This is a genomic window from Bacillus sp. FSL K6-1006, assembly GCF_038593175.1.
Taxonomy (GTDB): domain Bacteria; phylum Bacillota; class Bacilli; order Bacillales; family Bacillaceae; genus Bacillus; species Bacillus safensis.
On sequence record NZ_CP151970.1, the window covers coordinates 1900831 to 1958501 of the forward strand.

General features: G+C 41.8%; 50 protein-coding genes and 1 other RNA gene (2 of these 51 only partly in view). 16 read left to right on the forward strand and 35 right to left on the reverse strand.

Going from position 1 to position 57671, the window contains the following annotated elements; translation table 11 throughout:
• Positions 1–1799: the beginning of a glutamate synthase large subunit gene (gltB, locus tag NSS65_RS09670; RefSeq protein WP_326134784.1), read on the reverse strand. Its footprint begins 2773 nt before the window's first position; the window shows 1799 of its 4572 coding nt (coding positions 1–1799); the start codon lies at positions 1797–1799; the stop codon falls past the left edge of the window.
• Between the two features lie 153 nt (positions 1800–1952).
• Between gltB and NSS65_RS09675 the strand changes: the two genes are divergently transcribed.
• The 3 genes from NSS65_RS09675 to NSS65_RS09685 all read left to right on the forward strand — a co-directional run bounded on the left by NSS65_RS09675 (position 1953) and on the right by NSS65_RS09685 (position 6508).
• Positions 1953–2855 carry a LysR family transcriptional regulator gene (locus NSS65_RS09675; protein WP_034280677.1) on the forward strand — a complete coding sequence of 301 codons (903 nt, stop codon included), beginning with the start codon at positions 1953–1955 and terminating at the stop codon, positions 2853–2855.
• 94 nt (positions 2856–2949) lie between these two features.
• The gene (locus NSS65_RS09680) at positions 2950–4686 is read left to right on the forward strand and encodes an ABC transporter ATP-binding protein (protein WP_065214748.1); all 1737 of its coding nucleotides are present in this window, start codon (positions 2950–2952) and stop codon (positions 4684–4686) included.
• Positions 4679–6508, forward strand: coding sequence for an ABC transporter ATP-binding protein (locus tag NSS65_RS09685; RefSeq protein ID WP_326134785.1), 1830 nt, complete (start codon positions 4679–4681; stop codon positions 6506–6508). Before NSS65_RS09680 ends, NSS65_RS09685 begins: the two co-directional genes overlap by 8 nt.
• Positions 6509–6557: 49 nt before the next feature.
• On the opposite strand, the gene NSS65_RS09690 is transcribed toward NSS65_RS09685, so the two are convergent.
• Positions 6558–7385 carry a MerR family transcriptional regulator gene (locus NSS65_RS09690; protein WP_144496148.1) on the reverse strand — a complete coding sequence of 276 codons (828 nt, stop codon included), beginning with the start codon at positions 7383–7385 and terminating at the stop codon, positions 6558–6560.
• 87 nt (positions 7386–7472) lie between these two features.
• Here NSS65_RS09690 and NSS65_RS09695 point away from each other — a divergent pair, with 87 nt between their 5' ends.
• Complete coding sequence (locus tag NSS65_RS09695) at positions 7473–8045, forward strand: GNAT family N-acetyltransferase (protein WP_326134786.1); 573 nt, start codon at positions 7473–7475, stop codon at positions 8043–8045.
• Positions 8046–8111: 66 nt separating this feature from the next.
• On the opposite strand, the gene NSS65_RS09700 is transcribed toward NSS65_RS09695, so the two are convergent.
• The 3 genes from NSS65_RS09700 to proC are packed head-to-tail and all read right to left on the reverse strand — an operon-like array spanning position 8112 to position 11390.
• A complete protein-coding gene (locus NSS65_RS09700) occupies positions 8112–9380 on the reverse strand; it encodes a glutamate-5-semialdehyde dehydrogenase (protein WP_326134787.1) in 1269 nt (422 codons plus the stop codon).
• 18 nt (positions 9381–9398) lie between these two features.
• The gene (gene proB / locus NSS65_RS09705; RefSeq protein WP_034280664.1) at positions 9399–10517 is read right to left on the reverse strand and encodes a glutamate 5-kinase; all 1119 of its coding nucleotides are present in this window, start codon (positions 10515–10517) and stop codon (positions 9399–9401) included.
• Positions 10518–10544: 27 nt separating this feature from the next.
• Positions 10545–11390: a pyrroline-5-carboxylate reductase gene (gene proC, locus NSS65_RS09710; protein WP_342467378.1), complete on the reverse strand. Its 846-nt coding sequence runs from the start codon at positions 11388–11390 to the stop codon at positions 10545–10547.
• Positions 11391–11812: 422 nt separating this feature from the next.
• Here proC and NSS65_RS09715 point away from each other — a divergent pair, with 422 nt between their 5' ends.
• On the forward strand, positions 11813–13009 hold the full coding sequence (locus NSS65_RS09715) for a cytochrome P450 (RefSeq protein WP_070326580.1): 1197 nt from the start codon (positions 11813–11815) through the stop codon (positions 13007–13009).
• A 131-nt stretch (positions 13010–13140) separates the two neighbouring features.
• Positions 13141–15183, forward strand: coding sequence for a molybdopterin oxidoreductase family protein (locus NSS65_RS09720; protein WP_144496337.1), 2043 nt, complete (start codon positions 13141–13143; stop codon positions 15181–15183).
• 41 nt (positions 15184–15224) lie between these two features.
• Here NSS65_RS09720 and NSS65_RS09725 read toward each other — a convergent pair whose 3' ends face one another.
• The 3 genes from NSS65_RS09725 to xylA form a co-directional block, all read right to left on the reverse strand.
• Positions 15225–15908, reverse strand: coding sequence for a glycoside hydrolase family 11 protein (locus NSS65_RS09725; protein WP_024422656.1), 684 nt, complete (start codon positions 15906–15908; stop codon positions 15225–15227).
• Between the two features lie 87 nt (positions 15909–15995).
• Entirely contained in the window at positions 15996–17495 is a 1500-nt protein-coding gene (xylB, locus tag NSS65_RS09730; protein WP_144496152.1) for a xylulokinase, read from the reverse strand.
• Between the two features lie 35 nt (positions 17496–17530).
• Positions 17531–18868 (reverse strand): xylose isomerase, encoded by a 1338-nt coding sequence (gene xylA / locus NSS65_RS09735; protein ID WP_024428359.1) that lies wholly within the window; start codon positions 18866–18868, stop codon positions 17531–17533.
• 210 nt (positions 18869–19078) lie between these two features.
• Here xylA and NSS65_RS09740 point away from each other — a divergent pair, with 210 nt between their 5' ends.
• Entirely contained in the window at positions 19079–20239 is a 1161-nt protein-coding gene (locus tag NSS65_RS09740) for an ROK family transcriptional regulator (RefSeq protein ID WP_111926563.1), read from the forward strand.
• A gap of 46 nt (positions 20240–20285) precedes the next feature.
• On the opposite strand, the gene NSS65_RS09745 is transcribed toward NSS65_RS09740, so the two are convergent.
• The 3 genes from NSS65_RS09745 to csaA form a co-directional block, all read right to left on the reverse strand.
• Positions 20286–21893 carry a glycoside hydrolase family 43 protein gene (locus tag NSS65_RS09745; protein ID WP_111926561.1) on the reverse strand — a complete coding sequence of 536 codons (1608 nt, stop codon included), beginning with the start codon at positions 21891–21893 and terminating at the stop codon, positions 20286–20288.
• Positions 21894–21917: 24 nt separating this feature from the next.
• Positions 21918–23309, reverse strand: a complete 1392-nt coding sequence (locus NSS65_RS09750; RefSeq protein ID WP_046311424.1) for an MFS transporter — start codon at positions 23307–23309, stop codon at positions 21918–21920.
• 513 nt (positions 23310–23822) lie between these two features.
• Complete coding sequence (gene csaA, locus NSS65_RS09755; protein ID WP_034280640.1) at positions 23823–24155, reverse strand: chaperone CsaA; 333 nt, start codon at positions 24153–24155, stop codon at positions 23823–23825.
• A 244-nt stretch (positions 24156–24399) separates the two neighbouring features.
• Here csaA and NSS65_RS09760 point away from each other — a divergent pair, with 244 nt between their 5' ends.
• The gene (locus tag NSS65_RS09760; protein WP_024422662.1) at positions 24400–24879 is read left to right on the forward strand and encodes a hypothetical protein; all 480 of its coding nucleotides are present in this window, start codon (positions 24400–24402) and stop codon (positions 24877–24879) included.
• Here NSS65_RS09760 and NSS65_RS09765 read toward each other — a convergent pair.
• The 7 genes from NSS65_RS09765 to NSS65_RS09795 all read right to left on the reverse strand — a co-directional run bounded on the left by NSS65_RS09765 (position 24876) and on the right by NSS65_RS09795 (position 30888).
• Complete coding sequence (locus NSS65_RS09765) at positions 24876–26501, reverse strand: YndJ family protein (protein WP_111926597.1); 1626 nt, start codon at positions 26499–26501, stop codon at positions 24876–24878. The two genes, NSS65_RS09760 and NSS65_RS09765, sit on opposite strands and share 4 nt — an antisense overlap.
• Complete coding sequence (locus NSS65_RS09770; protein WP_034280637.1) at positions 26494–27102, reverse strand: DUF4166 domain-containing protein; 609 nt, start codon at positions 27100–27102, stop codon at positions 26494–26496. The genes NSS65_RS09765 and NSS65_RS09770 overlap by 8 nt, the downstream gene beginning before the upstream one ends.
• On the reverse strand, positions 27065–27946 hold the full coding sequence (locus NSS65_RS09775) for a hypothetical protein (protein ID WP_111926559.1): 882 nt from the start codon (positions 27944–27946) through the stop codon (positions 27065–27067). The genes NSS65_RS09770 and NSS65_RS09775 overlap by 38 nt, the downstream gene beginning before the upstream one ends.
• A gap of 149 nt (positions 27947–28095) precedes the next feature.
• Positions 28096–28668, reverse strand: a complete 573-nt coding sequence (locus tag NSS65_RS09780; RefSeq protein WP_041117675.1) for a TetR/AcrR family transcriptional regulator — start codon at positions 28666–28668, stop codon at positions 28096–28098.
• Positions 28669–28671: 3 nt separating this feature from the next.
• On the reverse strand, positions 28672–29391 hold the full coding sequence (locus tag NSS65_RS09785) for an MBL fold metallo-hydrolase (RefSeq protein WP_034280629.1): 720 nt from the start codon (positions 29389–29391) through the stop codon (positions 28672–28674).
• Between the two features lie 36 nt (positions 29392–29427).
• The gene (locus NSS65_RS09790) at positions 29428–29901 is read right to left on the reverse strand and encodes a GyrI-like domain-containing protein (protein ID WP_070326576.1); all 474 of its coding nucleotides are present in this window, start codon (positions 29899–29901) and stop codon (positions 29428–29430) included.
• Positions 29902–29955: 54 nt separating this feature from the next.
• A complete protein-coding gene (locus tag NSS65_RS09795) occupies positions 29956–30888 on the reverse strand; it encodes a YafY family protein (RefSeq protein ID WP_326134788.1) in 933 nt (310 codons plus the stop codon).
• A 117-nt stretch (positions 30889–31005) separates the two neighbouring features.
• On the opposite strand from NSS65_RS09795, the gene NSS65_RS09800 reads away from it, so the two are divergent.
• Complete coding sequence (locus NSS65_RS09800) at positions 31006–31530, forward strand: hypothetical protein (RefSeq protein WP_034280620.1); 525 nt, start codon at positions 31006–31008, stop codon at positions 31528–31530.
• A gap of 31 nt (positions 31531–31561) precedes the next feature.
• Here the strand turns inward: NSS65_RS09800 and czrA are convergent, their stop codons facing one another.
• Positions 31562–31891, reverse strand: coding sequence for a Zn(II)-responsive metalloregulatory transcriptional repressor CzrA (czrA, locus tag NSS65_RS09805; protein ID WP_024422670.1), 330 nt, complete (start codon positions 31889–31891; stop codon positions 31562–31564).
• Positions 31892–32077: 186 nt separating this feature from the next.
• On the opposite strand from czrA, the gene NSS65_RS09810 reads away from it, so the two are divergent.
• On the forward strand, positions 32078–33403 hold the full coding sequence (locus NSS65_RS09810) for an APC family permease (RefSeq protein ID WP_065214736.1): 1326 nt from the start codon (positions 32078–32080) through the stop codon (positions 33401–33403).
• Between the two features lie 97 nt (positions 33404–33500).
• Positions 33501–34163, forward strand: coding sequence for a lysozyme family protein (locus NSS65_RS09815; protein ID WP_039179260.1), 663 nt, complete (start codon positions 33501–33503; stop codon positions 34161–34163).
• A 233-nt stretch (positions 34164–34396) separates the two neighbouring features.
• On the opposite strand, the gene prpB is transcribed toward NSS65_RS09815, so the two are convergent.
• The 4 genes from prpB to NSS65_RS09835 all read right to left on the reverse strand — a co-directional run bounded on the left by prpB (position 34397) and on the right by NSS65_RS09835 (position 38616).
• On the reverse strand, positions 34397–35314 hold the full coding sequence (gene prpB / locus NSS65_RS09820; protein WP_034280612.1) for a methylisocitrate lyase: 918 nt from the start codon (positions 35312–35314) through the stop codon (positions 34397–34399).
• Positions 35315–35326: 12 nt separating this feature from the next.
• Positions 35327–36763, reverse strand: coding sequence for a bifunctional 2-methylcitrate dehydratase/aconitate hydratase (locus tag NSS65_RS09825; RefSeq protein ID WP_144496156.1), 1437 nt, complete (start codon positions 36761–36763; stop codon positions 35327–35329).
• A gap of 2 nt (positions 36764–36765) precedes the next feature.
• Positions 36766–37908 (reverse strand): citrate synthase, encoded by a 1143-nt coding sequence (gene mmgD, locus NSS65_RS09830; protein ID WP_061109246.1) that lies wholly within the window; start codon positions 37906–37908, stop codon positions 36766–36768.
• 168 nt (positions 37909–38076) lie between these two features.
• Positions 38077–38616: a DUF420 domain-containing protein gene (locus tag NSS65_RS09835; protein WP_024422676.1), complete on the reverse strand. Its 540-nt coding sequence runs from the start codon at positions 38614–38616 to the stop codon at positions 38077–38079.
• A gap of 198 nt (positions 38617–38814) precedes the next feature.
• Here NSS65_RS09835 and NSS65_RS09840 point away from each other — a divergent pair, with 198 nt between their 5' ends.
• Positions 38815–39327 carry a GNAT family N-acetyltransferase gene (locus NSS65_RS09840; RefSeq protein WP_029708157.1) on the forward strand — a complete coding sequence of 171 codons (513 nt, stop codon included), beginning with the start codon at positions 38815–38817 and terminating at the stop codon, positions 39325–39327.
• A 154-nt stretch (positions 39328–39481) separates the two neighbouring features.
• On the opposite strand, the gene NSS65_RS09845 is transcribed toward NSS65_RS09840, so the two are convergent.
• From NSS65_RS09845 to NSS65_RS09880, 8 genes are all read right to left on the reverse strand, one after another.
• Entirely contained in the window at positions 39482–40303 is an 822-nt protein-coding gene (locus NSS65_RS09845; RefSeq protein WP_024422678.1) for a 3D domain-containing protein, read from the reverse strand.
• 234 nt (positions 40304–40537) lie between these two features.
• Positions 40538–42340, reverse strand: a complete 1803-nt coding sequence (gene recQ / locus NSS65_RS09850; RefSeq protein ID WP_144496158.1) for a DNA helicase RecQ — start codon at positions 42338–42340, stop codon at positions 40538–40540.
• Between the two features lie 133 nt (positions 42341–42473).
• A non-coding RNA gene (gene ssrS / locus NSS65_RS09855) (6S RNA) lies at positions 42474–42659 on the reverse strand.
• Positions 42660–42791: 132 nt separating this feature from the next.
• On the reverse strand, positions 42792–43292 hold the full coding sequence (locus NSS65_RS09860) for a TraR/DksA family transcriptional regulator (RefSeq protein ID WP_034280603.1): 501 nt from the start codon (positions 43290–43292) through the stop codon (positions 42792–42794).
• 91 nt (positions 43293–43383) lie between these two features.
• Positions 43384–44031 (reverse strand): SDR family oxidoreductase, encoded by a 648-nt coding sequence (locus NSS65_RS09865; RefSeq protein WP_046311467.1) that lies wholly within the window; start codon positions 44029–44031, stop codon positions 43384–43386.
• Between the two features lie 175 nt (positions 44032–44206).
• On the reverse strand, positions 44207–44545 hold the full coding sequence (locus NSS65_RS09870; protein ID WP_024422682.1) for a PH domain-containing protein: 339 nt from the start codon (positions 44543–44545) through the stop codon (positions 44207–44209).
• 278 nt (positions 44546–44823) lie between these two features.
• Positions 44824–44961: a DUF4025 domain-containing protein gene (locus NSS65_RS09875; protein WP_080769829.1), complete on the reverse strand. Its 138-nt coding sequence runs from the start codon at positions 44959–44961 to the stop codon at positions 44824–44826.
• A 49-nt stretch (positions 44962–45010) separates the two neighbouring features.
• The gene (locus NSS65_RS09880) at positions 45011–45223 is read right to left on the reverse strand and encodes a DUF6501 family protein (RefSeq protein WP_024422683.1); all 213 of its coding nucleotides are present in this window, start codon (positions 45221–45223) and stop codon (positions 45011–45013) included.
• Between the two features lie 212 nt (positions 45224–45435).
• Here NSS65_RS09880 and NSS65_RS09885 point away from each other — a divergent pair, with 212 nt between their 5' ends.
• The 4 genes from NSS65_RS09885 (at position 45436) to NSS65_RS09900 (ending at position 50811) form a co-directional block, all read left to right on the forward strand.
• On the forward strand, positions 45436–46920 hold the full coding sequence (locus NSS65_RS09885) for an aldehyde dehydrogenase family protein (RefSeq protein ID WP_034280593.1): 1485 nt from the start codon (positions 45436–45438) through the stop codon (positions 46918–46920).
• A 102-nt stretch (positions 46921–47022) separates the two neighbouring features.
• On the forward strand, positions 47023–48897 hold the full coding sequence (locus tag NSS65_RS09890) for a prenyltransferase/squalene oxidase repeat-containing protein (protein ID WP_144496159.1): 1875 nt from the start codon (positions 47023–47025) through the stop codon (positions 48895–48897).
• Complete coding sequence (locus NSS65_RS09895) at positions 48890–49711, forward strand: superoxide dismutase (protein ID WP_034280588.1); 822 nt, start codon at positions 48890–48892, stop codon at positions 49709–49711. Before NSS65_RS09890 ends, NSS65_RS09895 begins: the two co-directional genes overlap by 8 nt.
• A gap of 149 nt (positions 49712–49860) precedes the next feature.
• Positions 49861–50811 (forward strand): bile acid:sodium symporter family protein, encoded by a 951-nt coding sequence (locus NSS65_RS09900; protein WP_034280586.1) that lies wholly within the window; start codon positions 49861–49863, stop codon positions 50809–50811.
• 35 nt (positions 50812–50846) lie between these two features.
• Here NSS65_RS09900 and odhB read toward each other — a convergent pair whose 3' ends face one another.
• From odhB to NSS65_RS09920, 4 genes are all read right to left on the reverse strand, one after another.
• On the reverse strand, positions 50847–52103 hold the full coding sequence (gene odhB / locus NSS65_RS09905) for a 2-oxoglutarate dehydrogenase complex dihydrolipoyllysine-residue succinyltransferase (RefSeq protein ID WP_046311476.1): 1257 nt from the start codon (positions 52101–52103) through the stop codon (positions 50847–50849).
• A gap of 14 nt (positions 52104–52117) precedes the next feature.
• A complete protein-coding gene (gene sucA, locus NSS65_RS09910) occupies positions 52118–54952 on the reverse strand; it encodes a 2-oxoglutarate dehydrogenase E1 component (RefSeq protein WP_034280582.1) in 2835 nt (944 codons plus the stop codon).
• A gap of 224 nt (positions 54953–55176) precedes the next feature.
• On the reverse strand, positions 55177–57093 hold the full coding sequence (locus NSS65_RS09915; RefSeq protein WP_046311478.1) for a VWA domain-containing protein: 1917 nt from the start codon (positions 57091–57093) through the stop codon (positions 55177–55179).
• A gap of 11 nt (positions 57094–57104) precedes the next feature.
• On the reverse strand, positions 57105–57671 hold the 3' portion of the coding sequence (locus NSS65_RS09920) for a MoxR family ATPase (RefSeq protein ID WP_034280579.1). Its footprint extends 312 nt past the window's final position; the window shows 567 of its 879 coding nt (coding positions 313–879); its start codon lies off the right edge, out of view; it ends in the stop codon at positions 57105–57107.

Sequence of the window (57671 nt, forward strand, 5' to 3'; positions counted from 1 at the left end):
AGTCCGCGCTTTAAATCATCGGTGAAAAGTGTATGGATTGTTTTGCTTTTAAAGGCATTATGAACAATCGTTTTCAAGCCGTTAAATTGCCCGCTCGTTAAGACCGGTGTATAAAGTTTAATTCTTCGGCATGAATATTCATTCGGATGTAAAATATCGCCTTCGGCACCTAACCAAGTCATGGTTGATGTCACGAGCTGCTCACGAATGGCATCAATCGGCGGGTTCGTGACTTGTGCAAACAGCTGCTTAAAATAATGAAAAAGAGACTGCGCACGATCTGATAACACAGCAAGCGGTGTGTCACTTCCCATTGAACCGATTGGATCCTTGCCTTCCTCTAGTAAAGGAATTAAATACTTTTGAATGTCTTCATACGTATAATGGAACGCACGCTGACGTGTCAACAAATCATCCATTATACTAGAATTTTCTGAATTTTCTTCCGAGCGATTGACGTGGACCATTTCTTCATCGAGCCATTTTTGATAAGGCAGTTCATTCGCAATGGTCGATTTCACTTCTTCGTCAGAAATAATTCGTCCTTCTTCTAGATCAATGAGCAGCATTTTACCAGGCTCAAGTCGATCTTTATACTTAACATCTTCTTCATTTGTGTCGATTACGCCAACCTCAGAAGAGAAAATGATATGATCATCATTCGTGACATAATATCTTGCCGGTCTTAATCCATTTCGGTCTAAGATGGCCCCGATTTGTTTGCCGTCAGTAAAGGAAATCGCTGTTGGTCCATCCCACGGCTCCATGAGAGAACTATGGTATTCATAAAATGCCCGTTTCTCTTTCGACATGTGCGTGTTTTCCGTCCAAGGCTCAGGAATCAGCATCATTGCTGTATGAGCAGGTGTACGGCCTGCAAGCACAAAGAATTCAAAGGCATTGTCTAAAATGGATGAATCACTTCCGTCTGCATTCAGCACTGGCAAAATTTTGTCTAAATCGTCTCCGAAGGCTTCAGATACGAATTGTTGTTCTCTTGCTCTCATCCAATTGATGTTTCCTCTTAATGTGTTGATTTCCCCGTTGTGAATTAAGTAACGGTTTGGATGGGCTCTTTCCCATGTAGGAAATGTATTTGTACTAAATCTTGAATGAACGAGTGAAAATGCAGAAACAAATGTTTCATCCTGTAGATCAAGATAAAAAGCATCGACTTGATCTGATGTTAAAAGCCCCTTGTATACGATGGTTTGACTCGACAGGCTGACAAAGTAAAATTGTTTTTCTTCTCTTGTTCCCCAGTTCTCAGCCTGTTTACGGATGACATATAATTTTCGTTCAAATGACAAACGATCTGTGATCTTGTCGTTTGCTCCGATAAAGACCTGTCTCACAACCGGACAGCTCTTCGCTGCGACAGTACCAATTTTTCCGGCATCGACAGGAACCGTTCTCCAGCCAATTAATGTTTGGCCTTCTTGTTTAATGAACCCGTTGATTTTCTGTTCGATGGCTTGACGCGTTTTTTCGTCATCATCTTTTGAAAAGAAGACCATTCCTACCCCGTAACGGCCTTTTTCAGGAAGTGCAAATTCTTTGCAGTTCTTTCTAAAGAAAGCGTCTGGCAGCTGTACCATTAAACCGGCACCATCACCTGTATACGGATCACTGCCTTGCCCGCCGCGATGATCAAGCTGGCACAGCATTTGTAATCCCTTTTTGACGATGCTATGTGTCGCCTCCCCTTTTAAATGGGCGTACAGTCCAATTCCACATGCATCATGTTCAAATTCAGGACGGTAGAGACCTTGTGGTTGTGGTAGTTGATTATAAGTCATCGTTTCTCTCCCCCGTTTAAAAGATCCGTTTTTTCACAGTAATAAAATCTCACAAACTCTGTAACTTATTTTAAGTTTTCAAATTGATATAAACAATATATAATTTAGATCAAAACAATCTCTTTTTGAGATAGATGGGTGTGAAGTGCAAAAATGGAGCTTCGTCAGTTACGTTATTTTGTAGAAGTCGCAGACCGTGAACACGTGTCAGAAGCGGCTGAAAACTTACATGTTGCCCAATCTGCCATCAGCCGGCAGATTGCGAATTTAGAAGAAGAACTTGGAGTGGCCTTATTCGAACGAGAAGGACGAAATATCAAATTAACGAAGATCGGCAGGCAATTTTTAGATCATGTCAGAACTGCACTCAAAGCCATTGATTATGCGAAAGAGCAAATTGATGAATACTTAGATCCGCACAAAGGAACGGTGAATATTGGCTTTCCTACAAGTCTAGCAAGCCAAGTGCTCCCTTCTGTTATCTCCGCCTTTAAGCAGGAATATCCAGAGGTCGATTTTTTACTTCGTCAAGGATCCTATAAATTTCTCATTGAAGCGGTCAAAAATCGAGATATCGATCTCGCCTTTTTAGGACCCGTACCGACAAACGATTCTCAAATAGAAGGAAATATTTTATTTTCCGAAAGCATATATGCCCTTTTGCCGGTTAGCCACCCCTTTAGTGGACAAAGGAGTATTCATTTAAGTGATTTAAGAAAGGATCATTTCGTGTTATTTCCTGAAGGGTATGTGCTGAGACAAATTGCGGTTGATGCTTGCAAGCAGGCAGGCTATGAGCCTACCATTTCATCTGAAGGAGAAGATTTGGATGCCATTAAAGGTCTCGTATCTGCAGGTATGGGCGTTACCTTATTACCCGAAAGCGCCTTTTATGAAACAACACCGCGATTTACAGTGAAAATTCCGATCGATTTCCCTCAAGTGAGAAGAACGGTTGGAATTATTGCATCTAAAACGCGCGAAATGTCTCCTTCTGCCCATGATTTTTATGTGTTTGTGAAGGATTTCTTTTCTAAAATTGAACAATATAAATAATTCACTAAAACAAGACATTTCATTTGTAGAAATAATCCCACTTTGTATATGATGGGTTACAGAACAAAAGACTATATGGAAGAAAGGTATTCATATGAAATCAATTTTATCGTTTTTAAAGCCGTATCGGCTGTCCGTTGTGTCCATTGTCATTCTCACCTTTTTAAGCAGTATGCTCCAGCTGTATTTACCGACGTTAACAGCAGATATCGTTGATGTCGGTATCGTCCAGGGAGATATTGCTTACATATGGAAGGTTGGCGGCTGGATGGTGGCTTGTTCTTTACTCGCCATTTTGCTCACCATTTGGAAGTCTTACTTGTCATCAAAAACAGCACTTGGCTTCGGGCGTGATATGAGAAGACAGCTGTTTGTACATGTCGAAAAATTTTCATTAGAAGAATTTCAAAAGATCGGCACGTCTTCCTTTATTACAAGATCAACAAATGATGTGAAACAAGTCCAAGATGTGACGATTATGATTTTACAAATGATGACGCGGGCCCCGCTCATGCTTGTAGGCGGAATTATTTTGGCTGTTTCCAGGGATGCTGTCCTGTCTCTTATCTTTTTAGCGGCCCTCCCCCTTCTTGGCGGATTTATCTATTTGGTGTCAAGAAAAGCCATCCCGCTATTTGGCCAGCTTCAGAAAAAAACAGACCGGCTGAATTTAATTATGCGGGAATCTCTTTCAGGCATCCGCGTTATTCGTGCATTTAACCGTGTGGATGATGAAAAGGAGCGATTCCAAGAAGCCAACACGTCCTATAAGGATACTGGTCTTAGAGTCAACCGATTAATGGCTTACTTGTTTCCATTTATGCTGATTATCATGAACTTCACGAATATCGGCATTGTCTGGCTTGGCGCAAACCGAATTGATGCCGGAGAAATGGAAGTTGGAAATCTCATTGCCTTCATTCAATATGCGATGATGATTTTAATGGCGCTTATTATGCTGTCGATGAGCTTTATTATGGTCCCAAGAGCACAAGCGTCAGCTAAACGCATGAATGAAGTGTTAAACATGGAACCAAAGATTAAAGACAAAGAAGAGTCTATCACTGACCTTCACGAGCCCGCCCAATCCATTCGCTTTGAGGATGTGTCATTTTATTACTCAAATGCTGAGAAACCAGCCGTTCAAGGTATCACGTTTGAAGCCAAAACTGGTGAAACGACAGCCATCATCGGAAGTACGGGTTCTGGGAAAACAACACTTCTCCAGCTGATGACGCGCTTTTATGAAGTGACTGAAGGCCGGATTACACTAGATGGTGTAGACATTAGAGAACTGCCTCAGGAGAAACTGAGAAACCAAATGGGCTATGTCTCTCAAAAAGCTGTTTTATTCAGCGGAACCATTGCCGAAAATGTGCGCTTTGGCAATCAGGATGCAAGCGATGAAGACGTCTGGCAGGCGCTGCGAACTGCGCAGGCCGAAGAATTTGTTTTGCAAAAAGATGGCGGAATTGATGCAGAAATTGATCAAGGTGGTTCCAATCTATCCGGCGGCCAAAAGCAGCGGCTTTCCATTGCAAGGGCGCTAGTGAGAAAACCATCATTCTATCTGTTTGACGATAGCTTTTCAGCACTTGATTACAAAACAGATGCAAAGCTGCGGGCATCATTAGAAGCAGAAAAAGCTCATGCAGCCCTCATCATTGTGGCTCAACGAATCAGCACAGTGAAGCATAGTGATAAAATCATTGTACTTGATGAAGGAAAAATCGCAGGTATCGGAACACATGAACAATTAATAAAGGATAATTTTGTATATCAAGAGATTGTCGCATCTCAGGAAGGTCAGGAGGTGAGCGAGGATGAGTAAGAAAATGTCTTCTGGCATGGGCCATAAAGGCGGCCACCCTAAAGGGCCAGCCGCAAAACCAAAGGAATTTAAGAAAACACTGCTTCGTTTGACAGGCTATTTAAAACCAAGGAAATTTCAGCTGATCATCGTCCTTATTGCAGCGATTGGTTCAACTGTCTTTAACGTCATTAGTCCAAAGCTGCTTGGGGATGCCACCTCTTCCTTATTTGACAGCTTTACGAATGGAACAGGCGTTCAATTTGATGTCATTTCACGAATTCTTTTGCTGCTTGTCGTGCTGTACGTCGTTGCTTCCCTCTTTTCATTCGTTCAGCAATATGTCATGGCTGGTGTCTCTCAACAGACCATTGCTGAATTACGGCAGGAAGCAAATGACAAGCTCACACGTCTCCCCCTTCGTTATTTTGATAAAACAACCCACGGGGACACGCTGAGCCGTGTGATGAATGATATCGATAATATTAATACATCGCTTCAGCAGGCGCTCACCCAAGTGATTACATCTGTGATTACAGTCATTGGGATTGTCGTGATGATGCTCTTCATCAGTCCGCTGCTTACATTGCTTGTTTGTTTGACGCTGCCACTCAGCCTGTTTGCGATTCGCGGCATTACGTCATTTTCTCAAAAGCATTTTAAAGCGCAGCAAAAAGAGCTTGGCACGATCAATGGACATATTAATGAGATGTTCACAGGACATCAGACTGTTCGTGCGTATGGCTACGAAAAGAAAGCAATCGATACATTTGATCAATTAAATGAAAAGCTGTATGAATCATCAAGAAAAGCACAGTTCATTTCTGGTTTAATGATGCCAATGATGACCTTTATCGGGAACCTTGGCTATGTGGCAGTCAGTGTAGCCGGCGGGATTCTAGTCATTAACGGGAATATTCGTGTCGGGGATGTGCAGGCGTTTATCCAATACACACAGCAAATGTCTCAGCCGCTTGTGCAAGCATCAAGCGTCGCAAACTTAGTTCAATCAGCGATCGCTTCTGCTGAAAGGGTCTTTGAAATCCTTGATGAGGAAGAAGAAAGTACCGAAGAAGATGCGGCAATTGATCTTGCATCACTCTCAGGCGATGTGAGCTTTGAACAAGTTCAATTCGGATATGAAAAAGATCATCCGATTATTAAAGATTTGGATTTAGATGTGCAAGAAGGTCAGACGGTTGCCATTGTTGGGCCAACAGGTGCAGGAAAAACAACCATCATTAATCTTTTAATGCGTTTTTACGAATTAGATCAAGGCTCCATACGCATTGGCGGTGTCAAAACAACTGACCTCAGCCGTCAGCAAGTACGAGACTTATTTGCGATGGTTCTTCAAGATACATGGCTCTTTGAAGGAACGATTTACGACAACATTGCCTATGGCAGGCAGCACGTTTCCAAAGAGGATGTCATTAAAGCCGCCAAACATGCCTATGCAGATGATTTCATCCGCACGCTTCCAGATGGATATGACACACTGTTAACAGAAGATGCAGGCAACCTGTCTCAAGGTCAGCGCCAGCTGTTAACCATCGCCCGTGCCATTTTATCTGATCCAAAGATCTTGATATTAGATGAAGCAACAAGCAGTGTGGATACACGGACAGAGATGCATATTCAAAAAGCAATGAATGAATTGATGAAAGGCAGAACGAGCTTCGTGATTGCACACAGACTTTCAACGATTAAGGATGCAGACCTTATTTTAGTCATGAAGGATGGAAGCATCATTGAAAAAGGATCGCACAGCGAACTTTTAAAACAAAAAGGCTTCTATGCAGACTTATATATGAGTCAATTTGCCGAAAATCAAGTGGGATAACATCAAAAAAGAGGATAGACACGCATGTCACATGCTGTCTATCCTCTTTTCAATTGTCATCTGCTCGCTTCTTCACTTTTACACTGAGCTTCGTTATATACTCTGCTTCATCTTTAGACATGAGCGAATGAAGTAAATACTCCTCAAATACATCTCCATCCAGCATCATGCCCTCTTTCTCGATTTCATCTAACAAATGCGAATAAGCAGACTCAATCTCTTCATATGTTCCTTGATCATACATCACCGCATAGAGCCCGCCAGGTTTTTTGACTGCCCCCGGGCCATCCATTCGGCAGAACAGCTGATCTGACTCATGATAGTGCCGCTTACGGAACTGCTCCTTTTTTAAGACAGAACCATTTGCCGCAGCGCCTTTTATGCCAACCCCCTTTAAAAATTCTCCTACAATACGTGATATTTCTTCTACAGGTGTATTGAAGTCGATCGGGTTTGATGCACTTAGTACAACGGGTTCTTCTGGCAGCTCTTGAAACAGGACCTCCCCTATTTTCACATTTGCTAATTCATGCGTCGTCTCCATCACCCGCATAAGAAAAGCCTGGATGTCTTGAAGTTTTTCAATCTCTTGTTTGACCTTTTTTATTTGGTCGGCCGCTAGGCTTTGCAGTCTTTCGCGGGAAGGTTCTGTGAAATATTGTTTTAACTCTTTGATCGGAAATTGAACAGCCCGCAAGGATTGAATCGCAATAAAATGGTCAAATTGCTCAAGTGTATAGTAACGGTACCCATTTTTATGCACACCAGCCGGCTTAAATAAATCGATTTTATCATAATACAGAAGCGTATCCTTTTTTACATCAAATAGCTTGGCAAATTCTCCAGTGAAAAACGTTTTTTGCACATCATTGATCATGATGAAGGCTCCTTTCTTGACTATGGAGTAACTCCACCCTTTATCATAACATGCAGAAACACCACTACGCATGGAAAGGATAAAAAAATGAACAAAATAACTCAACATGAAGTAACATTAGCACAAGCAAATAAAGAGGACTTCCCTTCTATGAAAAAAGAGCTTCAGAAAGCTTTTACAGCTGGCGTGATCGACGCATTTGGCGATGCGCAGGATGGACCGATTCCTCCAGATGAAGTGATTGATGAATCTTTTCATTCCAATGACCACATTGTTTATCATATTATGCTAAATGGTGAAAAGGCAGGCGGCGTTGTGATCAAAATCAACCAAGAGACACATCACAACTCGGTTGATTTGCTATACATTTCATCATCCTTTCACGGCCGGGGCATTGGTCAGGCAGCATGGAAAGCCATCGAGGCGCAATATCCAGAAACGATTGTATGGGAGGTTGTGACTCCATACTTTGAAAAACGCAACATTCATTTTTATGTCAATAAATGCGGTTTTCAAATAGTTGAATTTTATCACTTACACCATCCAGATCCAAACGCACCTCATGAAGCACATCACGGCAATGGACCTTTAGCACCTGAGGAATTTGAATTTTTTAAATTTGAGAAGGTCATGAAGAAAAATTGTGCAAACGTAGGATAACGTGTATTTCTTTTAAATAAAGTTAAAAACACTACCTCATAAAAAGGTAGTGTTTCTTGAATCTTTCTAGCTTCTAATCTGACCGTCACCACACAGAAGCAGCTTAGTTGTCGTAAGTGCAGGGAGTCCCATTGGCCCTCTTGCGTGCAGTTTTTGAGTAGAGATGCCGATTTCAGCTCCATAGCCAAGTGCGCCGCCGTCTGTAAAGCGAGTCGATGCGTTATGGTAAACGGCTGCCGCATCGACTTCGTTTAGAAACGTGAGTGCATTTTTTTCATCTTCTGTCACGATGGCTTCTGAATGCTTTGTGCCGTACTGATTGATATGGCTGATTGCTTCCTCAATTGAATCGACTACCTTTACTGCAAGATCCAGACTTAAATACTCATCTGTCCAATCCACTTCCAAAGCAGGAACCGCGTTTGAGAAGTAAGACTCTGCTGCCTGGTCGCCATGTACAGTGACACGGTGCTCCTGCAAAGCTTCATTTAATGAGGCTGCATTCTCTTTCAGCCAATCGCGATGAATAATCAGCGTCTCAAGTGCATTACATACGGCCGGACGATTCGTTTTCGCATTGATTACAATCTCAATGGCTTTTTTCACATTCGCGGTTTGATCAACATAGACATGACAGTTTCCTGTCCCTGTTTCAAGCACTGGGATAGTGGATTCTTCTACCACTGTTTTGATTAAAGATGCTCCGCCTCGCGGAATTAAAACATCAATCCATTCTTTTAGTTGAAACATCGCCTGAACCGATGAACGGTCTGTTTGTTCAATTAATTGCACCGCATCACGAGGAATCTTTGTTTGATCCAATGCTTCATGGATCACACTGACGATGGCTTTGTTGGAAGAAATAGCGGAGGAACCGCCTTTTAAAATCACTGAGTTGCCTGCCTTAAGGGCAAGGCCTGCTGCATCGACAGTGACGTTCGGTCTCGCTTCATAGATCATCCCGATCACGCCGAGCGGTACTCTTCGGCTTTTCACGTGTAAGCCGTTATCAAGAGTCCATTCATCCAATATTTCTCCAACAGGATCTGTTAATCTCGTCACAAGCCGCAAACTTTCAGCAAACTCGTGAATTCTTTCTTCATTTAACATTAATCGATCCATGAGTGCCTCTGAGAAGCCCTTTTCTTTCCCAGTATCTAAATCCTTTTGATTCTCCTGTAAAATGAAACGGCTGTTTTGCTCTAACGCTTCTGCCATTTTAAGCAGCGCGTCATTTTTTTCCTCTGTCTGAAGTAAACCGAGTTTTTTTGAAACATGCTTTGCTTTCTTCGCTTTTTCTTTGACCGATGTGACAACTTCAGCTGTCAGTGTCATGGAATTCCTCCCTTTTGGTTAACAAACTGGAATCGATAAATCTAAATGACAAACAAATGCTTCAAGATCAACGACATGCACGATTTCATCTTGTAACAAGTCACTCTTACGTGCGAGTTCATCTGATGCATAATTCACAACGCCAAGCCCTATTTCTCTTCCATCTTGATCTAAAATACGGACAACATCGCCTTTTTTAAATGAACCTTTCACATTGACAATCCCATCAGAATCAAGACTTCCCTCTCGGTGCATGAGAAATTCCTGTGTTTTCTCTTGAACCACGATCTCACCCTTTGGTCCAGAATGAAAGGCAATCCACTGCTTCTTATAATTGAGCGGCGCTACATTTTCGTCAGCGGTAAAATAAGTGCCGTCCTCTGTCCCATTGATCGCTTTGTCTAAAATGTGAGGCGTATCTGCTTTTCCTAAAAAGCCGTTGATCCCTGCGGCCATTGATATTTTAAAGGCATCGAGCTTTGATTTCATTCCGCCTGTACCTACGCTGCTTCCTGCGTCTCCAGCAGCTGCTTCGATGTCTTCTGTGATGTCTGTCACTTCAAGAATTCTCTTCGCATTTGGATTTGTATGAGGATTATCTTCATACAAGCCATCAATATCAGATAAAATAGCAAGGAAATCCGCATCAATGAGTCCAGCTACTTTTGCAGACAATGTATCGTTGTCTCCAAACTTCAACCGATTGATCGTCACTGTATCATTCTCATTAATAATTGGGATGATGCCTCGATCCAATAACACGTTCATTGTGTTACGCACATTTTGATAGCGCGTTTCATCAGAAAAATCACTTCTTGTGATTAAGAGCTGTGAAGCAATATAACCATGTGATAAAAATAAAGTAGAATATGATTCCATTAATAGCCCTTGCCCAATTGAGGCAGATGCCTGCTTTTCCGGCAGTGTTTTGGGTCTATCGATAAATCCTAGTTTTCGGTAACCAGCTGCAACCGCACCAGATGAAACCAAAATGACTTCGTGTCCTTCATCTTTAAGTTTCACAATTTGATTGACGAGGTTTTCTAGTTTTTTCAAACTAATCTCACCTTGAAAGCTAGTAAGAGAGCTGCTTCCGATTTTCACAACAATTCGTTTTCTCTCTTTATCTGCGTACACCTAATCACTCCTGTACCTGAGCTCTATTTATATAGATACTTTTTGTTTTTGCTGATTGCTTATCTCTTTTGAACGATTAGCCGCATGTTTGACAGCCTGCTTGATCGTTTCTCCCCCGCCAAAATCATCTAATGCATTCAGTCCTGCAGCAGTTGTTCCATTTGGTGACGTAATTTTCTCTCTTAGGACAGAAGGATTTTCCTCTGTTTCTTGCAGCATTTTTGCCGCACCGAGGAGTGTCTGCGCGCCAATTTGGCGAGACAATTCCTTTGATAAACCTGCCTCTTCTCCTGCTTCTTCGATTCTTTCCATTAAGAAATAAAAGTAGGCGGGCCCGCTTCCAGCAATTCCAGTGAAAATATCCATTTGCTCTTCCTGAATGGTATAGACTTCGCCAATTTCAGATAAAAGAGCCTGGCTTATGCTCATATGATCGCTTTTCACATAACGTCCAGCAGATAAAGCAGTCGCTGACGCCCCGATCGTACTTGATGTATTTGGCATGACCCTCATAACAGGCTGGCCTTCATGCAGCATGTCTTCAATATACGATAGCTTAACACCTGCAAGGACAGACATGATGAGCTGATCTGGCTGAATACGAGGTCTTAATGATTCAAGGGCTGCTTCAGCATCCTTTGGCTTCATGGCCAGGATCAATATATCCATTTCTTCAAAAGGAAATGAATCCATTGCGGCTGTTTGGATGCCGTATCGTTTCGTTAGTTCATTCAATCGAAGTTGATTTTGTCTGTTTGTTGCGTAAATTTGGCCTAGCGGCATCTGTCCTGATCGCACAATCCCTGCGATCATTCCTTCCGCCATAGAACCTGCTCCAATGAAAGCAACTTTCTTTTGATCAATGATATTGATCCTCTCCCTTGTTCGCTTTTTGTTCGTGTTTTTCGCACGTTAGTAATCGTAACATGATGAGAAATCGTGTCAAGAAAGAGCCAGCGCTTTTCAAAAGTCCCGAATGCATGGCCGGCAGCTTGCTACAAGTATGTTAGCCGTGTTTTTCAAATACAGTAATTTAGATCAAAAGAACTATGATCATTTGAATCATAGGGCCCTTTCGTTCGACTGGATTCACCATTTTATTTTTGGTTTTGGTGACTTCAATTCTATTTTTTAGAAAGCGCTCTCATTTTAATGACTTTCTATTTTCCTATATAGTGAATGTGCTTGAATCTTTCGATTAGACTATTGACATATTTTAGAAAACATGTCCGTTGAAATGATATTTTACTGGTGATACCGTGAAAGAGAAATCATGTGAAAAAGGAGCGTTCATAATGAAAGTGAAAGAAAACTATGTCAATGTGATTCCAATGAAAGAAATCCGTTCTACTGATGACCTTCTTTTCCCATTCCCTATTTACAATGAGCTGCGTGCAGAGAGTGATATTAGATATGATGAGACAAGAAAATGCTGGGATCTCTTTCGATATGCGGATATTCAGTCTGTTCTAAAGCAGCCTAAAGTGTTTTCTTCACAGCGAGGAAGAAGCACGTCTAAAACAAGTATTTTAACGATGGATCCTCCAAAACATACAAAGATGAGAGCGCTTGTGAATAAGGCATTCACCCCAAAAGCGATCAAGCAATTAGAAGATAAGATCAAAGACCTGACACATGATCTATTAAATCAAGTAAAGGATCAACGTACGTTTGATATTGTGCAAGATTTAGCAGCTCCCCTGCCAGTGATGATCATCGCTGAGCTTCTCGGTGCAGAGGTGCAGGACAGAGAGCTGATTAAAAAACATTCTGATGCCCTTGTGGCAGGTGCTAAGGATGAATCAAAGGAAGCCATTCAGGCTGTTGTAGATATGCAGAAACGCGCTGAAGAGGAGCTGTCCATTTATTTTGCTCATTTGATCAAAAAAAGAAAAGAAACGCCTGCCGATGACTTGATCTCTCTTCTCATTCAAGCAGAAATTGATGGAGAGCGTTTAACCGAGAATGAACTGCTTGGCTTTTGTATTCTATTACTCGTTGCAGGCAATGAGACAACGACCAATTTAATAACCAATGCCGTACGACTGCTGACAGAGCAGCCGCATATTGCTGAATCAGTTCGGCAGGACCCCTCTCTTATTCCTCAATTGACTGAGGAAACGCTGCGGTATTATCCGCCTGTTCAAGCCATTGGCCGAATCGCCGCAGAGGATGTTGAAATTGCAGGCGCGCACATTCAAAAAGGAGACTACCTCATCAGCTGGGTTGCTTCAGCAAATCGGGATGAACAGAAGTTTGAAGATCCAGATACGTTCCGGCTTGACCGAAAATCAAATCCGCATATGAGCTTTGGATTTGGCATTCATTTTTGTCTCGGTGCACCGCTTGCCCGGCTGGAAAGCAACATTGCGCTTGACGTTTTACTCCATACGTTTCAAGACATCACCTGCGTGGCAGAACAGCTAAAACCTATTCAAAGCACGTTTGTTTTCGGGGTAAAAGAATTTCCTGTACATGTCACCCGTTTTTAAAAGTCCCTTTTTCAGGGGCTTTTTTTCATTTTCTTCAATTCATCATCTCTTTCTTACCTTCCACCTCCGAACATGCTAAAATAAAGTCCATACAAAGTGATAACGGAATGAAGAAAGGAAGCCAAAAACTCATGACCGATTATACAGCGATGAAAGACGGAATATTCAAATCAGTTTGTTCGTTAGACTGCCCGGATCAGTGCGGTCTTTTAATACATAAAGAAAATGGAAAGATCGTGAAAGTGCAGGGAGATCCGGACCACCCTGTCACACAAGGAAACATATGCAACAAAGTGCGTAATGTCACAGCACGTTTATATGATGAAAAAAGACTGACCACTCCTTTAAAACGTTTTGGCCAAAAAGGCGAAGCACAGTTTGTGCCGATTACGTGGGAAGAAGCCATTGAAACCATTCGTCAAAAATGGACAAAGCTGATCGAAGAAAAAGGGCCAGAAAGCATTCTGCCTTACAGCTTCTATGGGAACATGGGCAATCTCAACGCAGAAGGAATGGACCGCCGCTTTTTTTATCGTCTTGGTTCAAGCCAGTTAGACCGGACGATCTGTCAGTCAGCAGGAACGACTGGCTATAAATATACAATGGGCGCAAGCATTGGGACAGATCCTGAAGACACCATTCATACGAAACTATTTATCTTTTGGGGCATCAATGCTGTGTCGACCAATATGCACCAAATCACCTTGGCACAAAAAGCGCGAAAGCAAGGAGCTAAGATTGTCGTGATTGATGTTCACAAGAACCAAACCGGCCGGATGGCAGATTGGTTCATTCCGCTTCGTCCTGGTACTGACAGTGCGCTTGCCCTTGGCATCATGCATATCCTTTTTAAAGAGGAACGTACAGATGAAGCCTTTTTAGAGACTTACACGGTCGGCCATAAAGAGCTGCGCGAGCATGTAAAGCAGTATGATCCAGACACAGTTGAGCGAATCACGGGTGTCCCTAAAGGCGACATCATTACACTTGCAAGAATGTACGCTGAGACATCGCCCTCTCTTATTCGCATTGGGAATGGTTTGCAGCACCATGATAATGGCGGGATGAGTATTAGAACCATTTCCTGCCTCCCTGCCTTGACTGGTCAATGGCTGCACAAGGGCGGCGGAGCAATGAAATCAAACTCTTCTTTTCTCAGCTATAATGAAACAGCCCTTCAGCGGCCGGATTTATTAAAAGAACGCACGCCTAGATCATTCAATATGAATCAGCTGGGCAGCGTGCTGACAAGCGCAGAGCCTTCCGTTGATTCTCTCTTTATCTACTCGTGCAACCCAGCGGTTGTGACACCTGAAGCGAATAAAGTAAGAGAAGGTTTGCTGAGAGAGGACTTATTTACAGTGGTTCATGATTTATTCCTGACAGAAACAGCGGCGTATGCAGACATTGTCCTGCCGGCGACATCAGCCTTTGAAAATGAGGATTTCTATACTTCATACTGGCATCATTATATTCAAATTCAGGAGCCAGTGATAGAACGCTACGGAGAAAGCAAATCCAATACTGAAGTATTCCGCCTGCTTGCCCATGCGATGGGCTTTGAAGATGAAGCCTTCCGCGAGACAGATGCTGAACTGATGGAACAAGCTCTTCATCATCCAGAAAATCCGCATTATGAGGACATTTCATACGAAGCATTAAAAGAAAAGAAATGGATCAAAGCAAAACGTGGACCTTTCCAGGAATTAAAGCTTCAAACCCCAAGCGGGAAAATTGAGCTTTATTCTGAACAAATGAAAAAAGACGGGTATCCAGCACTTCCAACCTATGTGCCCCTTTATCAGGAAAGCGATTATCCGCTTACCTTTATACCGGGACCGAACCATAATTTTCTGAACTCCACCTTCTCACTTCATGAAAAGCATCAAAAGCTTGAGAAATTTCCGAAGCTTCACATGAATGAACAGGATGCAAAGGAAAGAAAAATTGAAGATGGTGACATGGTGCGTGTGCTAAACGACCGAGGAGAGTGTGAGCTTGTCGTGTCAGTCGGTCAAAATGTATTATCTGGTGTTGTGGTCAGTCAAGGATTATGGGCAGATCAAAAAGGCAAAAAGCATTTAGTGAATGGATTAACACCTGATCGATTGGCAGATATGGGCGGCGGCGCGACGTTCTTTTCTGGCAGAGTGGAAGTTGAAAAATTATCATAGAAAAAAGCCAGCCGTTTTTTGCTGGCTTTTTTCATATGCTTTTATCGAATCATCAGCTGATTCGTCATGACATTCGCACTTCCGTTGCTTCGGTAGCCTTCTACAGTTAATGCTGTTTCATACATTTTTCCCATTGGCATGCCTAAGCTTTCCCATTTTTTAAAATGCTCACTGACGGAAACAGTTCCGCTTGTGCGTTTTGTTTGACGTACACTCCAATATTGTTTGAAGGTAGCGTCTCCAATGATAGAAGGCTGATTGACACGGAGCGTTTCATATATGTCATATGTGCCTCCATCGGCATAAAATGATCCTTTATACGTTCCTGTTGGACGATATGTGCCCCATGACTCAACAATGTAGTATTCAGCTAATGGAGATTGTGTCCAGCCATAGACACATAAATAGGAATTCCCGCCCGGGTTAAAGGCTGCGTTGTAGTTGATGGAGATGTTGCCAAGTTGATGATGAGTTTTAGTGGAATCAAACTTCTTTCCTTTTCGAAATAAGGCATTTCCAATATTGTTCCAGCTTGCACTAAATGCCCCGCCGTTATTGAGTGTCATCGAGGTATTTCCGTAATCCTTCCATAATTCAAAATCGTATCCGCTGTGTGTCCCTATCCTATTATCATAAATCGTTTCCGCATGAGCTGGCACAGCCGTCAGTGTCAGCACAAATCCAATACACATCACAAACAACAGCCTCAATCTTTTCAAATTCATTTTCCATCCCTCTCCTTTTTTCATCCGTATTGTTCTGTCATCCCTAAGGTGAAAAACCCATCACCTCCTTTCATGCAGCCTTCTCAGTTAGATGGAACGATACTGCTTTAGCCCGGCATGGATGTCTTTTGTTTGTGTATAAATCCTTTGATACAAATGAAATAGATCGGCATATACTTCTGCGTGCGGCTGATTTGGCTCATAAACAGCAGCTTGATGGATCAACTGATGTGCACATACTTCAAGTGACGGATACCATTCGCAGCCAACTGCGGCAAGCATCGCTGCACCTAAAGCGGGCCCTTGTTCATTGTCTAACTGGATGACTTCAGCCTGAAAAATGTCTGCTTGCATTTGAAGCCATGTCCGGCTTCTCGCACCGCCGCCAATAGATACAATAGAATCTATGTTTTTTCCTGCCTGCCGGAATAATGCGATAGATTCATTTAGCGAAAAGGTAATTCCCTCTAAAACAGCTCTGACAACATGTGCCCTTTCATGCCTGCTGTCTAATCCAATCAAGCTGCCGCGAATGATCGAATCCGCATGAGGTGTTCTTTCCCCAACTAAATAGGGTGTAAAGAGCAATCCTTTCGCTCCTGGTGCAACATGAGCCGCACCTTCTAAAAGTGACTGAAACGATTCCTCAGGAGCCAGTAAGTGTTTTGCCCAGTTCAGGCTATATCCTGCTGAAAGGGTGACACCCATTGTGTAAAAAGCGCCTTTTTTTGCATGATGAAACAAATGCAAATTCCCTTGAAGCTCCCTTTCATGATCCTCTTCATAGGAAAGAATGACCCCAGATGTGCCGATACTGCATAACGTGCGGTCAGAGGACAAGATGCCAGCACCAATTGCTCCGCAGGCATTATCTGCCCCGCCGGCAAAAACCTTTGCGCCTTCTTTCATCCCAACTTCACGTGCAATGTGCGGCAAAAGTGTACCAACCTCTGCCTCTGATGTGACAAGCGGCGGGCAAATGTGAGGAGAAATATCAAATGCCTGACAAATCTCCTCACTCCACGTCTGTTCACCGATATTTAACAGCAAGGTGCCAGCCGCATCAGAATAATCCATATGGACTGCGCCTGTTAAACGAAATCTGACATAATCTTTTGGGAGTAAAAACATGTCGATTTGCTGATCAATATGTGGTTCATGTTCCTTTACCCATAATAATTTTGGCAGTGTGAATCCTTCTAACGCCTGGTTTTTTGTGATCTTTTGCAGCCGGTCTCCCAGCTTTTTGGTCATGTGCGTACATTGTGCTGTCGTTCGTGTATCATTCCATAAAATTGCAGGGCGGAGCACTTCGCGAGATTCATTTAATAGAACTAATCCATGCATCTGGCCGGAAAAGCTGATGCCTTCAACTCGTCTTGAATGAACAGGCTGCTTTGCCATCAGTTCTTTCATCGTAGCCATTGTCTGCTTTACCCAATCCTCGGGGTGCTGCTCACAATATCCAGGCTTCTCTTGAATGAGGCGGTACGGCTTAGATGATTCGCAGCACACCCTCCCGCTCTCATCCACTAATATCGCCTTGACCCCGCTTGTTCCCAGATCAATTCCCATCACATATTTCATGTTTACACTCCTTCAAAACAGGTCAACCCCTTCAATTAATCTTCTAACAAGTATTGATTTAAACGGGCTTTCAGCTGTTCCTCTCTTCCCGATTCGTTTCTGATCAAAGGATGTTTCAGCGCATATTCTTCTAATGTATGAAAGTTTGCCTTTCCTTCTGAAATATCACGTCCAATTCCTTCAGAAAAGCTGCGATACCGGTGCTTTATAACATCTTCAAACACACGGTCTTCTATGAGTCTATGAGCGACCCGCAGTCCTTTTGCGAATGCATCCATCCCGGCAATATGGGCATATAAAATATCTTCAAGTTCAAAGGAAGCTCTTCTCACTTTTGCATCAAAATTAAGGCCGCCAGACCCTAGACCGCCATTTTGCAGAATTTCATACATGGCAAGAGTTGTGGCATACAGATCGGTTGGAAATTCATCTGTATCCCACCCAAGAAGCGAATTTCCTTGGTTTGCATCAACAGAACCGAGCAGCCCATGAATTCTTGCGACACGTAATTCATGCTCAAACGTATGGCCGGCCAGTGTCGCATGATTGGCCTCGATATTTAATTTGAAATGGGAATCTAATCCGTATTGTTTTAAAAAGGCGATGGATGTCGCTGCATCTGTGTCGTATTGATGAGTGGTTGGTTCCTTTGGTTTTGGTTCGATTAAAAATTGGCCAGTGTACCCAATTTCTTTTGCATAATCAACAGCCATATGCAAGAAAGCCGCCATGTGATCAAGCTCTCTTTTCATATCTGTATTGAGCAGCGTATCGTACCCTTCTCGTCCACCCCAGAAAACATAATTTTCTGCACCGAGTTCTTTGGCGGTTTCAATGCCTTTTTTGACCTGTGCGGCCGCATAGGCAAAGACATCTGCATGACAAGATGTCGCAGCACCGTGTACAAATCTAGGATGCTTGAACATATTGGCCGTGTTCCACAGCAGCTTTACTCCGCTTTGCTTCATGTATTCTTTCATTCTTTCTAAAATGATGTCTAATTGTTGATTGGTCTCTTGAAGCGTCTCCCCCTCTGGCGCGATGTCACGATCATGGAATGAAAAATACGGAACATCCAATAGGTCAAAAAGCTGAAAGGCGACTTCCAATCTAGCTTTTGCTAAATCCATTCCGCTATAAGAGTCCCACGCTCTTTGCATCGTGCCAGTTCCAAACATGTCTGTTCCATCAGCAGTTAATGTATGCCAATAAGCGACTGAAAAACGCAGGTGGTCTTTCATTGTTTTTCCGCCAATCACTTCGCTTGGATTATAGTATTGAAAGGCGAGTGGATTTTTTGATTGTTTTCCTTCATATTGAATTTTGCCAATTCCTTCTAAGCTGTATAACGTTTTCATATTTGATTTGGTCATGCTTCATTCCTCCTGAGTACACTTTGTAAGTTGATTCAACAAACTAATGATCAATCTATGAAAAAATCACATTGAATTTTCCATATTTTTTAGTTTTTTAAAAATATTTTCGTTATAATAAAGTTAAAATCATTTATCTTACTAAATACATGCTGAAAAAAGCAGCTCTTCTCAACTTAATCTAAAGACGAAACAAATGGAGTGGATAACGTGGATATCGCTGATCAGAACTTTGTAAAAAAAATAAATCAAAAACTATTATTAAAAGAAATTCTCCAGCATGCGCCCATTTCGAGAGCAAAATTATCTGAACGCACTGGATTAAATAAATCGACTGTTTCTTCTCAAGTAAGTACGTTAATGAAAGAACATCTTGTCTATGAAATCGGTCAAGGTGAGTCTAGCGGCGGGAGAAGACCGGTTTTACTAATGTTTAATAAACGTGCTGGCTGCTCCATCGGAATCGATGTCGGCGTTGATTATGTCAATGGCATATTAACTGACCTTGAAGGGTCCATTCTTTACGAAGAGCAGATCAAGCTCCCACCCAGCTCTCCTGAGGTCACAATACGTAAATTAATTGAATTAATACAGCAGCTCATCTCACGAATGCCCTCTTCCCCATACGGGCTCATTGGCATTGGCCTATGCATACATGGTTTAGTGGATGCAGGTGAACAAATCGTGTTTACGCCTCATTCCAAATGGAAAAATGTTGATCTGAAAACCACGCTGCAAGAGACATTCCAAGTACCGATCTTCATTGAAAATGAAGCAAATGCCGGTGCATATGGTGAAAAAATCTTTGGTGCCGCTAAACATTATGACCATTTGATCTATGCAAGCATCGGCACTGGCATCGGGATCGGAATCATCATCGATCATCATTTATACAGAGGGGCGTACGGCTTTTCTGGTGAAATGGGACATATGACAATCGATTTTAACGGACCGACATGCAGCTGCGGGAACCGTGGATGCTGGGAATTGTATGCTTCTGAGAAAGCCTTGTTTCAGTCTCTTCAAACAGATGATCAGCACATCTCCCATCAAGACCTGGAACAGCTGGCCAAGTTAAATGATATGAAAACGCTCAATGCCCTGCGCAACTTTGGCTTTTACCTTGGTGTCGGTCTCACAAACGTCCTGCATACCTTTAACCCGCAAGCCATTATTTTAAGAAACAAAGTGATCGAATCACATCAGGCGGTTCTACATGTGATTGAGGAGGAGGTATCCTCGCGAATGGATACGCAATTCAGCTCACATGTAGAGCTGCTCCCTTCATCATTAGGACACAATGCGCCAGTATTGGGGATGACATCTCTTGTCATAGAAGCTTTTCTGCAAGATGCCACCCTCACAACATGACCTATTTGTTTTTCAAAAAGAGACAGCTCGTAGCGAGTTGTCTTTCTTATTCGTCTGTTTCCTCATAGCGAAAATAGTGAAAATCAGCAGGAAGACGCTCGCCGCTCGTATCTTGGCACTGCATACCGACAAATGCCCCTGTAAAAAACCCCCCGCCTCGAATAAAATCATCGGATAAATGGATGGATTCAAGCGGTACATCAATTTCCTTCCACTCTTTCTGATCAAATGAATAAGAATATTTATATGTCTCTTTCCGAACGGTCACTTTTAAATAGACATAAGTGACCTCGTCAGGAATGATGATTTTATGTGCCAATGGCTGAGAAAAGGCAAGGTTTTCACAGACAGATAGTTCAAGCGTGCGGCCAAGTTCCTCATCATATGTCACCTGGAGTGCTGTCCAGTTTTCCGTATTATAATAATTCACAAGACCAGCTGATTGCTGAAAGTTTTCTGGGAAGAACGAAACAGCTGTCTCTGCTTCAAAATAAAAGCTTTGCCAGCGTCTTGCAACAAATGCTTGGGTAAACTTAGACGTTAAAGATTCGCGGCCGAATAACCTTAAATGCTGAGGTTTCTCCGTTAACGAACCAATCTGATCGGTAAACGGAATTCTTAATGTTTGGAAGTGTCTATTTAGTGTTGATTCTCTAAATTCATCGACTGTATGATAGGTTGGTGCAAAAACCTTTTCTTCGATCTTTGGCGCTTCAACCTCAAGCGTCCCCTCCTTTCCGCCTACAACATAAGGCCAGCCATCCTTCCATTCAAGCTTTTGTAACGCTGTTTCTCTTCCTAAAGGACACCAACCTCTCTGTTGAAAAATAGATTCCTTGTTTGATTGAATCGGACGGCCAGTGAGATGAGCGAGATACCATTCATTTGTATGCGTTTGAACGATTGAAGCATGCCCGCATTTTTGAAGCGGATGTTCAGGCGCGTGGAAGGCACTTAAGATCGGGTTATCAGGATGAACCTCATAAGGCCCTTCAATATGCGAGGAACGGGCGATCGTTGCTGCATGCTCATACCTGGTACCTCCTTCTGCCGTTAATAAATAGTAGTAGTCACCGATATGATACAGATGCGGCGCTTCTGTCAGTTTAATCGGTGTGCCTTTAAAAATGACCTTCCTTCGACCGATGAGCTTCTTTTCAGCCACACTATATTCCTGCAAGGCAATACCTGCAAAGGAATGATGCTTTTCTCTATGGTCCCACAGCATATTTAAGACGTATTTCTTCCCGCTTTGATCATGGAATAAAGATGGATCAAAGCCGGAGCTGTTGAGCCGGATCGGTTCACTCCAATCGCCGTCCACTTCGCTTGCCGTGACCAAATAATTATGACCGTCTTTAAATGGACCATCCACTACTTTGATATCTGAATAAATAAGCCAAAACTGCCCATCCGCATAGCTTAAGCACGGCGCCCATACTCCGCCAGAATCAGGATTTCCCTTCATATCCAGCTGCGACGTTTTTTGCAAAGGACGCGCAGCAAGGCGCCAATGGACGAGATCCTTCGAATGATAAATTTGTACCCCTGGGAACCATTCAAATGTAGAGACGGCCATATAATAATCTTCTCCAACACGGCAAATACTTGGATCGGGGTTAAACCCTTTGAGCACTGGATTGGTAATCTTCATTGAACTTCCTCCTCTTTCAGAGACCTACATTTTAAAATCGTCCATATGATCGAGATACACTTTGTCTCTATTCTCAAGCTCCCGTACGACTTTTTTATGTTTTTCTTCATCTAGGTTATAAAAATTAATATCCACCATCGCTAAAATCAGTAAGCATACAGGAATCACCGTTGTCGTGATTAAAATGCCCAGTAAAGCTTCTGGTGTTTGCATTTGGTTGGCAACATAGCCAAAGCGATCGAGTACAAGCCCTGGCACAATCCCGCCTAATGCCATCCCAAATTTAAAGAAAAATCCGATGATGGCATAGATGAGCCCGCCCATTCTTTTTCCTGTTTTATATTCGCCATATTCAACGGTTTCAGGAATGAGCGCCCACATGTAAGCACCGGCTGTAATACTTCCTGCAGCTGCGACAAGCCTGAAAACAAGTATTAAAGTGACTTGACTCGGCGGTATCACAAGTAATGCAAGAAGACCTACAATATTCAGCAATAATGAATAATTCAGCAGCTTTTTCTTTCCTAACAGCTTGTGCAGTTTTGGAATAAACGGCAGCACCATTAATGCTGGCAGACTGCCAATGAGTCCGTACCATTTCACTAAATCTTCTCTGCCAAGGTTATACGTCACATAATAGATCCCAACAGAGTTACTGATCGAATTCACGCCAAAAATAATAATAAAGAAAATGCTTAATACAACAAGCGGACGATTGACACGTAACTGCACAAAGATATCACTGAACTTAATTTTTTCCTCCGGCTTTTGAAGCGTGACACGTTCATTCGTGCTTTTAAAACAGAAAATAAGTAATGCACCGCCAAGAACGCCGAGAAAAGCCATCGTCATCTGCCAGCCGAGGGCTGTATTTCCTGTTTTATCACTCAAAAAAGTCGCAAGAAAAGGAACAAAAAAAGCAACAACTAGACCTCCGAGATTAGCAAAAAGCATACGAACAGACGTAATACTGACAACCTCTTGGTTATTTCTTGTCATTGCTGATGTTAAAGCACCATAAGGAACATTGATGAATGTGTATGTAAGCGATAAACCAACATACGTGATGTAGGCATAAACGAGTTTACCCATTTCAGAAAGATCAGGTGTTGTAAAGCAAAGGATAGCAAGTACTACAAAAGGAAACGCACCGAATAACAAGTAAGGTCTGAACCTGCCAAAACGGCTGTTCGTTCGATCCACCAATGCACCAATAAACGGATCTGCAAGCGCATCAATGGCGCGGACAACTAAAAACATCGTCCCTGCCGCCGCCGCTGATAAACCATACACATCTGTATAAAAAAATAATAGATACGTAGAGACAGTTGCATAAATTAAGTTACATGCGAAATCTCCTGAAGCATATCCCACTTTTTCAGACATACGAATCTTTTTTAAATTCTCACTTACCATGAGCTTTCTCCCTTCTTCTCTTAGCCTCTTCTAACGAACAGATGATGGAGGGCAGCAGCAGTCAATGCGAAGAATATAAAGCGCTTTCAATTTGTTGTAAAAATGAAGCTGAACATCTGATCTTTCAGCTTAGCCCACATACGCAGCAAATGATTTGAATGACGGAATCATCCCCTTTAATAGTCGGATCATCACTTGGAATTCATCTTAGTTTATCGACTAAACAAACTAAGATGAATTCATTTTATAAAATCTGATCTGACTTTTCAATATTTTTTGAAAAAATAATCCAAATAATTGATTTCTTGTCATTTTTCCAACTGAAATGACGTGAAAAACTGAAGTGAATCATTTAATGGTTGCAATTCAGCTCATCCCATGCTATATTTATCAAGCGATGAGCTGAATTGTGTAAGTCGGGTAACATGTCTCCTTGAGACACACACGAATGTGGCGTGTGGTTATTCCGCCTCAATACGCAAAAGACATCTTCTCAGGAAGATGTCTTTTTTCTTATCCTATTTTTGTTCCATTTTCAACAGGCTCATCTGTGGCTAGTAAAACCACGTCTTCTTTTGACGGCATGCCCCCTAAGACAAGCACTTCTGATTTGAACCCTGCAATTCTTCTTGGCGGAAAATTGACGACTGCTACGATTTGTCTGCCAGTGAGATTCTCAGCCGTATAACGTTTTGTCAGCTGAGCACTGGATTGCTTTAAACCAATCTCTTCACCAAAATCAATCTTGAGTTTCAATGCAGGAACTCTTGCCTCTGCAAAGAATTCTGCTTCAATGATCGTCCCAACACGAATATCTAACGCCAAAAACTGTTCAATATCTGCCATCTGTTTCTCTCCTCTTCTTTCAAGGGTAAGTTCATTTACTAGAGTCATCTATTGTTTTTTCATTGTAGCACATTCATTTCGTAAAAAAGTGAGTCAAAAAGCCGATTCACGGCAAAAACCACCCTTTAGTTTACATAATATTTTTATCGTCGTGTATTAAATGTTTGCATCCTGAAAATGAATTCAGTAAAATGGCAAATAATCCTACTGCTTCCTCCCAAATATATTGGGGAGGGGTTAACACTTGTTTACATTATCAGATATGTGGACATTTTGCTGGTCGTTTTTCGTCATTCTTCCTATCGTTGCCATCTTGCATCAGCTTGGCCATATTATGGTCGCATGGATGTTTGGCGCAAAGGTTTCTTTTGCTCTTGGCAGAGGCAAAAAAGTATTGAAAATAGGTGTTGTGGAAATTAGACGAATCTATTTTCTAGATGCATTTTGCCATTATGAAGAAATGAGGAAAAATAACCGATTCTCGCACATTCTTGTCTACCTAGGCGGATCATTATGCAACCTGCTCAGTGTTCTCATACTGAATACAATGATCGCCAATGATATCCTGCCAGAACATCAATTTTTCTATCAATTTGCTTACTTCTCAGTCTACTATGTATTTTTTGCACTGCTGCCAGTCCAGTATGCAGATCATCATCCGAGTGATGGGCAAGCAATTGTGAACATCATTCGGCACGGTGAACCATGTGACATCATTGATTAACAGGATGGCTTCCCGCTGTCAATTTGATAATGAATCGTTAAAAAGGGAATACCGAATAGCTTCATTTGATGAACCGCTGTGAGACTTTTATCTGTCTCCGGCTTCATATGAAAGCTTTCTTCCATTGGCAGTTTCATGGTGATAAAAGGTGTATGCAAATACAACCCTTCGTCACCGGTACTGCCTTTTGGACATGCACTTTTTAATAGAAAATCTTCTCTTTCATTAAAAGGTTTTAAAATAGCGGTCATCTGAGAATATGGAAGCGGCAGCGCAATATTCATATAGCCCGCAGCTGCATCGTGATGATGAGCATAAAGCGCAAAAAAGACCTGCTCCCCTTTTTCGTTGTGACGAATCCACGCCCTGACATCCTTTCGCTCTTCTTTAGGATGTTGAAATGCAGTCAGACGCCCCTTCATTTCATACGGCTTACGAGATGTTCCCAAATAGAGCTGCCCTAGTTTCTTAAAAATGGGCTGAAGTAAAAAAACAAACGGCCTCACCCACCAATGAAAACAGACTGCTGCTTTTAACGTAAACGCCATCGGATTCTCATAAAACCTTCGAATCACAGGTGACACCCTTTCAGCTGAAAATGTCGTTCCATTTAAATCATCAAGTGAATTGACTAAACCTAGGTTCTCTCGATCACCCATTCTTTCCTTTTGAAAAGAGATCAAATGAAAACGGCCATGCACTTTTGATATCGGAAAGTGCTTCTGCTTCAATTGATCCTTTGGCCCTTCGATCAGCCATCCAATCAAACCTGGTAAAATAACAAAAAAGGCATTAATACTGCCATGAAACCAAATCATCTGATCAATGCTGATGTAGGTCACGCGCATGAGCATGCCAGCGGAATAAAGAAGAGATAGCACGATTGTTCCCATTAAGACGCAGCTAGAAAACACAATCAGCACTTTTGCCACAGTCGATCGAAACCTTGTTTTCATACAAAGAATGCCGTACAAGTAGAGGGCAATGACATATAGCGTGACGCTGAACGTATCAAATAGACGGGAAAAGCTAATCCCAACAGCGATCATCACAGGCGACAGCAAAATCACCCATCCTGCCGCTTTGTATAAAGCTGTCTCTTTTTCTCGCTGCCTCCCTAATAATCCATAGAAAAGCGGGATAAAAAAAGCCGAGTAATGAAAATGAATAGCGGTCAAAAGCACAATGATTGGTGAAAAGGTCATTACCTGTATATCTGCCGTGTACAGCCAAAACCAAAGCCCTCCTAAAGCGAGATACATCCATGCTCCACCCGTCATCAATTCATGAAGCGGAAAGATTCCCCTTTTCAGCAAACGAGTACAGCCATATAACGCCAAAAGAATCGTATACAAAAACCATCCCGATGCAAACAAGGCAGAATGATAGATGAATGCAGCCGTTGCACAAAGAGCAGCTAATGGAAAGGCTTTCATTAAAAAGCCGAGCAGTATCCCCGGCTTACTCTCCCTCTCTGCCTTCACAAAAAAGGCTAAAACTGCAGGAAGGAAAAACAGAATGGCTATCAGTACAAATAACTCTGCTAACGGACCTGTCATTAAACGGGTGGTGATAAACCAGCACATGAAGACGAGGCTTGATATCAAATGCCATTTATTCATCATGAGACATCACCCTTTCAGTAAACCGGCCTTTATATGTAAAAAGGGTCCCAAACAGTCGATTTTTCACATGCACATCAATGGTATACTCACCCGCGTGCTCGTCGTAGCCTTCTGTCACATCTGACACACCGTAAAGCCATGAAGGCAGCGGCCACTCACGTCCTAACATCAACAGCTTCTGCCGGCCGGATTGAATGTGAAGGAACCCATGCTTTGTTACTGTAAAATGAAGCTCTGACATAAGAAGTCTAGGTTTTCCAAAATAGTCTAGTACTTTATGACTCTTCTGATCAATGATCATATCTGCATCAAAGTGACGTTCCTTCTTTGGGAAATAAAACGTACGGAACCAGTGCATGCCTTCCTCTCCCTTATTTGTCATAAAGGGTTTATTGACAATTCGGAAGGGAATGTTTTTTCCTCTCTCAGGGAAAAAACAGCGAAAGAGTGGACCAATTTTGAAGAAAAATCGAATGAGCCTCGTTCCGCCGCCTATTTCCTCCATAGTGCCTTCAGCGGTAAACGCACGGTTGTATCTCTCTTTTAATTTTGGATGAAGCTTATCGTAATCCTTTACTTGATGACGATGAACGACCATGTCTACCTCCCCTTTTTCGTTTGATCGAGAATACGTCTATACAATCTTTTAAATTAATCATTCCTGCAATGGATAGGATCAAAAATGCACTCATCACAAGCGGCTCATGGAGTGTCGTTTGGGGGGAGAGGATCCCGATACAAAGCATCAGCAGCAGAAACACACTTTGAAGAATGAACAAATATTTCTTTGATAGCTTAGGTATCAGCCATGATACGCCTATAAGGGCATAAAACAACCGAAATCCGGTGCTATGATCAAAAGCAGAATGTGAAAAAGGAATAACCGCTTGGCATAGCCAGACGATGGCAAACAGCAAACAAATTCCATGATGGGCAAGTGTTCTCTCCAGTAACAACCGAGGGTGCGTACCCTTTTCAAGCCACGTCTTTAGTGCGCCAAAACTAAAGGCCGTCATAAGCCCCATCATCGGGCGAAAAAGAAATCGATCTGCCCACGCCCATCCTTTTCCTTCTTTCGGTTCATAATCAAATTGCGTTTGAAACACAATATGATCGTTTGTTTTCACATATTTCCAATAGCCGCCGCCTTCTTTGATAAAAGACAACGGGTGTGACGATTTGAATTTAAGTGAGGATGACCTTTCATTTCGTTCATCCATCATTCTAGTTCGATATGCTCCAGTCCCTGTGACACTTACACCAAATCCAAGATGCTTTTCATACAAAAAGGTTTGGGGCTGTTCATCTTGAGGTCCATTTAATGAAATGGTTGAAAAACGCAAATCCCACTGTTCATGAAGCTTTGGATTTTGCGTATATTCCCATACTTTCTCTAAAGGTGCATGAATGGTTGTTTCCACATAAACAGGCTTTCTTTTCATCTGCCTCTACTCCTCTATGTGAATTATTTCACATAATAAGCATACCATGTTTCACAAAACTGTCAAATCTTTATTCGTTTTCTCTCAAAAAAATGGTTCCAGAAGGATGCTTCTCTATGATATCGGTTCACTGTAAAAAAAAAGACCTGTCAAATAGACAGATCTTCTTTTTGCAATACACCTGTGATATAGAGCCGAACTGCATAACTCACACTTTCTTCAAGCTGTTCTTTTCGTTGGAATCCCTTTTTATTAGAAATATCACCGAAGCCGTGCAGTAAGCTTCTCAGTCCTCTGACGACATGTGTCATTTCCTCTTCCTTTACACCAAAGCGTGACATGATGGTTTGGACAAACTGAACAAGGCGCTCTGCTGCAATACGTACTTCTTTTTCGTTCATATGTGAAAAGGCAGCTTCATAAAGACCTGGGTGTTCTCGGACAAAGTGCACATATTGTCTGGCAAAGGCTAAAACAGCTTCTCCTTTTTCCAGCCCCTCTGTGACTTGCATCCCTTCCTCACAAAGCATGGAGAGCCCTTTTACTGCGAGTGCTGCCTGAATCTCATGAAGGCCGGATACATGATTATAAAGAGAAGGCGGCCTGATATTCAGTCTTTTAGACAATGTAGCAATAGTCAAAGCGGAGAAGCCCTCTTCATCAACAAATGCAGCCGCTGTATCCATAATTTTTTCTTGTGTAATTCCCATTCTTGGAGACACGGTTTACTGCCCTCCTTTTTTTAGCTGGTGCTGTCTTTTTTTAACGGCAGCTTGAAGCTTTTCATGAGGCTCTATGATAAGGTCACCATGTCCTGCAGCAAGACAGGATATGCGCAATGTCAGTAACTTTTCAGCGCTTTTTAGTGCGGTTTCTGCATCCCATGTGGCAAAAGCCGGGAACGGGAAGCTCCACCGAAACTCACCCGTAACCGATAAGCCGCCTTTAGTCACAAGTGCATCCCCTGCAATGACAACTCCTGACCTTTCATCGTATAAAGAAATGCTGCCAGGTGTATGCCCTGGTGTTGCAATCACTTTAAGCGGCCCAATCTCATCTCCTTCTTCAACAAGCACATCTGGTTTTGTATAAATATTTTTCATAAAACTGCCTTTGATTTTTTGCTGAGGTTCATCAGGGAGCAAGGTAAAGTCACCTTCAAAAAGGCGTGCATCACGTTTTGATAAATAGACAACTGCCTCTGGAAAAGCCTTCTTCACCTCATCTAATGCGCCGATATGATCCATATGGCTATGAGTGAGAATAATCTTATGAATTGGTTTGTTCTTTTTACGGGCAAATTCGATGATCGAGTTCGCCGCCATTTTTAAAGCAGCATCAATTAAGATGAGTCCTTCCTCTTCCTCAAAGACATAGCAATTTACCGGAAATAATCGCGGCATCAATGTAAGCTGGTGCAGACGGTCAAAAGTTGTTAATCTCATGATTGCCCTCCTAAAACTAATATCGTTAGTTTTATATTAACTAATGGTATTAGTTTTAGCAATCATTTTTTCATCAATCGCAATGTAAATATCAACTTGCGCTTCTTTTGGATCAATAGATCTTTCATCATACCATTCAAAATCACCTGTATAAGTGCGGTATTGACGCTGATCCCACGTCCAAATCTTGTGCCATGTTTCAAGCACGACCTCTTCAATCGGTCCTTTTCTTGTTTGAAATCTTGCGTAGGTGGACGCAGGAATCTCTTTTACATGTTCGATCTGCTGATCCGCGAACTCTCCAGCTGTAAATAAATAAGAACCATGTTCATCTTTTTCATAATCTGAATACAGCCCTATGACTGGAGCTTGTCCCCCATGTAGCTGCTGCGCAAAAAAATCCTGCCAAAGCGGTGCAATCTTCCGCTCTTTTGTTTTCTCTATTTCATTTGTTGTTCGAACAGACAACCCTTTGATCCATTGTTTCTCTAATGTGACGATATCGTACATACATTCTCATCTCCTTTTCTCCCATCATATAAAAAGAAACCTGACAACAGTATGTCAAGTTCCTAATCGCTTCATAAATTGTTTTAATTGGAGATCAAATGCTTCCTTGATGTGCTGCGGTGAAAGAATGTCGGCGTCCGGTCCTAAATGGAATAGGAAACTGTGCAGCCAATCATCTTGCGGCACAGTCAATGCTGCTAGATAGGTTCCGTCTGAACATATGATCAATTCGTTCTCATCCACCCATTCCTTCACTTTGCCAACTGATGCTTCCGTTAACCTAAGCGTGAGCGTTGTGACTGAAGGTTCTTCATGCCAAGAGTCATTCCAAGGCTTCTCTTCGTTTTTGATTCTTTTCGGCCTGAAATATGCTGAAATGGTGATGAGGTCTGTCATTCTGGTCAGCTTGAATAGACGAAAATCATGTTTCACACAACAAAACGCATACAAGTACCAATGCCTTCCTTTTAAGACAAGCGTATAAGGCTCCACTTTCCGAGGAAGTGTTTCACCTTTTGCGTTGCGATAAGTGAATTGAATGAATTGATGCGCGGAAGCAGCTGTATGGATCAGCTGAAGCTTCTTTTCTGCCTGGCTGTCTTTCCCCCAAGAGCTTAAATCAATAAAGACATGGTGCTGTTTCTCGCTTTCATCGCTTTTTGGCGGAATGAGAGATTTGATTTTTTTCAATACATGTTCGCTTTCTTTAAAGGAGTATGCACTCGTCATGCTTTCAAGGGCTGTTAAAATCAGCTCAATGTCATCATCGGTAAATAATTTTTTCTCTAAACGATAGTCGTCAACAAGTGAAATGCCTCCACCTGCTCCTTGGGTTGTCACAACAGGGATTCCCGCTTGATTGATGGTCTCAATATCACGATAAATCGTCCTCACACTCACTTCGTGAAGTTCAGCGAGGTCCTTCGCTTGTACTTGCTTTTTGCTAATGAGCAGCATCACAATAGACAAAATACGATCAATTTTCATGACTTTTCCTCTTTTTCATAAATGTAGGTTTTGATTTGATAAAAAAAGAAAGAATGGTAAAGATAAGGAACAGCCAGCATCGTTTACATCCCTGCACATGCAGGAGGAGGTTGCATCATGACACATCACGTGTGGCAGTTATTCATCATTGGGAGCATTATGCTGATCTGCATCATCTTTCGAATGAACCGAATGAGACGCTATCAGCTTGTGCGCCCGATCAGTCTTTTGATGAGAATGTATGTATTTGGACTCACTGCCCTTATTCTCTTATTAGAAGGCTGGCAAAATCACAGCATTTTCATCTACGCCGCTATTGGTATGCTCTTTGGAAGCAGTCTGGCCGTTCATGCCTATGAGACGATCCGCATGAAAGAAGAAAATGGCCGTCTTTATGTGAAAACGAGTAAATGGATTGAAAGCTTCATTTTATGCTTATTTTTATCTCGACTTAGTTTTAAGCTGGGTGAGCTGACGAACCATTCGCTCACAAAGATTGGTGTCGTTGAACTGTATCAGCATATTGTGAGTGATGATGCCATGACCATGCTCAGCTTTTTTCTGTTAGCTGCTTACTATGTTGTTTTTTCTTATCAAATGATGAAAGCAGGTAAACGAGTAGCACATACGCATCATGCGTAAAAACCTTCCTATATGAGTAGGAAGGTTTTTATTAGTCATGCTGCGCATGATGAATCATTTGTTCAAGCACTTCCATCACATGCTGATCTTCAGGGCTGTAAAAAATCGATGTCCCTGCTCGTCTAGATTTCACGAGACGAAGGTTTTTTAAAAAACGCAGCTGATGAGAAACAGTTGATTGCATGAGATTCAGCGTTTCTGCGATATCATTTACCGAGTATTCACCTTGAGACAGCAGGTGCAGAATACGAATACGTGTCGGATCAGATAAGGCTTTAAACGTTTGGGAGACAAGAAATAAACTTTCTTCATCCAGCTCCATCCGTTCCTGTTCTTGATTTGTATTCAGTTCTTCCTTCATTTCGCTTCACCTTTCTTGTTAGTCAAATCACGACTTATTCTATGTATCATCATATACTAAAACGTCCGGCGTGCAAAGCGGGCACACTTTAGAAAAAAGATTTATTCAAATAGCATTGACACTTGGTAGCATTCTTTTTAAAATGAGCATTATTTATTCATTTTTTTAGAGGAGCTGATAGGCAAATTGACTGAAGAGCCAAGACTAAAACGCAGCCTGACTGTCTTTCCACTTGTTGTGATCGGGCTTGCTTATATGGATCCACTTGTCGTATTTGATTCATACGGCATTGTTGCTCAGCTGACGAAAGGACACGTCGCTGCAGCTTATATATTTACGTTACTTGCATTACTATTGACAGCGCTTAGCTATGGGAATATGGTGAAGGCTTTTCCAAAAGCAGGATCTGCTTATACATATGCGCAAAAAAGTATTCATCCTCATGTCGGCTTCCTTGTGGGCTGGACACTTTTACTGGATTATTTATTTCTGCCTATGGTGAATTTTGCGATCGGAAGTGCTTATTTAACCGCAGCCTTTCCTGATGTACCTCATTACATTTGGATCATCATACTTGCTATCGCCATAACGACTGTCAATGTAATCGGTATTCGGCTTACAGCCAACATTACGGCGCTATTTGTGACGTTTCAGGTCATTGTCGCCGTCACCTTTGTTGGTTTTGTTATTTATGGGCTCACACAAAACACTGGCAGTGGAGAGTTATTGTCAGCCCGGCCTTTTTATTCAGCGAGCTTAGATCCAGCGCTTATTTTTTCAGGAGCGACCATTTTATGTTTCTCCTTTCTAGGATTTGATGCCATTTCGACGATGTCTGAGGAAACCATTAAACCAAAAAAGACGATTCCGCTTGCCATTTTCTTAACAGTTGCGATTGGAGGCGTACTGTTTACTTTGACGTCTTATTTTTTGCAGCAGGTGTTTCCAAATTTTCAGCAGTTCAAACATCCTGATGCAGCCTCACTTGAAATTGCAGAATTTGTGGGCGGCGCATTTCTCCACTCGTTCTTTTTAGCCGGCACAATGGTGGCTGTCATTTCTTCCTCCTTATCGTCACATGCGAGTGCAGCAAGGCTTTTATATGCAATGGGAAGAGATCAATCGTTACCGAAGCGTTTCTTCGGGTATATTCATCCGAGATTAAAAACCCCTGTTTTTAATATTTTGTTAATCGGAGCTTTCTCCTTAACCGCAGTCGTTGGCGAACTTGAAGTCATTTATTCCTTTATCAGCTTCGGCGCGTTAATTGGATTTACCTTTGTGAATTTGTCTGTTTTTGCGTACTTTTACGTCAGACAAAAACAAAGAGGTGTGCTGAATACATTGAGATATGCAGTGATCCCTCTATGCGGGACGGCGTTTTGTCTTTGGCTGTTAACGAGCATCAGCACAAATGCATTAATCATTGGCATGATATGGCTGATTATCGGTTTTGTTTATTTCTGCTTCAGGCTGAAAACACGACCTGAATTTACGTTTGGATATGATTGATTATAAGGTTTTCACTTGGTATCCTGCACAGGATATGGCATAATAAAAAGGCTGTACTTCCCTTTTAAAAGCGGGGCAAAACAGGGGTGAACTGACCTTGAAAAAGAAAAAAACAGGATGTTTTGCCATTTCAGGCTGTTTCACGATTTTTCTCTTTGTTTTCGTATTAGCAGCCATTGCCATCTCCTTTAATCAAAAGGAGTTAAAAAAGCTGCCGATTGATACGGAATCAATTGTTTTGTCGAGATTGGATGATTACAAACCGCTTGTAGAAACAGAGTTAAGAGATCAAGATTTAGATCAGTATACCGCGTTAATCCTCGGTATGATGTATCAAGAATCAAAAGGCAGAGGCGGAGATCCAATGCAGTCCTCTGAATCTCTTGGTTTGAAACGAAATGAAATCAATGACCCTCAGAAAAGCATTAAACAAGGAGTCCATCATTTTTCGACTATGTACAAGCATGGGAAGAAAAAAGGCGTTGATTTGGAAACCATTATTCAAAGCTATAACATGGGAATCGGCTATATTGATTTTGTTGCAAAAAACGGGGGAAAACATTCCGAGAAACTGGCAAAGCAATACTCCAAAAAGCAAGTGAAACGAAACCCCAAAGTCTATACGTGCGGCGGCAACAAAGATAACTTCCGCTATCCGTATTGCTACGGTGATTTCACTTACGCTGAAAAAGTAAAAGAAAAAACGAAAACAGTTGAAGAAAAGATGAAATTGGCTTCTTCATCCACACCATCATCGTAAAAAAGCACTTCCGTCAAGGAAGTGTTTCAGATTGTTGTCAAAGTGCTAAAATAATCTTTATTTTAGCCCTTTGTCTTTTTTCAGCGTGATAGAAAACCTTTGCAGCCCTAGGAAGGACGAGCACTGGCGCGGAGCGAATTTGACATTCGTGAGCACCAGCGCGCAGGACTGACAACGAATGCGAGGGTTTGTCTACACGCTGAAGCACTTCCGTAAAGGAAGTGCTTTTCATTTTATCGCTGCTCTTTCCCAATTTCCGGGAGGATCGTTTTTGCTAAATGCTGGTCCATTTCCTCATATTCATCATAATGAATCGTTTCATACAGCTCTTTCCTCGTTTGCATATCCCCAAGTATCCCCTGCTGCGTTCCCTTTTCCATGATTTCTGTAAATAAACGCTCATACGCTTTTGCAGCGACTCTAAGTGATGACACAGGGTAAATGACCATTTGAAAGCCAAACATAGAAAATTCGTCTGCATGATAATAAGGGGTCTTGCCAAACTCCGTCATGTTTGCAAGGAGCGGCCCTTTAATATTACTTGACGCATGCGTGAAGTCCTCCGCTGTGATGAGTGCCTCAGGAAAAATAGCGTCAGCTCCTGCTTCTACGTAAAGATTGGCCCGGCGGATAACATCCTCCATTCCATTTACGGACTTTGCATCGGTTCTCGCAATGACCAATAGCGTTGGTGCCGCTTGTTTGATGGCTTTGATTTTTGCGACCATTTCTTCTACTGGAACGAGTGATTTCCCGTTTAAATGCCCGCATTTTTTCGGCATTTGCTGATCTTCAATTTGAACAGCTGCCACTTTGCTCTCAACCATTTCTTTTGCCGCTCTTGCTGCATTTAAAACACCGCCATAACCTGTGTCCATATCGACCAAAAGCGGCAGCTGAGAAGCTCGAATCATCTCCTTCGCTTTTTCAGCCATTTCTGTTGAATGGATCATGCCGAGATCAGGCAGTCCTTTGCTGGCACAAAAAGCGGCACCTGATAAATAGAGCCCTTGAAAGCCCATTTTTTTCGCATAGAGCGCAGACATTCCATCGTGAACGCCTGGAATTTGAAATAAAGCTGATTTGTTCATTTGTTCTTTAAAGGCTGCGGCTAAATCAGCCTGACTTCTTTCTTCATTCACGATCCACACGCTAGCTCCCCCTTATATGACGAATAAGTCCATAAATGTTGGTACTGTTGTTGTTTTTAATTGATTTGGATTTTGGCAGAGTGACACAATTTGATCCACTTGTTTTTGTGGAAATCTTGTCTTTAAATGATAGACCCATTTCTTTTCAAGCAGCGGAATGCCTTCCTGTCTTCTTCTGCGATGACCAAGCGGGTATTCAATTTCAATTCGGTCTGTCATCGTCCCGTCTTTAAAGAAAATTTGTACACAGTTTGCAATCGATCTCTTTTTCGGATCTAAATAATCCTCTGTGTAACGTTTATCCTCTTTCACAATCATTCGATCACGAAGACGATCAATGGCTGGATTTTGCGCCGTTTCTTCTTCATAATGGTCAGCTGTTAGTTCACCATAGATCAGTCCAATGGCTGTAATATACTGCAAGCAATGATCACGGTCTGCCGGATTATAAAGCGGCCCTTTCTTATCAATAATCCGAATCGCTGACTCATGTGTCGTAATCTCTACCCGGTCAATTTCATCTAAACGATCTTTTACAGCGTCATGCAGCATCACAGCCGCCTCTGCAGCTGTCTGTGCATGAAACTCAGCAGGATAAGCAATTTTGAAAAGAACATTTTCTATGACGTATGATCCAAGGGGCTGGGCGAGCGTAAGTGGTTTTCCTTTCATAAGAACATCTTCAAAGCCCCACTTCTCTGCACTGAGGGGCGTTTGATAACCCATTTCTCCTTTACGTGTCATCATTGCCAGTCTCACTCCGCGGCTTGTTGCGTCCCCTGCTGCCCATGATTTCCTCGATCCTGTGTTTGGGGCGTGGCGATACGTCCTAAGGGGGGAATTATCAACAAACGCTTGTGATAAAACATGCTGGACCTCTTCCTTTGTTCCGCCAAGCATTGCACACACAACTGCACTTGTTGCCACTTTGACAAATAACACATGGTCCAATCCATTTCGATTTAGACAATTTTCTAAAGCGAGCACACCTTGAATTTCATGTGCCTTGACGATTGCATGCAGTACGTCATTCATTGTTAGCGGCTCTTCTCCGTTTGCAAGGCGTGTTCTGCTGATATAATCACTTACAGCTAATATTCCGCCTAAGTTATCTGACGGATGACCCCACTCCTGTGCAAGCCACGTATCGTTATAATCTAACCAGCGGATCATACAGCCAATATCAAAAGCCGCTTGAACAGGATCTAGCACAAACGAAGTGCCTGGAACTCTTGCTCCGTTAGGCACAACAGTTCCAGGTACGATAGGTCCAAGGTGCTTCGTACATTCTGGAAAATTGAGCGCCAGCATTCCGCACCCGAGCGTGTCTATGAGCACATACCGCGCGGTTTCAATGGCCTCTTTGCTCGTAATTTCTCCGTCTACTGCATAGGCTGCGATTTCTTCTAATAGCTGATCTGTTTGGTTGGCGACTGCTGTTTTGTTCATGTTCATTCCCCCGTTTTTCCATCATCATTTGAAACCTTTAATCCTCTTGGCCCTAAATACCGGACTCTCGGTCTAAAAATGCGATTATGCAAATGCTGTTCAATCACATGTGCGGCTAATCCGCTAGCTCTTGCAGCAAAGAAAATGGGTGTATAAAGTGAAATAGGAATTCCGAGCACGTAATAAATCGGTGCAGCATAATAATCAAGATTTGGATAAAGGTTTTTCTGCTCTTTCATGTATGCCTCTCCTGCTACACACATGTCATATAGCGTTGTATCTCCCTTTGATTCGGTAAGCGTTTTCAATGAACGTTTTAAAAGAGCGGCTCGCGGGTCCATTTTTCTCATGTATACTCTGTGGCCAAAGCCCATCATTTTTTCTTTTGCGGCTAATTTTCGTTCAATGAGCGCAAGAAATCCTTCTGTTGTTTTTCCTTCAAGAAGCATGTGCATGACAGCTTCATTTGCTCCTCCGTGGAGGTCACCTTTTAATGAAGAGATCGCTCCAGTAAAAGCACCATACATGTCAGAATGCGTGGATGCAATCACTCTAGCCGCAAATGTTGAATTCGGCAGCTCATGTTCGCTATATAATGTGAGTGTTTGGTCAAAAGCGGTAATTTCGTCTTGTGCCGGGGTGCGTCCTGTTAACATGGATAAAAAGTTTTCAGTGTAGGATTTGGTCTGATCTGGAGAAATAGCGGCGTCTTTTGTGAGAATATAATAGCTTCCAGCAACAATGGCCGGCAGCTGGCCTAGTAATCGAACTGCACGCCTTACTTGGCACGCTTCAGATCGATCATGTAATGCGTCATCATACCCTGCAAGAGCAGATAAGCACGTTCTCATCGCATCCATAGGGTGAGTGGTTTTTGGCAGATTCGTTAATATGGTTTGAATAGTTGGATGTAAGCTCGTTTGTGAGGATATATCTTGCTGAAATTGGTGATATTCCATCTGATCTGGTAATCTTCCATAAATAAGCAGATAGGCTGTTTCTAAATATGTCTTGTTTTGTGCCAGCTCAATGAGGTCGTACCCGCGAATCACAATTTCCTCTTGCTCCACATCTAAGTATGATATGGATGTTTCGCTTGCCACAATGTCTTCAAGCCCCGGTTTATACTGCAATTGTTCAGTCATCATATAACCCCCGTTTCGTCCAATTGTTGATCTCCAAACGAGCAAACGGCCAAAAATGATGTGAATCTATAGATGGGAAGATACCGTGCTAGTCGGATACCCAATTTCCATTCTATCCAAAGCACTTCATCTTGTAAATAAAAGAACGTATGTCCAGTTGGACATACGTTAGCTGTAATATGGAGAAATCATGATATAGACAATGACGCCAGTGAGACTAACATAGAGCCAAAGCGGCATCGTCCAGCGGGCAATTTTACGGTGACGCTCGACCTGCATCTGTGCGCCTCTAAATAGTGTAATCAGTGCAAGCGGTACAATAATAGCTGAGAGTACAATATGTGTAATCAAAATAAAGAAGTAAATCGGACGGATGATCCCTTCTCCTCCGAAGTGTGTATCAGCTGCCATTGAATGATATGTCACATAGGAAATTAAAAAGACAAGTGTTGTTGAAAATGCAGCAAAGATAAATCGTCTATGTGCTTTAATGTTCTTTTGTTTAATCATAATGAGTGCTGAAAGTAAGAAGATAAACGTAAAGCTGTTCATCACGGCATTCAGTAACGGCAGAAATGTAATATCCAGATGACTAAATTTATCTGTTTTTGGCATTAAAAATAATAAAGCGATTAATCCGTTTATGGCAATTGTTAAAATGACAACAATGCCGGTGAAATTTTTCGGTTTTTGATTCTGTTCGTTCATGTTTGAAAACCTCTCTTTATTAGTTCCGACTAAGAGTATGTTATTTAACTTTCTCTATAAAGTCAATGAATTCGCTGTCTTCGTCGAATTTTAGACAAACTTGCCGATTACTGGCGTTTTAACGGGTTGAAAGATTCATCCACTTCCTTTAAAATTGGAATTTATGTGATTTTTATCATTTCTTATATGAAAGGAGTAATGGACTTGTCAATCTTACAGGAAACACCCAAAGATGTGAAGGCGTTAGAGCAAGAATTACAGCAATTGCAGTTCCAAATGTATCGAATGCAAGAAAATATGAAAGATATTTCGAAAAAGGCAAAGATCATTGGCATTGATCAGGCGAAAGAAGATGAATGGATGATTGTCTCTGCCATTGAAAATGCTGATACATGTAAAATCATGCTGACCGATTGTGAAAAAGCTTTTCGCGGACAATCTGACTTTTCCTTAATTGCGGAATATCCTGAAGAAGGAAAGATTCATATTGCTGATATAAAAGGCCCTCCCGATAATGGGTACGGCTCAATCTGTATGAAGCATTTAAAAGAAATCGCAAGAGAGCAGAACATCCCAGTCATCACAGGTGACCTCGTCAAAAGAGATTGGAATCATGTGGACCGCTTGATTCATTTTTATGAAAAGCATCAATTTGATGTCCAAATCAATTGGAAAGAACAAAGCGGAGAAATTTATTGGGTGGACAGCTAACGACAAAAAACCAGTGTGTATGATGGAATATACGCTGGTTTTTGTCGAAAATGCAAATTTTTCTGAAAAATGTGTGTTTTTTTGACCAAAAAAAGGGTACAATAAAAGCATCAGGCCGCCACCTGATGCTTTCTTCCAAAAAAACAATAAGTTACTAGTTAAGTACTTTTACTTTGACTGATTTTACGCCCCAATTTTTTGCTTGGGATTTGCTTGGTACATGAACATCAATTTTGTTACCTTTAATTGCGCCGCCAGTATCTGCTGCGATGGCTTCACCGTAGCCTTCAACATAAACCTTACTTCCTAATGGAATGACATTAGGATCTACTGCAATCACTTTCGCATTTGGGTTTTTGTTTAAGTTTACCCCTGTTGCAGTGATACCTGAGATGCCACCATCATTTGCTGTATAAGCAGTAGCCGTTACAGTCATTTCTTTTTGTACACTTTGACTAGCAGAAGATGATTCTGCTTTAGCTGTTTCCTGTTTAGGAGCAGCTTTTTTCGGTGCTTCCTGTTTAGGAGCAGCTTTTTGTGTTGTTTGCTCTTTTTGGACAGGCTCCTGTTTTTGTACAGGCTCTGAGCTTACCGGAGCTGAGCTTTGACCAGCAACACTTAGTGTTGAACCAATCATAATTATATCTGAGTTTAAGTTATTCCAAGACTTAATATCGCTAATTGACACATTGAATTTTTGAGCGATTTTCCAGAGGCTGTCCCCCTTCTGGACTTTATACTGCTCCTGAGTTTTCTCTTTTGAAGAGATTGTCAATTTATCACCTACATAAATCATGTCTGTTGATAAATTGTTCCAACCCTTTAGGTCCTTTAGAGACACATCATTTTTTTGAGAGATTCCCCAAAGTGTATCACCTTTCTTCACAGTGATTTCCTTTGCAGAAGCTTGCTGTGCTCCAAATGCTGTTGTAGAGATTGCTGCAACAGCAACCAAGGACATAATAGTCTTCTTCATAAAGTAAATCCTCCCTTGTTAGCTTTTTATGGCGGCTAACGAGTGCTATCGTAACATATGTAAATGTCAATTCAATAACAAAACGATATGTTTTAGATTACAGTTCCTTTACATGAAACATCTCTCTCCATTGGTAAATCAGACCACAAAACAGCTCGATTACCCGCCATATAAAGGTTTTGAAAGGATCAGAAACCTCCTGTTGAAAACGTGTCCAAACGCAGCGAAAAAAATTTATTTTTCTTCTTCAACCTCTTTATTTTTTTCTTTTTCTATAAATAAACGGATTTCTTTTAAAAAAACATCCCCGTATTTCTCTCTTTTTTGAACGCCTATTCCCTTAATATGGAGAAGTTCTTCTTCTGTTTTAGGCTGAACGGCTGACATTTCCTTCAAGGTTTGATCAGAAAATACAACAAATGGCGGAACGCCCTGCTCTCTCGCCAGCTTCATTCTCACCGCTCTCAGCTGCTCAAATAATGCATCGTTTTCTTGAATCGCCTCTCTTTTCACTGCCTGTTTTTTATACACAGCCTCTTGCCCGACTAACACTTTCTTTCCTTTATGTGTCACTTTTAATGTTGGATAAGCTCCTTCAGACATGTGCAAATACTCTTCTGTAATTAAAAATTCGATGAAATCACTGATTTGCTGGGCTGATTGCTGCTTCATTAAAGCGTATGTAGGAAGACGGTCGAAACCGAGGTCAAGCACTTTTTTATTTTTAGAGCCTGCCAGTACTTGAGCAATCATCATTTTTCCAAACCGCTCGTTCATTCTAACCGTACACGATAAAACCATTTGCGCTTCTCGAGTGACCTCTTCACGCTCTCTTTCATCAAGGCAATTGCTGCATTTTTGGCAAGGGGTACTTGCTGATTGATCAAAGTAGTCCATCACAAATTGCTGCAGACATTGCTCAGTGTGACAGTAATCGACCATTTGTCTTAGTTTAAGCAGTTCATGCTGATAGCGCACTTCATCTTCTGTTGACTGTTCAATGAGGAATCGCTGCATTCGTACGCCCTGCGGCGAGAACAGTAAAATGCATTCACTTTGGAGCCCGTCTCTGCCGGCGCGTCCAGCTTCTTGATAGTAGCTTTCAATATCCCTTGGAATTTGGTGATGAATCACAAAACGGACATTTGATTTATTAATTCCCATGCCAAATGCAGATGTAGCGACCATAACCTGGATGTCATCATTTAAAAACAGGTTTTGCTGCTCTTCTCTTACATTGTCATCTAACCCGCCATGATAAATGCCAGCTTTGATCTTTTGTTTCTTTAGCCGATTGTAAATGTTTTCGGCTTCTTTTCTTGTAGCAGTATAGATAATGCCGGACTCAAGCTTATTTTTCTTCATATAATGTGTGATAAAGCGGTCACTATTTTCTCCTTTGACCACCTGAAAAGATAAATTTTCTCTAGCAAACCCAGTAAAAATGGTTTCTTCTTCGTTCATGCCAAGCTGTTCACATATATCTCGGTGGACCTTTTTCGTGGCTGTAGCAGTTAATGCGACAATCACTGGCCTTTTTGTCAGCTGATTTAAGCATTCTTGAATAAAGCGGTAGCTTGGCCTAAAATCATGCCCCCACTCAGATATACAGTGCGCTTCATCAATTGCAATTAAAGGGATCGTTAACCGATCAAGCAGCTGAAAAAAACGCTCATTTTGTAAACGTTCAGGTGTGATATAAAGCAGCTGATATTCCCCATCTTCACATTTTTTCAGCCTCTTATTCATTTCAGCTGCGGAAAGTGTGCTGTTTAAAAAGGACGATCGTATGCCCATTTCATTTAGCGCATCGACTTGATCTTTCATTAAAGAAATTAGCGGGGATACAACGATCGTTGTTCCTTCCATCATCAGGGCAGGAATCTGGTAGCAAACCGATTTCCCTCCGCCTGTCGGCATAATACAAACGGTATCCTTCTGTTTGTTTACAATCGATTCAATGGCTTGTTTCTGTCCCTGCCTAAATGCGTCAAAGCCAAAGTATTGTTTCAGGAGTGCTTCTGCTTGTTCTAACATCCAATTCCCTCTCCGTCTTTTGTTTTGTCTATTTTAACATACATTCATGCCTCTTCCGGCCGACTGTGCAATTTCGTTTTTTCACAAAATAAAAAGCCATTTTCCGCAATGGAAAATGGCTTGAATCATCCTAGGAAAAGCTGCGGATGCCGTAATCTAAGTAAGAAAGTTTTAAACCACCACTCCTCAAAGTGGGTGTTTGCAGAAACGTTCCTGTCTTCCTCGCTAAGGAGGCATGACATTCCGGCTTCAATATAAAACTCCCTATTACAGCTTAAAGGTTAAAACTTAATTAACATTACGCGCATCGCAGCCTTTAAACTATATTACACGAAAGTTTATTAAATTTCAAGAGATCTTTTTTCTATGAAATACTCATGTATACAAGTTATTTGTTCATGTGTACATAAGAAAAAATTATTCTGAAAAAATTTAACCTTCGCTTATGATCCTATTTTTCCTCATCTACATCAACATCCTGCTCTTCCTCTAATCTTTCATACGTATCTGAATGCATCTGATCCATTGTTTCTCTATTTGTTAAATCGCGCATTTGATCGGAGAATGAACGGTCAAATTCGTTTGGATCTTGAGTGGTTTCTTCATTTTTCTTTGCATCGATTGAATAACGTGTATATGGAACTGCTTTTAAACGCTCGTATGGAATCTCTTTCCCCGTTTTCTCACATATCCCATATGTTCCGTCTTCCATTCGTTTCAGTGCTGCATCGATTTCACCTTCAAGCTGATCATCGACTTGATCCAGCGTTTGTTCTGTCATGCGGTCTAAATAGATGCTCCCATGATCAGCGATATGATTTCCAACACCATTTGAAATCTCACTCGATTCAACGAGCATCGATTCTTCTTTCTTTTTTGATCCCTTCACATCTTCTTTTAATTGAATCAATCTTTCGTATAAATCAGCTTGTTGTTCTTTCGTTAAGCCCACGGTCAATCACTCCTTTCTCATTACCTTCCCGCTGAAAGGGAAAAGAAAACATCAAAAAAGCCGCCGCCTCTTTGGCAGCAGCTTTCTTTTCTTACAGATGGCGAAGTGCTTCTTCTACTGATTTTCCGCCTTTCATCAAGTCGAAGGACTTATTTTTCACATTGGATTCTGTTAAGCTCTCCACAAGAACAATGGCTACGTCCTCTCTTGAAATCTCGATGTTTTGATCATCTGGAATATGTTCGGCAGCTTCAATCTTTCCTGTCTTCTCCTCATGCAGCAAAGCACCTGGGCGGACAATCGTATAGGAAAGACCAGACTGTCTTAAGTGCTCATCGGCTTTTCTTTTTGCTTCATAATAAGTTTCCATACTTCCTTGTCCTTTTCCTTGGTTCGGATCATCTGCATTATAGGCACTAAGCATAACAAAATGCTGGATGTTTTCTTTTTTCGCTGTATCAACGAGGCGTTTTGCACCTTCTTGATCGACCGCAATGGTCTTATCTGCACCTGTTTTTGAGCCTGAACCAGCTGCAAAGATGACAGCGTCTGCTTGTTTTACAGCATCTGTCACATCTTTTTCAAGATCACCGATGACAGGTGCTGCCCCAAGTTCCTTTAGTGCATCAGCTTGTTTTTCATCTCGAATGAGAGCAAGCGGCTCATGTCCTTTTTCTTTTAAATAACGAACGACAAGTCTGCCTGTATGTCCATTTGCTCCTGCAACTAACACTTTCATTGTTCATTCTCCTTTCTGTATCTGTTTCATCTTTATCCTTTTTTACTATCATTCAAACACTTAAGCAGAAAAAAGCCCTTCCCATCAGATGGGAAGGACTTAGCAATGTGCGATCTATAAAAATAAGAACGAAGAATGAGAAAAGTGCATATGATCTATGTAATCGCAAGATTGATCAGCAAAGATGTTTTGTCAAAATGGCTTGCACATCACTCAAATCCGTCTCTTTGGAAAAGTCGAGTTCAAATACTTTTGAGCTTGTGACAAGCAGCATACCTGTGTCCTGATCAAACACGCCAGCTTCTTGTATGGCAAAACTTTCAATTGATCGATACGGCAAGGAGACCCTGACTTTCTTCTTAGAAAATACGCGGTTATCGCCAAAGATCAGTCGTTTATTGGTAAAGCAAATTTGGTCGTGACGCAGTCTGTAAACAGCTTCAATTCTTTCCCCTTCAATCAATAAGGATTCGAATTTCTTATCATTTTGTTTACTGACAGAAAAAATACCCACGTAAACCCCCTCTTCCTGCATCAAATTCCTTTTGACAAAACGGCCACACGGCTCTGTGGGTACGTTTTATTCTCACTTATAGAATACGCTATAAATGGTCGTTATTCCATTACGAATAGATTAAATTTCATTTAACTTTTTCTTTTTGATCCGATGCTCTTTCCTCTACTTATTTAGACTGTTAAAGCAGGAAAAAAGTTTCAGTTCTTTTCGAGAAAAAATGCTGCTTCATTCCAATAAAAAAAACAGTGATTATGCAAATCACTGTTTTTAAATGACTATTCGTCTTTTGGTGTATCAATCGTTCCCTCGGCATACACATCGGAAATCTGTTCAAGCGTAATCGCCATATCAGCGTCCTCGTGTTCATGCCAAGCATGTTGATTTTTCTGCTCGTCATTTTGCTGCTTTTTCATCATCATCACCCTTTACTGTTTTTCTTAGTATGAGTGATGGTCCTCAAAATCATTCAGCTGAAATATCTTCGAAATACTCCTTGTAATACCCGCCTACTTTACCCGTGTTGTCAACGACAAACAGAAATTCTTCTGTTTCATTTTTCACTTCATATGTGCTTCCAACCGTTAATGCCCGATCGACCATATATTTTTTCGCATTTGTATGTACACATTTTACTTGTTTTAACGTTTGAGCCGTTTGCCAGTTTTGATGGATCATGATTTAAAAACTCCTTTTTTCATCTATACATTTATTGTAGCCAAATTTTCGCGAAATGCAATGAGTGTTATGGATTGCTTTCAAACATGTCGTGTAATATGATTATTGTATACGTTTACATCTTTGTGCGTATAAAGTTTCGTTGCATGTCCGCTTTTCCCACCTAGAACTCGCAGAAAACAATCCATATCTTTAAGGAGGTTTGTTTATTTATGAGCTCTACAACACTTCAAATTAGTTCAAAACTTGAATCTTTTCTCCAAGGGACGAAAAAACTCTACATTAATGGTCAGTTTGTCACAAGTCACGATAACAAAACCTTTGCTACTCCTAACCCAGCCACAGGCGAAACCCTTATTGATGTTTATGAAGCAGGTGCAAAAGATATTGATGAGGCAGTAAAAGCTGCAAAAAAAGCCTTTCATGGTCCTTGGCGCTCCATGTCTGCCGCTGAACGCGCCCGCCTCATGTTCAAGCTTGCTGATTTAATGGAAGAAAATCAGGAAGAGCTTGCACAGCTAGAAACTTTAGATAACGGAAAACCAATTAATGAAACAACAAATGCAGATATCCCCCTCGCTATTGAGCACATGCGTTATTATGCGGGCTGGACGACAAAAATGAATGGACAAACCCTTCCTGTCAGTCAAGGATATTTTAATTATACCCGCCATGAGCCGGTTGGTGTTGTAGGACAAATCATCCCATGGAACTTCCCTCTGCTCATGGCTATGTGGAAAATGGGCGCCGCACTTGCAACAGGGTGCACCATCGTTTTAAAGCCAGCCGAACAAACTCCACTCTCTGCTCTTTACTTAGCAGAATTAGTGGACAAAGCCGGCTTCCCAGAAGGCGTGATTAACATCGTTCCTGGATTTGGCGAAACAGCCGGAGAAGCCTTAACTGATCATCCTGACGTGAACAAGCTGGCCTTCACAGGGTCAACAAGTGTTGGGAAATTAATTATGGAGAAAGCGGCTAAAACCATTAAGAGGGTCACATTAGAGCTTGGCGGAAAATCACCGAATATTATTTTACCTGATGCCGATTTAAAGAAAGCCATTCCAGGTGCTTTAAATGGCGTCATGTTTAACCAAGGCCAAGTATGCTGCGCGGGTTCCAGAGTCTTTGTTCATCGGAGCCAATATGATGAAGTGGTCGATCAAATGGCCAAATATGCAGGATCCCTCAAGCAAGGCGCTGGTCTTCATCAAGATACGCAAATTGGACCTCTTGTAAGTAAAGAACAGCACGAACGCGTGTTAGGCTATATTGAAAAAGGTAAATCCGAAGGGGCAACAGCCGTTGTCGGGGGCGATTGCCCTTATGAGGCTGGCTATTTCGTCTCCCCTACTATTTTTAAAGATGTAGAAGATGAAATGACCATTGCCAAAGAGGAAATCTTTGGACCTGTCTTATCTGCCATTCCTTACGATTCCATTGATGAAGTGGTCGAACGTGCCAACCAGTCTGAATATGGATTAGCAGCAGGACTTTGGACAGAAAACTTAAAGCATGCCCATGATATCGCTGCACGTCTTGAAGCAGGAACGATTTGGGTCAACTGCTATAATGTCTTTGATGCCGCCTCCCCGTTTGGAGGATATAAGCAATCAGGTCTTGGCAGAGAAATGGGATCATATGCCCTTAACAACTATACAGAAGTCAAAAGTGTATGGATTAATCTCCAAGACTAATGACGTCAAGAAAGCCGGTGACCGTGTCATCGGCTTTTTTGTGTTTGCATGTGACAGGCCGGCTCCTGAATATAGTATGAAAGGAAAGGAGCATGGCCGCATATGCAAGATTTTAAATTAAAAGTAAACGAATTTATCGAAGAATTGCACATAGAGATGCAGCGAAGACAACGAGAAGATGGCGCCTTTGTTTTCTGCTTTGAAGGTCCAATGATGACAAATGCTTTTTTGATTATGCTGTTAAAGGCTGTCGGCGATACGGATCAGGCTTTCGTTGATCAATTAGCAGAAGCGATACGCGAAAAGCAAAATGAGGATGGGTCTTTTTCTTTGTATCATGATCAAACGGGACATGTAACAGCCACTGTGCAGGGCTATTGCGGAATGCTCGTTTCAGGCAGGTTTCAACAAGATGAGCCTCATATGGAAAAAGCAGCGCAATATATTCGATCAAATGGCGGATTAAAGAACGTTCACTTTATGACAAAGTGGATGCTCGCCGTCAACGGCATGCACCCTTGGCCGTACTTCTATGCACCACTTTCCTTTTTACTCATCCCTACATACTTTCCGCTTCACTTCTATCATCTTAGTGCATATGCAAGAATTCACTTTGTGCCAATGATGATTGCACTCAACAAACGATATACTTCTCATGAGAAATTTCCAAGCCTAGCACACCTTGATGCAAACATGTCTAAGAATCCATTTGACTGGTTTATGGCAAGAGAAGAACGTTCCACTCATCACTTTCTGACTTACATGCGATCGTATACAGCACTCGACAGCCGGCTGGACTTTTTCGGATATGAAGCAGCAAAGCGATATATGTTTGACCGCCTCGAAAAAGATGGCACACTGTACAGCTATTTAAGTGCAAGTATTTTTATGGTCTACGCACTTATGAGTCTTGGGTACTCCCCAGGACATCATCTCATTTTAAAAGCAGTCAAAGGCATGAAAAAGCTAGTCACTGACTGTCAGGGCAGAATGTATGCAGAAAATTCCACATCCACAGTTTGGGATACAGCGCTTGTCAGTTATGCTTCTCAAAAAGCTGGCAAAAAACAAGAAGACCCAGTCATCACAAAATCTTTCTCATACTTACTGAACCGGCAGCAAATGAAGAAAGCAGATTGGGCGATTCATAACCGGCATGCTGCTCCGGGAGGCTTTGGTTTTTCAGATATCAATACGAATAACCCTGATTGTGATGATACGCAAATTGTCTTAAAAGCCATTCCTCGAACGTACGCACCAGTTCAGTGGAATCGAGGATTCAATTGGCTTCTTTCCATGCAAAACCGTGATGGCGGGTTTTCTGCTTTTGAAAAAAATCAAGATCACTTCCTGCTTCGACATCTGCCGCTTGAATCTGCGGAGGATGCAGCAATTGATCCATCGACTCCCGATATTACAGGCCGCGTGCTTCATCTCATTGGTCTTGAAGAGAAAAACATGTCACCGCCTATTCACAGGCAAAAAGACCAATGTGTCAAGTGGCTCCTAGATCATCAAGAGAAAAATGGATCATGGTTTGGCAGATGGGGTGTTTGCTATATTTATGGAACGTGGGCAGCATTAACAGGTCTAAAAGCTGCCGGCATCCCCTCCACCCATCCTGCTGTCCAAAAAGCATGCCGATTTTTAAAGCAGATTCAACGAGAAGATGGCAGCTTCGGAGAATCATGTAAAAGTGCAGAGGTAAAAACGTATGTCCCCCTCCCGTTTGGCACAGTGGTTCAGACGGCTTGGGCAGCAGAGGCACTTTTACAATATGAGAAGCCCGATGACAAAACGATTTTAAAAGCCATCTCATTTTTGATCCATCATCAGCACACGAATGAAGCCTTGCACTATCCAGTAGGCATTGGCCTGCCAAAGCAATTTTACATCACTTATCATAGCTACCCATTTGTCTTTCCGATGATGGCTTGTTCCACATTTTTAGAAGAAATGAGGCGTAAGAATGAATAAGGAAGAGTACCGTTTGCAGCTCAAAGAGTGGCTTAGCTCCATTCAACCCGCGATTCAAGATGACAACATCCGTCAGAAAGTAGACCATTTATGGTTCTCAATGGATGATGAACATTCCAGTGAACAAGAGTGGTACGAACTGGCAGAACGTATTGCTGAGGACATGAACCCACAAGAAGACATGCGAGAGGTAGCAGCTGGAAGTCACAAGTTACCTCCTCTCCCTTACCGGTATGATGCACTAGAACCGTTTATATCAAAAGAAATTATGTATTTGCATCACCAGAAGCATCATCAATCATATGTAGATGGTTTGAACCAAGCTGAGCTTGCATTAAAAAATGCAAGAAGAACCAATGATTTTAAAATGATTAAGCATTGGGAACGGGAGCTTGCCTTCAATGGTGCGGGGCACTATTTACATTGTATTTTTTGGTTTTCCATGAGTCCTTCAGGAAAACGAAAGCCCACTGGACAAATGCTTCGTCTCATTGAACAATCGTTTGACAGCTATGATGCATTTAAATCTCAATTTTCAGCAGCGGCCAAACAAGTAGAGGGTGTTGGCTGGGCCATTCTCGTATGGGCGCCCAGATCTCAGCGATTAGAGATTTTACAAGCAGAACGCCATCAATTTTTGTCACAATGGGACGTGATCCCCCTTCTAGCCCTTGATGTATGGGAGCACGCCTACTACCTTCAATATCTGAATGAAAAAGCGAAATACGTAGATCGTTGGTGGAGTGTGGTCGACTGGCGTGAGCCAGAAGCTAGGCTTAAGCAGGCACAACAAGTGAGATGGACCCCTTTTTAAAACGATGCTCCATATAGGCTAATGCTTATATGGGGTATTTTCAGTTTACATAATTTTATTATTAACACCTTTATAAAGAATGGGTTGTTTTTTCAGAAAATTCGTTTAAAATAGGAAAGATATGTGAGGAAAGTGAGATGAAGCAATGAATGAACATTCTTTTAACCATTAGTCAATTTGCAGGAAGAACCTTTGCAATCTGGGTCATTATCTTTGCATGTCTTGGATTTACTTTTCCTGACGTATTTTCTCAGATTGGACCGTATATCCCTTTTTTATTAGGTGTCATTATGTTTGGGATGGGGCTTACGTTATCTGGTGAAGATTTTAAGGAGCTTTTTCGTAAACCTCTCTATGTGTTAATCGGGGTTTTGGCGCAGTACACACTCATGCCGCTGATCGCCTTTCTATTAGCTTACGGATTACGGCTGCCATCTGAAATTGCTGTAGGCGTTATTCTTGTGGGCTGCTGCCCGGGCGGTACAGCATCCAATGTCATGACCTTCTTGGCAAAAGGCAATATGGCATTATCCGTAGCGGTCACAACTATATCGACCCTTCTTGCTCCCTTTTTAACGCCTCTCTTTATCTATATTTTTGCAAGATCATGGTTACCTGTATCACCGGAGGCATTATTTTTGTCGATTGTCCAAGTTGTGCTAATTCCTATTATCCTAGGAGTTATCGTTAAGGTATTTTTCAAAAAACAAGTAAACTATGCAGTTCAAGCATTGCCGCTTGTATCTGTTGCTGGAATTGTGTTGATCATTGCAGCGGTTGTCAGTGCAAATAAAGAGCAGATTCTTCAATCTGGATTACTGATATTTGCCGTTGTTATATTACATAATGGACTTGGTCTCTTATTTGGTTACCTGATCGCAAAGTGGTGCAGAATGGATATTCCTTCTCGTAGAGCGATCTCGATCGAAGTAGGCATGCAAAACTCCGGGCTCGGTGCAGCGCTAGCAACAGCACACTTCTCACCGCTCGCAGCCGTACCAAGTGCAATTTTTAGTGTGTGGCATAATTTATCTGGTTCCTGGCTTGCGACGTATTGGTCAAAACGAGGACAACATGACAGTGAAAAGAAAAAAAGCTAGCACCTTAACAGGTGCTAGCTTTTTATAATTGAAGATTAACCTTCAAGTAATAGCTGCTCAGGATCTTCAAGCAGATTTTTAATCGTAACGAGGAATCCAACTGCTTCTTTACCATCGACAATACGGTGGTCATAAGAAAGAGCTAAATACATCATCGGACGGTTCTCAAAACGTTCTTCATCAATCGCCACAGGACGAAGCTGAATTTTATGCATCCCTAAAATTCCAACTTGCGGACTGTTTAAAATCGGAGTTGATAGCAGAGAACCAAATGTTCCGCCGTTTGTGATCGTGAATGATCCACCTTGTAACTCATTAAGAGACAATTTGTTATCTCTTGCTTTTTTCGCAAGATGACCAATTTCTTTTTCAATCCCCGCAAATGACAATCTGTCTGCATCACGGACAACCGGTACGACAAGTCCTTCGTTTGCAGCAACAGCGATGCCGATGTCATAGAATTTCTTCAAGACAAGCTCATCACCTTGAATTTCTGCGTTAAGCAGCGGATATTTCTTCAGTGCTGCTACAACTGCTTTTGTAAAGAAGGACATGAAGCCAAGCTTGACATCATTTTGTTCTAGGAAGGCATCTTTACGACGCTTTCTTAAATCCATCACAGCTGTCATATCGACTTCATTAAATGTCGTCAGCATCGCAGCCGTTTGTTGAACTTCAACTAAACGTTTTGCAATTGTTTGTCTGCGGCGTGACATTCTTTCACGTTCAATAGGCTTTCCTGTTTGTTCAGTTTGCACCGCAGCATTTGCTTTTGGCGCGGCTTTCGGTGCACTTGCAGGTGCTTCATTCTTTTGATAAGAAGCGACATCCTGCTTTCGTACCCTGCCCAGCGGATCTACGGTTGGAATCTCAGATAAGTCTAACCCCTTCTCTCTCGCTAATTTTCTAGCTGCAGGAGAAGCGATAGTTCTGCCATTACCAGCTTTCGGCTCTTCTTTCACTGCTTCTTCTTTTTGAGCAGCTGCCGGTTCTTCTTTCGAAGCTGGTGCAGAAGCTTGCTCAGGTGCTGGAGCTGCGGACTCGCTTCCGCCAGCTTCACCTGCTGCAATCGTTCCGATGACCTCTCCAACTTGTACAGTGTCACCAGAATCTTTCAGTACTTCTTTTAATACACCAGATTCTTCAGCAGTCAGTTCGACATTGACTTTATCTGTTTCAAGTTCCAGCAGGTACTCCCCCTGCTCCACATAATCGCCCGGCTGCTTTAGCCATTGAGCAATCGTTCCTTCCGAGATTGATTCCGCTAATTCAGGTACTTTAATTTCCGCCATTTTTCATTTCCCCCTTAGTTTTTGCGAGTCAAGCTATCAGATACAATTCGTTCTTGTTCTTTTTTATGCACAGTTGGATCACCCTCAGCCGTACTTGAACGTCTTCTTCGGCCGATGTAACGTACTTTTACTTTTTCAGGTGCAATTTCACGTAAATATGGCTCAATGTATCCCCAAGCTCCCATATTTTGCGGTTCTTCTTGCACCCATACGATTTCTTCTAAGTTTGTCAGCTTTGTTAAAATTCCTTTAATATCTTTGGCTGGGAACGGATATAGCTGTTCCACTCTTGCAACGTGAAGCCAATCTTTCGGCTCTTCCATTTGAGTAAAACGATCACTAATATCAATGGATACCTTCCCGCTAGATAGCACGAGACGCGATACTTTTTCGTGATCATGTACAAGACCCGGCTGTTCAAGAACTGGACGGAACTGTCCATCTGTTAATTCTTGGACTTCAGACAATGTGTTCGGGTTACGAAGCAGACTCTTCGGTGTCATAATGACAAGCGGACGAATCTCTTCACGAAGCAGCATTTTCGCCTGTCTTCTAAGAATATGGAAATATTGCGCTGCACTAGTCAGGTTCGCAACTGTCCAGTTATTCTCAGCAGCTGATTGCAGGAAGCGTTCTGTTCTTCCACTTGAATGCTCAGGACCTTGTCCTTCATATCCATGCGGCAGCAGCATGACTAAACCTGATTTTTGTCCCCATTTTGCACGGCCAGCTGAGATAAATTGATCGAAATACACTTGAGCCGCATTTGCGAAGTCTCCGAATTGAGCTTCCCAAATCACTAACGTTTCAGGAGAATAGACATTATAACCATATTCAAACCCGATGACTGAGCCTTCTGACAGTGGACTGTTATGGACTGTAAACGATGCATTCGCATCACTTAGTTCATGAAGAGCAATAAATTCATCTCCCGTTTGACTGTCGTGAAGAACAAGGTTTCTTTGAGCAAAAGTACCACGCTCTGAATCCTGTCCGGTCATTCGAATTGGCGTACCGTCTTTTAATATAGATGCAAATGCGAGTGCTTCCCCAAGTGACCATTCTACTTTACGGTCATCTGTAAACACTTTTGCACGTTTTTCAAGGATCCGCTTCAGCTTACCAAATACTTGGAAATCATTCGGCCAGCTGATCAATTCTTCATTCAGCTTTCTGAGTACATCAAATTCTACTGATGTATCAACTGCTGGGAAGCCGTTTGATACAGGCTCTGGCAGTTCGATTTCTTGAATCGTATGCTCTTTCTTTGAAGGCACCTTTTTATAAGCTTCTTCTATTTTTGCTGTCACAGCCTGCTCGATTTCTTCACGCTGCTCTTTTGTCAAAAGACCTTCTGAGACAAGTTTATCTGCAAAGATATTCTTGACCGTTTTGTGCTTTCTGACCGCATCGTACAGCATTGGCTGAGTTGTAGAAGGCTCATCCATTTCGTTATGACCGTATCTGCGGTAACCGATCAAGTCAATAAGGAAATCCTTCTTGAAGCGTTTGCGGTATTCTACAGCCAGCTGAACAGCCGCTAAACACGCTTCTGGATCATCTGCATTGACGTGAACAATAGGGATCTCAAATCCTTTTGCAAGGTCACTCGCATATTTCGTCGAGCGGGATTCATTGCTTTCTGTTGTAAACCCGATCATATTGTTGGCAATAATATGGATGGTTCCGCCTACTTGATAGCCTACAAGTTGGCTTAAATTTAATGTTTCTGCCACAATTCCTTCTCCAGGGAATGCTGCATCCCCATGAATTAAGATGGCTAACGCTTTTTCAACGTCTTGAACTGGATAGCCTTTTTGAGTACGTGATTCCTGAGCGGCACGCGTGCTTCCTTCAATGATTGGATCAATGAACTCCAAGTGACTTGGGTTATTAGCAAGCGTAACTCTCGCACTCTTTGTATCTTCGTCTTTGATTTGACGGTCAGCTCCAAGATGGTACTTAACATCCCCTGTCCATCCGTAGCTGATGCCAATAGAGCCTTCTGATGGAACGAGCTCTTTATTTGGCGCATGCTGGAATTCTGAGAAAATGATCTCATATGGCTTTCCTAACACATGTGCTAATACATTTAAACGGCCTCTGTGTGCCATTCCAATGTTAATATTTGAAGTCCCTTGTGTAACAGACTCTGAAATAATTTCATCAAGTACTGGGACAAGTGCGTCTAAACCTTCTATAGAGAAGCGCTTTTGCCCAACAAATGTTTTATGAAGAAACTGCTCGAACTGCTCAACTTCTGTTAATCTCTTGAAAACAGAAACTAATTTATCTGCTGGTTTTTTCTTAAATAGTTCACCAGATTCAATTGATTTTGAGAGCCAGTTTCGCTCTTCGAAGTCATGCACGTGATCAAACTCAAATGAAATGGTACGTTTATACGTATTTCTCAAATGGTTAATGGCTTCTATGCCGTTTGAAATGTGTTTTGGTGCATCCGGACTAATAATAGATATCGGAATATTCTTGACATCTTCTTCTGTTAAACCGTACTCCTTTAAAGGAAACAGCTCTTGTAATTCCTTTTCTTTGCGAAGAGGATTGACGGAAGCATTTAAATGGCCATACGTTCTGATGTCTTCTGCCAGTTTAACGACTGATGCTATCTTTTGGATTTGTTCAGAAGTAACTACGCTATTTTCTTTTTTCCCAATTTCCTCCTTCATTTCACTCGGTGGTGCACCAAGTTCATCAAATATGCCTCTTAGATCTTCATCAACACTAGTAGGATCCTGGACATACTGATCGTAGAGCTCGAGCACATAGCCGAGGTTCGGACCATGAAATTCTTCCCAACTCAACGGTTGTTTCACATCATTTTGAAACATTTTGAACACTACCCCCAACTTTGATCATCAAGTGATTGAACACTATCTCGATATAACTTCCAGAACACAATGACCAAATTTATGTAATAAAACGCTTCCAATAATATTCTACCACTGTTTTGGATTACTTTCTACATTCTTTGTTCAATTAAAGATAAAAAATTCACAGAAAAACAAAAAATTTAAATCATTCCGAAAAATAATTTGAAGAAAGGGGCAAAACCTTATGCCCCAATGCTTTTATGCAGCAGTTTCTTCAGTAATGGATATAAAACATCTGGCAATGTATCGACATCTGGTACAAAAATGCTGAACTTGCCATACATATCTTGAATGGTTTTCATCTGTGCTTCTTCTATCGGCGAATTGGATAAAAACACATTGATCACCTCAATGCCCTTTTTCCTCGCTTCAAGAACTGCTTCATGTGTATCGACAATCCCATTTTGTTCGTAGCTGAACGCAGCTGGCTCTCCGTCTGAAAAGACAATCAGAAACTTTTGCTCTTCTCTTCGCTTTAAAATCATCTTTGTCATTTGGCGGATCGCATAGCCATCCCGGTTATCCTCTTCTGGCTCAAGAGACATAATAGAAGGCCCTGCGTCAAATAGAGAATCTTTGAACGACACAACTGTGTTGAAGTAGTTTGGCTGACTTGTTTCTGTTGCGTCGTTTGTATCTTCCCAAAACCCAACAATTTGATGTGGGACTTGCACGGATTTTAACGCTTCATGAAAGAGAACAATGCCTTTTTTCGTCTCATCCATCTTGTCAAACATGCTCGCTGAACAGTCTACTAATAAGGTGAAAACAGCATCAATCTGAGAAGACGGTGCCTGTTTTTTATAGAAAAGACGCGGGTTAGACTCTGTAAAGTAGCGAATCAGCTTTTTACTGAGACGTCCTGCATGAAGGTCTGTTTTAGGCCATGATTTTTTATGTTCAAGTGTTTTTTGGATCATTTGTTTTAAGCGTTTCTGATAAGGCTCAATTTCCTTCGCATGCTGCTTGTAGGCATCGATTTGTTCTGGCTTAGGAGGATCTGGTGAAATCATGACTGGAAACGCATATTTGTTTTCTTTTCCATTCTCATGACCATCTGCTCCGCTTTCTTCACCTTCAGCCTCTTCCAGCGCTTCAAGCTTTGAATAATCTTTTCGGTGTGTTTGCTTTGCAGAGCCTTGGACAGTACCGAGTGCCTGATCTCCGTCATCACCTTCTCTTGCCGCATCCTTACCAAGATCACTTTTACCGCCGTGCTCTAAATCAAATTGAAGGAAGCTTTTGGATGGCGCTTCGGTTTCTCGATGCCACACTTCCATATACTCTTGGTGAATGTCTTCATCGCCTTCTTTTTCTCGGTCGACTTTGATGTCCTCACTTAATGTAGGTTTTCTTTTTAAGTCATGGAACAGCGGTTCTTTTGCCGCTTGTTCATAGTCCAATTCAGGGAAGAAAAAGTACGTATTCAGCATATCCTTTTCAAGCAGTTCATCGAACCCTTCCATCAATTCTTTGACAATAGCTGCGATGTCTGCAGTTGAACCCGCATCATATACACGTTCAAGACTTGACTCAATAAACGGAATCATCGGGTTGATCTGCTCATGAAGAGGCGGAATCTCTTCGAGCGGAGAATCAGCTGTCAGCTTCAGATAAATCGCACAAAAGAGTGCATCTGTTAAAATACTTCGTTCTTGGTTAATCGTTAATTGTGTCTTAAAGTGACGCCGGTACAGCTCTCTTCTTCGTTTAAATACCTTTTTTGTTCCTGGGCGGTCATGCTTAATCCGCTCTTCAATCCGGATATCTTCAAACAGCATAAACAATTGTTTACATACATCAGGAATGGATAATGTATGAGCAAAGCGAATGATCTCCTGAAATACCGTAAGATCACTATAAACCGTGCCTACTGCACGAAGGAACACATCACTTTTCAGCCCTGCTAGCATATCTTCTTGTTTACGATCATCCCAAAAATGACTGATGAAAATTTTCTTTTCAAACGGTTCATAGTAGGACTGCACACCGTATTCAAGCTCGACATCATCACTTTTTGCTAACGTTTTGGCTAAATCCGTTAATTCCATAAATAAAAATGAATCGATTCTGCTGTCATTAAATTTGATGAATTTCAAAAGTTAGAACCTCACTCGAATAATGTTTGGGCGATATTTCTTACCGCTGCTTTTTCCCGGTCATCTTCCAGCTTTTCAACAATGCCTCGTTCAACGGCACGAAGCGGCGGGATGTATTGCGCAAGATCACAAGTATCTAGAAGCGCGCGGATGGATGCTGCTTCTTCACTCACCTGTCCGTTATGAGCTTGTGTAATAAGGTCTGATGAGAGCTGAACGAATTGATCAATTAACCGCTCATCCTTTAAAACAGATTGAGATTGCAGTACATCTTTCAGGATACCGCCGCCGATATATGGAACGTCAATGACCACAAAACGGTTTTTTAACGCTTCATTTAGAGGCACTGTGCCGACATATCCTTCATTGATTGCCGCAATGACCCCAAAGCCTTCTTCTGCTTTAACAACCTCACCTGTAAATGGGTTTGTCATCATTTTTCTGTAATCGAGTACACCATTTAAAATAGGCAGTGTTTCTGGCTTCGCCATGTTGATTTCATCAATATATAAAAGATGGCCTTTTTTCATTGCTTTTGTCACAGGTCCTTCAATGAATTCAATCGAAGCCACCTGACC

What these genes read in the sequence shown, in the direction of transcription:
- NSS65_RS09675 (WP_034280677.1), top strand. Translation starts at nt 1,953, where the DNA reads ATGGAGCTTCGTCAGTTACGTTATTTTGTAGAAGTCGCAGACCGTGAA.
- NSS65_RS09680 (WP_065214748.1), top strand. Translation starts at nt 2,950, where the DNA reads ATGAAATCAATTTTATCGTTTTTAAAGCCGTATCGGCTGTCCGTTGTG.
- NSS65_RS09685 (WP_326134785.1), top strand. Translation starts at nt 4,679, where the DNA reads ATGAGTAAGAAAATGTCTTCTGGCATGGGCCATAAAGGCGGCCACCCT.
- NSS65_RS09690 (WP_144496148.1), bottom strand. Translation starts at nt 7,385, where the DNA reads ATGATCAATGATGTGCAAAAAACGTTTTTCACTGGAGAATTTGCCAAG.
- NSS65_RS09695 (WP_326134786.1), top strand. Translation starts at nt 7,473, where the DNA reads ATGAACAAAATAACTCAACATGAAGTAACATTAGCACAAGCAAATAAA.
- NSS65_RS09700 (WP_326134787.1), bottom strand. Translation starts at nt 9,380, where the DNA reads ATGACACTGACAGCTGAAGTTGTCACATCGGTCAAAGAAAAAGCGAAG.
- NSS65_RS09715 (WP_070326580.1), top strand. Translation starts at nt 11,813, where the DNA reads ATGAAAGTGAAAGAAAACTATGTCAATGTGATTCCAATGAAAGAAATC.
- NSS65_RS09720 (WP_144496337.1), top strand. Translation starts at nt 13,141, where the DNA reads ATGACCGATTATACAGCGATGAAAGACGGAATATTCAAATCAGTTTGT.
- NSS65_RS09725 (WP_024422656.1), bottom strand. Translation starts at nt 15,908, where the DNA reads ATGAATTTGAAAAGATTGAGGCTGTTGTTTGTGATGTGTATTGGATTT.
- xylB (WP_144496152.1), bottom strand. Translation starts at nt 17,495, where the DNA reads ATGAAATATGTGATGGGAATTGATCTGGGAACAAGCGGGGTCAAGGCG.
- xylA (WP_024428359.1), bottom strand. Translation starts at nt 18,868, where the DNA reads ATGACCAAATCAAATATGAAAACGTTATACAGCTTAGAAGGAATTGGC.
- NSS65_RS09745 (WP_111926561.1), bottom strand. Translation starts at nt 21,893, where the DNA reads ATGAAGATTACCAATCCAGTGCTCAAAGGGTTTAACCCCGATCCAAGT.
- NSS65_RS09750 (WP_046311424.1), bottom strand. Translation starts at nt 23,309, where the DNA reads ATGGTAAGTGAGAATTTAAAAAAGATTCGTATGTCTGAAAAAGTGGGA.
- csaA (WP_034280640.1), bottom strand. Translation starts at nt 24,155, where the DNA reads ATGGCAGATATTGAACAGTTTTTGGCGTTAGATATTCGTGTTGGGACG.
- NSS65_RS09765 (WP_111926597.1), bottom strand. Translation starts at nt 26,501, where the DNA reads ATGAATAAATGGCATTTGATATCAAGCCTCGTCTTCATGTGCTGGTTT.
- NSS65_RS09770 (WP_034280637.1), bottom strand. Translation starts at nt 27,102, where the DNA reads ATGGTCGTTCATCGTCATCAAGTAAAGGATTACGATAAGCTTCATCCA.
- NSS65_RS09775 (WP_111926559.1), bottom strand. Translation starts at nt 27,946, where the DNA reads ATGAAAAGAAAGCCTGTTTATGTGGAAACAACCATTCATGCACCTTTA.
- NSS65_RS09785 (WP_034280629.1), bottom strand. Translation starts at nt 29,391, where the DNA reads ATGAGATTAACAACTTTTGACCGTCTGCACCAGCTTACATTGATGCCG.
- NSS65_RS09790 (WP_070326576.1), bottom strand. Translation starts at nt 29,901, where the DNA reads ATGTACGATATCGTCACATTAGAGAAACAATGGATCAAAGGGTTGTCT.
- NSS65_RS09795 (WP_326134788.1), bottom strand. Translation starts at nt 30,888, where the DNA reads ATGAAAATTGATCGTATTTTGTCTATTGTGATGCTGCTCATTAGCAAA.
- NSS65_RS09800 (WP_034280620.1), top strand. Translation starts at nt 31,006, where the DNA reads ATGACACATCACGTGTGGCAGTTATTCATCATTGGGAGCATTATGCTG.
- czrA (WP_024422670.1), bottom strand. Translation starts at nt 31,891, where the DNA reads ATGAAGGAAGAACTGAATACAAATCAAGAACAGGAACGGATGGAGCTG.
- NSS65_RS09825 (WP_144496156.1), bottom strand. Translation starts at nt 36,763, where the DNA reads ATGAACAAAACAGCAGTCGCCAACCAAACAGATCAGCTATTAGAAGAA.
- mmgD (WP_061109246.1), bottom strand. Translation starts at nt 37,908, where the DNA reads ATGACTGAACAATTGCAGTATAAACCGGGGCTTGAAGACATTGTGGCA.
- NSS65_RS09835 (WP_024422676.1), bottom strand. Translation starts at nt 38,616, where the DNA reads ATGAACGAACAGAATCAAAAACCGAAAAATTTCACCGGCATTGTTGTC.
- NSS65_RS09840 (WP_029708157.1), top strand. Translation starts at nt 38,815, where the DNA reads ATGGACTTGTCAATCTTACAGGAAACACCCAAAGATGTGAAGGCGTTA.
- NSS65_RS09845 (WP_024422678.1), bottom strand. Translation starts at nt 40,303, where the DNA reads ATGAAGAAGACTATTATGTCCTTGGTTGCTGTTGCAGCAATCTCTACA.
- recQ (WP_144496158.1), bottom strand. Translation starts at nt 42,340, where the DNA reads ATGTTAGAACAAGCAGAAGCACTCCTGAAACAATACTTTGGCTTTGAC.
- NSS65_RS09865 (WP_046311467.1), bottom strand. Translation starts at nt 44,031, where the DNA reads ATGAAAGTGTTAGTTGCAGGAGCAAATGGACATACAGGCAGACTTGTC.
- NSS65_RS09875 (WP_080769829.1), bottom strand. Translation starts at nt 44,961, where the DNA reads ATGAAAAAGCAGCAAAATGACGAGCAGAAAAATCAACATGCTTGGCAT.
- NSS65_RS09880 (WP_024422683.1), bottom strand. Translation starts at nt 45,223, where the DNA reads ATGATCCATCAAAACTGGCAAACGGCTCAAACGTTAAAACAAGTAAAA.
- NSS65_RS09885 (WP_034280593.1), top strand. Translation starts at nt 45,436, where the DNA reads ATGAGCTCTACAACACTTCAAATTAGTTCAAAACTTGAATCTTTTCTC.
- NSS65_RS09890 (WP_144496159.1), top strand. Translation starts at nt 47,023, where the DNA reads ATGCAAGATTTTAAATTAAAAGTAAACGAATTTATCGAAGAATTGCAC.
- NSS65_RS09895 (WP_034280588.1), top strand. Translation starts at nt 48,890, where the DNA reads ATGAATAAGGAAGAGTACCGTTTGCAGCTCAAAGAGTGGCTTAGCTCC.
- NSS65_RS09900 (WP_034280586.1), top strand. Translation starts at nt 49,861, where the DNA reads ATGAACATTCTTTTAACCATTAGTCAATTTGCAGGAAGAACCTTTGCA.
- odhB (WP_046311476.1), bottom strand. Translation starts at nt 52,103, where the DNA reads ATGGCGGAAATTAAAGTACCTGAATTAGCGGAATCAATCTCGGAAGGA.
- sucA (WP_034280582.1), bottom strand. Translation starts at nt 54,952, where the DNA reads ATGTTTCAAAATGATGTGAAACAACCGTTGAGTTGGGAAGAATTTCAT.